This window comes from Fibrobacter sp. UWR2, assembly GCF_002210285.1.
In the GTDB taxonomy this organism is placed as follows: Bacteria; Fibrobacterota; Fibrobacteria; order Fibrobacterales; family Fibrobacteraceae; genus Fibrobacter.
Genome location: NZ_MWQE01000002.1, coordinates 1 through 57,671 on the forward strand (window position 1 = coordinate 1; position 57,671 = coordinate 57,671).

The 57,671-nt window shown below is 53.0% G+C and carries 52 protein-coding genes and 2 tRNA genes; 38 read left to right on the plus strand and 16 right to left on the minus strand.

Annotation, left to right across the window (positions count from 1 at the left end):
- Nucleotides 1–9 precede the first annotated feature (9 nt).
- From B7994_RS04120 to B7994_RS04130, 3 genes are all read left to right on the plus strand, one after another.
- On the plus strand, nucleotides 10–717 hold the full coding sequence (locus tag B7994_RS04120) for a fibrobacter succinogenes major paralogous domain-containing protein (protein WP_088637535.1): 708 nt from the start codon (nucleotides 10–12) through the stop codon (nucleotides 715–717).
- A gap of 119 nt (nucleotides 718–836) precedes the next feature.
- On the plus strand, nucleotides 837–1,535 hold the full coding sequence (locus B7994_RS04125) for a hypothetical protein (RefSeq protein ID WP_088637233.1): 699 nt from the start codon (nucleotides 837–839) through the stop codon (nucleotides 1,533–1,535).
- Nucleotides 1,536–1,553: 18 nt separating this feature from the next.
- Complete coding sequence (locus B7994_RS04130) at nucleotides 1,554–2,414, plus strand: ABC transporter ATP-binding protein (RefSeq protein ID WP_233143015.1); 861 nt, start codon at nucleotides 1,554–1,556, stop codon at nucleotides 2,412–2,414.
- Here the strand turns inward: B7994_RS04130 and B7994_RS04135 are convergent.
- Complete coding sequence (locus B7994_RS04135; protein ID WP_088637234.1) at nucleotides 2,411–4,312, minus strand: BamA/TamA family outer membrane protein; 1,902 nt, start codon at nucleotides 4,310–4,312, stop codon at nucleotides 2,411–2,413. The genes B7994_RS04130 and B7994_RS04135 overlap by 4 nt on opposite strands.
- Complete coding sequence (locus B7994_RS04140) at nucleotides 4,309–8,229, minus strand: hypothetical protein (protein WP_144063745.1); 3,921 nt, start codon at nucleotides 8,227–8,229, stop codon at nucleotides 4,309–4,311. The genes B7994_RS04135 and B7994_RS04140 overlap by 4 nt, the downstream gene beginning before the upstream one ends.
- 241 nt (nucleotides 8,230–8,470) lie before the next feature.
- On the opposite strand from B7994_RS04140, the gene B7994_RS04145 reads away from it, so the two are divergent.
- The 8 genes from B7994_RS04145 to B7994_RS04180 all read left to right on the plus strand — a co-directional run bounded on the left by B7994_RS04145 (nucleotide 8,471) and on the right by B7994_RS04180 (nucleotide 16,996).
- A complete protein-coding gene (locus B7994_RS04145; RefSeq protein ID WP_088637236.1) occupies nucleotides 8,471–10,504 on the plus strand; it encodes a peptidyl-prolyl cis-trans isomerase in 2,034 nt (677 codons plus the stop codon).
- A 42-nt stretch (nucleotides 10,505–10,546) separates the two neighbouring features.
- Nucleotides 10,547–10,999, plus strand: a complete 453-nt coding sequence (ndk, locus tag B7994_RS04150; RefSeq protein WP_088637237.1) for a nucleoside-diphosphate kinase — start codon at nucleotides 10,547–10,549, stop codon at nucleotides 10,997–10,999.
- Between the two features lie 36 nt (nucleotides 11,000–11,035).
- Nucleotides 11,036–11,887, plus strand: coding sequence for a succinate dehydrogenase cytochrome b subunit (locus tag B7994_RS04155; RefSeq protein WP_088637238.1), 852 nt, complete (start codon nucleotides 11,036–11,038; stop codon nucleotides 11,885–11,887).
- An 11-nt stretch (nucleotides 11,888–11,898) separates the two neighbouring features.
- Complete coding sequence (locus B7994_RS04160) at nucleotides 11,899–13,812, plus strand: fumarate reductase/succinate dehydrogenase flavoprotein subunit (protein ID WP_088637239.1); 1,914 nt, start codon at nucleotides 11,899–11,901, stop codon at nucleotides 13,810–13,812.
- Nucleotides 13,812–14,588, plus strand: coding sequence for a succinate dehydrogenase/fumarate reductase iron-sulfur subunit (locus B7994_RS04165; protein WP_014547104.1), 777 nt, complete (start codon nucleotides 13,812–13,814; stop codon nucleotides 14,586–14,588). The genes B7994_RS04160 and B7994_RS04165 overlap by 1 nt, the downstream gene beginning before the upstream one ends.
- Before the next feature lie 135 nt (nucleotides 14,589–14,723).
- The gene (locus B7994_RS04170; protein WP_088637240.1) at nucleotides 14,724–15,515 is read left to right on the plus strand and encodes an amino acid ABC transporter substrate-binding protein; all 792 of its coding nucleotides are present in this window, start codon (nucleotides 14,724–14,726) and stop codon (nucleotides 15,513–15,515) included.
- Nucleotides 15,516–15,533: 18 nt separating this feature from the next.
- Nucleotides 15,534–16,193, plus strand: a complete 660-nt coding sequence (locus B7994_RS04175) for an amino acid ABC transporter permease (protein WP_088637241.1) — start codon at nucleotides 15,534–15,536, stop codon at nucleotides 16,191–16,193.
- A gap of 8 nt (nucleotides 16,194–16,201) precedes the next feature.
- Entirely contained in the window at nucleotides 16,202–16,996 is a 795-nt protein-coding gene (locus B7994_RS04180) for an amino acid ABC transporter ATP-binding protein (protein ID WP_088637242.1), read from the plus strand.
- A 57-nt stretch (nucleotides 16,997–17,053) separates the two neighbouring features.
- On the opposite strand, the gene B7994_RS04185 is transcribed toward B7994_RS04180, so the two are convergent.
- On the minus strand, nucleotides 17,054–17,719 hold the full coding sequence (locus B7994_RS04185; RefSeq protein ID WP_088637243.1) for a DUF4919 domain-containing protein: 666 nt from the start codon (nucleotides 17,717–17,719) through the stop codon (nucleotides 17,054–17,056).
- A 103-nt stretch (nucleotides 17,720–17,822) separates the two neighbouring features.
- On the opposite strand from B7994_RS04185, the gene purB reads away from it, so the two are divergent.
- The 3 genes from purB to B7994_RS04200 all read left to right on the plus strand — a co-directional run bounded on the left by purB (nucleotide 17,823) and on the right by B7994_RS04200 (nucleotide 21,223).
- Nucleotides 17,823–19,265: an adenylosuccinate lyase gene (gene purB, locus B7994_RS04190; RefSeq protein ID WP_088637244.1), complete on the plus strand. Its 1,443-nt coding sequence runs from the start codon at nucleotides 17,823–17,825 to the stop codon at nucleotides 19,263–19,265.
- A gap of 189 nt (nucleotides 19,266–19,454) precedes the next feature.
- Entirely contained in the window at nucleotides 19,455–20,102 is a 648-nt protein-coding gene (locus B7994_RS04195; protein WP_088637245.1) for a hypothetical protein, read from the plus strand.
- Complete coding sequence (locus tag B7994_RS04200; RefSeq protein ID WP_088637246.1) at nucleotides 20,102–21,223, plus strand: radical SAM protein; 1,122 nt, start codon at nucleotides 20,102–20,104, stop codon at nucleotides 21,221–21,223. The genes B7994_RS04195 and B7994_RS04200 overlap by 1 nt, the downstream gene beginning before the upstream one ends.
- 108 nt (nucleotides 21,224–21,331) lie before the next feature.
- On the opposite strand, the gene B7994_RS04205 is transcribed toward B7994_RS04200, so the two are convergent.
- The gene (locus tag B7994_RS04205; protein WP_144063746.1) at nucleotides 21,332–22,270 is read right to left on the minus strand and encodes a M23 family metallopeptidase; all 939 of its coding nucleotides are present in this window, start codon (nucleotides 22,268–22,270) and stop codon (nucleotides 21,332–21,334) included.
- Nucleotides 22,271–22,451: 181 nt separating this feature from the next.
- Here B7994_RS04205 and B7994_RS04210 point away from each other — a divergent pair, with 181 nt between their 5' ends.
- From B7994_RS04210 to B7994_RS04260, 11 genes are all read left to right on the plus strand, one after another.
- Nucleotides 22,452–23,777, plus strand: coding sequence for a peptidoglycan DD-metalloendopeptidase family protein (locus B7994_RS04210; RefSeq protein ID WP_088637248.1), 1,326 nt, complete (start codon nucleotides 22,452–22,454; stop codon nucleotides 23,775–23,777).
- A gap of 9 nt (nucleotides 23,778–23,786) precedes the next feature.
- Entirely contained in the window at nucleotides 23,787–24,935 is a 1,149-nt protein-coding gene (gene rsgA / locus B7994_RS04215) for a ribosome small subunit-dependent GTPase A (RefSeq protein ID WP_088637249.1), read from the plus strand.
- Between the two features lie 29 nt (nucleotides 24,936–24,964).
- Nucleotides 24,965–25,567 carry a hypothetical protein gene (locus B7994_RS04220; RefSeq protein ID WP_088637250.1) on the plus strand — a complete coding sequence of 201 codons (603 nt, stop codon included), beginning with the start codon at nucleotides 24,965–24,967 and terminating at the stop codon, nucleotides 25,565–25,567.
- A 15-nt stretch (nucleotides 25,568–25,582) separates the two neighbouring features.
- On the plus strand, nucleotides 25,583–26,212 hold the full coding sequence (locus B7994_RS04225; protein WP_088637537.1) for a nicotinate-nicotinamide nucleotide adenylyltransferase: 630 nt from the start codon (nucleotides 25,583–25,585) through the stop codon (nucleotides 26,210–26,212).
- A gap of 16 nt (nucleotides 26,213–26,228) precedes the next feature.
- The gene (locus tag B7994_RS04230; protein ID WP_144063747.1) at nucleotides 26,229–27,677 is read left to right on the plus strand and encodes a DUF2914 domain-containing protein; all 1,449 of its coding nucleotides are present in this window, start codon (nucleotides 26,229–26,231) and stop codon (nucleotides 27,675–27,677) included.
- Between the two features lie 3 nt (nucleotides 27,678–27,680).
- Nucleotides 27,681–28,646, plus strand: a complete 966-nt coding sequence (locus B7994_RS04235) for a pseudouridine synthase (RefSeq protein ID WP_088637252.1) — start codon at nucleotides 27,681–27,683, stop codon at nucleotides 28,644–28,646.
- Between the two features lie 39 nt (nucleotides 28,647–28,685).
- Nucleotides 28,686–29,978: an FKBP-type peptidyl-prolyl cis-trans isomerase N-terminal domain-containing protein gene (locus B7994_RS04240; protein ID WP_088637253.1), complete on the plus strand. Its 1,293-nt coding sequence runs from the start codon at nucleotides 28,686–28,688 to the stop codon at nucleotides 29,976–29,978.
- A complete protein-coding gene (gene mnmG, locus B7994_RS04245) occupies nucleotides 29,978–31,891 on the plus strand; it encodes a tRNA uridine-5-carboxymethylaminomethyl(34) synthesis enzyme MnmG (protein WP_233143017.1) in 1,914 nt (637 codons plus the stop codon). The genes B7994_RS04240 and mnmG overlap by 1 nt, the downstream gene beginning before the upstream one ends.
- A 110-nt stretch (nucleotides 31,892–32,001) precedes the next feature.
- On the plus strand, nucleotides 32,002–32,307 hold the full coding sequence (locus B7994_RS04250; RefSeq protein ID WP_088637254.1) for a hypothetical protein: 306 nt from the start codon (nucleotides 32,002–32,004) through the stop codon (nucleotides 32,305–32,307).
- An 86-nt stretch (nucleotides 32,308–32,393) separates the two neighbouring features.
- A complete protein-coding gene (gene nirJ1 / locus B7994_RS04255) occupies nucleotides 32,394–33,569 on the plus strand; it encodes a putative heme d1 biosynthesis radical SAM protein NirJ1 (RefSeq protein WP_088637255.1) in 1,176 nt (391 codons plus the stop codon).
- 48 nt (nucleotides 33,570–33,617) lie between these two features.
- Complete coding sequence (locus tag B7994_RS04260) at nucleotides 33,618–34,574, plus strand: Lrp/AsnC family transcriptional regulator (protein WP_088637256.1); 957 nt, start codon at nucleotides 33,618–33,620, stop codon at nucleotides 34,572–34,574.
- A gap of 10 nt (nucleotides 34,575–34,584) precedes the next feature.
- On the opposite strand, the gene B7994_RS04265 is transcribed toward B7994_RS04260, so the two are convergent.
- Nucleotides 34,585–35,370 (minus strand): hypothetical protein, encoded by a 786-nt coding sequence (locus B7994_RS04265; protein ID WP_144063748.1) that lies wholly within the window; start codon nucleotides 35,368–35,370, stop codon nucleotides 34,585–34,587.
- 55 nt (nucleotides 35,371–35,425) lie between these two features.
- Here B7994_RS04265 and B7994_RS04270 point away from each other — a divergent pair, with 55 nt between their 5' ends.
- From B7994_RS04270 to B7994_RS04290, 5 genes are read left to right on the plus strand one after another with little or no spacing between them, the layout of a single operon-like run.
- Nucleotides 35,426–36,685 carry a CotH kinase family protein gene (locus B7994_RS04270; protein WP_088637258.1) on the plus strand — a complete coding sequence of 420 codons (1,260 nt, stop codon included), beginning with the start codon at nucleotides 35,426–35,428 and terminating at the stop codon, nucleotides 36,683–36,685.
- A 28-nt stretch (nucleotides 36,686–36,713) separates the two neighbouring features.
- The gene (hemA, locus tag B7994_RS04275; protein WP_088637259.1) at nucleotides 36,714–37,979 is read left to right on the plus strand and encodes a glutamyl-tRNA reductase; all 1,266 of its coding nucleotides are present in this window, start codon (nucleotides 36,714–36,716) and stop codon (nucleotides 37,977–37,979) included.
- Nucleotides 37,980–38,918, plus strand: a complete 939-nt coding sequence (hemC, locus tag B7994_RS04280; RefSeq protein WP_088637260.1) for a hydroxymethylbilane synthase — start codon at nucleotides 37,980–37,982, stop codon at nucleotides 38,916–38,918.
- A gap of 17 nt (nucleotides 38,919–38,935) precedes the next feature.
- Nucleotides 38,936–40,459, plus strand: coding sequence for a uroporphyrinogen-III C-methyltransferase (cobA, locus tag B7994_RS04285; RefSeq protein WP_088637261.1), 1,524 nt, complete (start codon nucleotides 38,936–38,938; stop codon nucleotides 40,457–40,459).
- An 18-nt stretch (nucleotides 40,460–40,477) separates the two neighbouring features.
- On the plus strand, nucleotides 40,478–41,419 hold the full coding sequence (locus tag B7994_RS04290; RefSeq protein WP_088637262.1) for an NAD(P)-dependent oxidoreductase: 942 nt from the start codon (nucleotides 40,478–40,480) through the stop codon (nucleotides 41,417–41,419).
- Between the two features lie 64 nt (nucleotides 41,420–41,483).
- Here B7994_RS04290 and argS read toward each other — a convergent pair whose 3' ends face one another.
- From argS to miaB, 9 genes are all read right to left on the minus strand, one after another.
- The gene (gene argS, locus B7994_RS04295) at nucleotides 41,484–43,211 is read right to left on the minus strand and encodes an arginine--tRNA ligase (protein WP_088637263.1); all 1,728 of its coding nucleotides are present in this window, start codon (nucleotides 43,209–43,211) and stop codon (nucleotides 41,484–41,486) included.
- Entirely contained in the window at nucleotides 43,198–43,614 is a 417-nt protein-coding gene (gene rsfS, locus B7994_RS04300) for a ribosome silencing factor (protein WP_088637264.1), read from the minus strand. Before rsfS ends, argS begins: the two co-directional genes overlap by 14 nt.
- Nucleotides 43,601–44,038 carry a LytR C-terminal domain-containing protein gene (locus B7994_RS04305; RefSeq protein ID WP_088637265.1) on the minus strand — a complete coding sequence of 146 codons (438 nt, stop codon included), beginning with the start codon at nucleotides 44,036–44,038 and terminating at the stop codon, nucleotides 43,601–43,603. Before B7994_RS04305 ends, rsfS begins: the two co-directional genes overlap by 14 nt.
- Nucleotides 44,039–44,066: 28 nt before the next feature.
- On the minus strand, nucleotides 44,067–44,636 hold the full coding sequence (locus tag B7994_RS04310; RefSeq protein ID WP_088637266.1) for a hypothetical protein: 570 nt from the start codon (nucleotides 44,634–44,636) through the stop codon (nucleotides 44,067–44,069).
- Between the two features lie 23 nt (nucleotides 44,637–44,659).
- Nucleotides 44,660–45,007, minus strand: coding sequence for an aspartate 1-decarboxylase (gene panD, locus B7994_RS04315; protein ID WP_088637267.1), 348 nt, complete (start codon nucleotides 45,005–45,007; stop codon nucleotides 44,660–44,662).
- Between the two features lie 9 nt (nucleotides 45,008–45,016).
- Nucleotides 45,017–45,742 (minus strand): hypothetical protein, encoded by a 726-nt coding sequence (locus tag B7994_RS04320; protein ID WP_088637268.1) that lies wholly within the window; start codon nucleotides 45,740–45,742, stop codon nucleotides 45,017–45,019.
- 24 nt (nucleotides 45,743–45,766) lie between these two features.
- Nucleotides 45,767–45,850: transfer RNA gene (locus B7994_RS04325), tRNA-Leu, on the minus strand.
- Nucleotides 45,851–45,915: 65 nt separating this feature from the next.
- Nucleotides 45,916–46,926: an SPOR domain-containing protein gene (locus B7994_RS04330; protein ID WP_158213073.1), complete on the minus strand. Its 1,011-nt coding sequence runs from the start codon at nucleotides 46,924–46,926 to the stop codon at nucleotides 45,916–45,918.
- 28 nt (nucleotides 46,927–46,954) lie between these two features.
- A complete protein-coding gene (gene miaB / locus B7994_RS04335) occupies nucleotides 46,955–48,277 on the minus strand; it encodes a tRNA (N6-isopentenyl adenosine(37)-C2)-methylthiotransferase MiaB (RefSeq protein ID WP_088637270.1) in 1,323 nt (440 codons plus the stop codon).
- Between the two features lie 857 nt (nucleotides 48,278–49,134).
- On the opposite strand from miaB, the gene B7994_RS04340 reads away from it, so the two are divergent.
- Nucleotides 49,135–50,361, plus strand: coding sequence for a DNA cytosine methyltransferase (locus B7994_RS04340; RefSeq protein WP_088637271.1), 1,227 nt, complete (start codon nucleotides 49,135–49,137; stop codon nucleotides 50,359–50,361).
- 2 nt (nucleotides 50,362–50,363) lie between these two features.
- The gene (locus B7994_RS04345) at nucleotides 50,364–51,455 is read left to right on the plus strand and encodes a hypothetical protein (protein ID WP_088637272.1); all 1,092 of its coding nucleotides are present in this window, start codon (nucleotides 50,364–50,366) and stop codon (nucleotides 51,453–51,455) included.
- A gap of 144 nt (nucleotides 51,456–51,599) precedes the next feature.
- Here B7994_RS04345 and B7994_RS04350 read toward each other — a convergent pair whose 3' ends face one another.
- A complete protein-coding gene (locus B7994_RS04350) occupies nucleotides 51,600–52,610 on the minus strand; it encodes an ImmA/IrrE family metallo-endopeptidase (RefSeq protein WP_088637273.1) in 1,011 nt (336 codons plus the stop codon).
- 11 nt (nucleotides 52,611–52,621) lie between these two features.
- The gene (locus B7994_RS04355; protein ID WP_073056099.1) at nucleotides 52,622–52,936 is read right to left on the minus strand and encodes a type II toxin-antitoxin system RelE/ParE family toxin; all 315 of its coding nucleotides are present in this window, start codon (nucleotides 52,934–52,936) and stop codon (nucleotides 52,622–52,624) included.
- 257 nt (nucleotides 52,937–53,193) lie between these two features.
- Here B7994_RS04355 and B7994_RS04360 point away from each other — a divergent pair, with 257 nt between their 5' ends.
- The 6 genes from B7994_RS04360 (at nucleotide 53,194) to B7994_RS04385 (ending at nucleotide 57,658) form a co-directional block, all read left to right on the plus strand.
- Nucleotides 53,194–53,895, plus strand: a complete 702-nt coding sequence (locus B7994_RS04360) for an AgmX/PglI C-terminal domain-containing protein (protein ID WP_088637274.1) — start codon at nucleotides 53,194–53,196, stop codon at nucleotides 53,893–53,895.
- 39 nt (nucleotides 53,896–53,934) lie between these two features.
- Complete coding sequence (locus tag B7994_RS04365) at nucleotides 53,935–55,578, plus strand: DUF4832 domain-containing protein (protein ID WP_088637275.1); 1,644 nt, start codon at nucleotides 53,935–53,937, stop codon at nucleotides 55,576–55,578.
- Nucleotides 55,579–55,589: 11 nt separating this feature from the next.
- Nucleotides 55,590–55,784, plus strand: coding sequence for a hypothetical protein (locus B7994_RS04370; protein WP_088637276.1), 195 nt, complete (start codon nucleotides 55,590–55,592; stop codon nucleotides 55,782–55,784).
- Between the two features lie 84 nt (nucleotides 55,785–55,868).
- A complete protein-coding gene (locus B7994_RS04375; RefSeq protein WP_144063750.1) occupies nucleotides 55,869–56,708 on the plus strand; it encodes a hypothetical protein in 840 nt (279 codons plus the stop codon).
- A gap of 42 nt (nucleotides 56,709–56,750) precedes the next feature.
- Nucleotides 56,751–57,485, plus strand: a complete 735-nt coding sequence (locus B7994_RS04380; RefSeq protein WP_088637278.1) for a hypothetical protein — start codon at nucleotides 56,751–56,753, stop codon at nucleotides 57,483–57,485.
- A 99-nt stretch (nucleotides 57,486–57,584) separates the two neighbouring features.
- Nucleotides 57,585–57,658: transfer RNA gene (locus B7994_RS04385), tRNA-Pro, on the plus strand.
- The last annotated feature ends 13 nt before the right edge of the window (nucleotides 57,659–57,671 follow it).

A 57,671-nucleotide genomic window follows, 5' to 3' on the forward strand; every position in this document is an offset into this window, starting at 1 on the left:
GGAGGAAATATGCGTTCCCTTTGGCTTGGAATTCTTGCTTGTGCGGCGATGCTTGTCGCTTGCGGTGACGACGGTAGTGATTTCTCGACCCGTCCTTCGGACGGTTCGTCCTCTTCCCGCGCCAAATCCAGCAGTTCTGCGAAGTCTTCGGATTCTGTCGTCGGTTGTAAGACAGAAAAGGAAGACAATTGCGAATATAGCGAGTTGGCGGACGACCGCGATGGCCAGATTTACAAGACCGTTAAAATCGGCGACCAGTGGTGGATGGCGGAGAACCTCAACTATGAAACGGACTCTAGCTTCTGCTACAAGGATTCTGCCGAGTTTTGCGAAAAGTATGGCCGACTATACACTTGGGATGCTGTGGTTGATGTTTGCCCCGACGGCTGGCATTTGCCTAGCAAGGCCGAATGGGAAACGTTGATCACTGCTGTTGGTGGACAAGCGACCGCAGGCAAAATGCTCAAGTCCACATCCGGTGGCAAAGGAACGGATGCATTCGGATTCTCGGCGCTCCCTGCTGGCTACAGGGTTAAAGGTGGGGGATATCTCTACGCGGGCGCCCACACGTTCTTCCGGAGTTCTACTGTGAGTTCTACTGAAATCAATAACGGTCCGTACAGCGCGTTCTTGGACTTCAACGCCGACTATGCTGCGGGTATGTCCAGCGACGATTACAATAGCTACGGGTTCTCGGTTCGCTGTCTTAAAGACTAACAAGCCGAGTGAAGCGGTCGCCAAGTTTACTTGAGCGACCATTTCCGAGGCGCAGTGTCTGCGCTACGTAGTAGCGCCAGGACTAGTTTACTATCTTTACCGCATAAACAAGAGGTTTTATGCAGTCCTGGACTGAAATCAAGAAGATCGAGAACCCGACCGAAGAACAGCAACTCGAGGCGATTGCTCTCAACTGGTATGCAATCAGTCTTATCGAGAATCCGACTGTGGCCGCGCAGAAGGCGGCGTTTGCACAGAATGTGCAGGCGATTCTCTACATCAAGAACGGCCTTTGCGAAGATTTGAAGGTAGCGCTCAACGCCCTCGACGAGCCCGCGCTCCTTGCCGCGGTAAACGGCGACCCGAATATATTGAAGTTCGTGACGAACCCCGACCTGCTCAAGGCCGCGGTGCGTAGCGACTGGAAAATCGTGAAGAAGATTGACAACGCGGGCGAAGACCTGTGGGCCGAGGCGGTACGCGCAAGTGCCGATGCGGTCAAGGCCGTGCCGTTCATGGGCGAAAAGATCCAGGCGGCGCTCGTGGAACGTGACTGGCATGCATTGCAAGATATTGTGCGCCCGTCGGCCGCCATCGTGATTGCCGCGGTGAAGCAGGACTACCATGCTTTCGAATTTGTGAGTATCAAGGACCGTACGGAGCCGGTGCAGCTTGCCGCCGTGCGTACAGACTGGCGCTGCATCCAGTACCTGCAGCGTGCAAGCGAAAAGGTGCAGATGGAGGCCGTGCGCCAGACGAAGGATGCGTTTGCCCTCATCAAGAACCCGTCAGAGGCGGTCAAGGAATTCTGCAAGTAAACTCGCAGGGTGTGCGCGATGGATAATTCGAACCCGCTGGTGAAACTCGAAAACGTCTCGTTCCGTTACCCGAAATCGGGCGTGGATGCGCTTTCGGATGTTTTGCTTGAAATCCCGCGGGGGAGTTTCTTTGCATTGCTGGGCCCGAATGGGGCGGGGAAGACGACGCTGCTCCGCCTGTTGTGCGGGCGTTTCGCGAAATTCTCGGGAACGATTGTGCTGGCGGACGATGTGCGCGGCACGAATGCTTTCCTCGACCCGATTGCCTGCGGCATTTTGCTCGAGAATCCGGGCGTATACCCGAAACTTTCGATAAACGAGTACGTGGACTATTTCGTGGGGTTCTATGCGGCCCGTATCCCGACGTGGAATACGACCGAGGCCCGCGAACGCATGGCCCGCATCGCGAAGAGCCTGGAACTCCCGCCGCTCGATACCCGCATGGGCAAGCTTTCGCTCGGAAACCGCCAGAAGGTGCAGTTGCTGCGTGCGATGGCACCTGCACCGCGCCTGCTGATTTTGGACGAGCCGGTGGCGAATCTCGACCCGATGTCGCGCGAGGCCGTGTGGAAACTCATTGCGGACTGGCGCAAACAGGAAGGTGGTACGGCCATCGTGTGCTCGCATATCCTAGCCGAGATGGAAGAGGAGGCGACCGACTTCGCGATTATCGACCGCGGGCATGTGCTCAGGAGCGGGCGGGTCGCCGACCTTGTAAGCGAAACGGCGACATTCAAGGTAGAGGTCCGCGGCAATGCGCCTGAAATTCCGACTCCTGAAAAAATTCGCGCGGCCCTCGCCGCCGCCGGAATCGATGCCAGCGTGAACCGCGCCGGCACAGGCCTTTCTTCTCTCTATAAAAAGACCGTTGCGGGCTAGAACGTCTGCGAAAGGTCGAATGCGAACCTGCCCCAAGCGAAGTTTTCCATGTTCCAGTGTGAAAGGTTCTTCTTGAACGCGTAATCCAGACGGAACGTGAGGAACTGCCAGCGGTATCGAACTCCGAGGCCGAGCGCTTCTTTCGTCTTCTCCTTGTACAGGTCTTTCTCGTTGTCCATCACGCGTGTCCAGTCATAGAACTGAACAATCTGCCAGTGTTTCCAGTTTTTCCATGGGAATGTCCAGCGGATTTCCTCGTTGATGCGCAGATACATCGGCGTTAGGCCCGTATTGATGATTGTATCGATGACTTCGTTGCCTTCGTCGTCGGTGCTGGTGGTGTAGCTTTCGTAACTCGCAAAAATACTGCGGAATCGGTATCCGCGTACGGAACGTGTGCCGCCTTGGTAGAATACGCGTGCGTCATCTTCGAGTGCCTTCTCGAAGAACCTGCCTACACTGCCGCTCAATGCGCCGTAGAATGTCCAGAACAGCGGGTGGTACAGGTTTACGGTCGCTTCCCCGTAGGTGTAGGGGTTGCCTATCATGGTGAGCTTTTCAAGGTCGGCGTTAAGGTTGGTGCCTGCACCGACTGTGGGCGCGAAGCGGACACCCTTCGTGGGGTTGAAGTAGTCGTCGGTGTAGTCGAAGGTGAGGGCTATTTCTCCCTTCACCTTGTACATGTCCTTGTCGTTCTTGCTCACGAATCGCGTATCGAGCGTTCCGCGGAATCGGATATGGTCGGTAATGCCGAAGGTAAGGTCTCCGCGGTTAATGATTTCGTAACGTTCTTCGATGCTGTCGGGGTAGGCGGGCGGAGCAATCTTTTCGTGGTTGAAACTCAAGCGGTCTTCGAAGCGGATGGCCGTCGGGATGAACGAGAACGATGTCCCGAACAGGAGCGGGTTTGCGTAACCGAGCGAGATTTCCTGCTTGTTCTGTGCAATCTGGAATGTGGTAGAAAATTCGTTAAATGTTCCGAAGAAGTTCTTGTGCTTTGCATACGCGAGAGCGCCGAATCCATACATTTCTTCGAAGAACAGCCCGTAGCGTGCCTCGCCGGGGATTCGCTCAACGACATCGAGGTGTACGTCCGAAAGCCCGTCGGCTCGTAGGGAGTCCGTGAGCTTGATCTGCGTGAACAGCTGTGTGGAGAGGAGCTTACTCTTGAAGGAGTTGTACTTGTTACCGTCGATGATTTCGCCTTTAGGCGTTTTCCAGAGCGAAGAAAGCCATGCGGTGTCCGAAAGCCCGGCCTCCTGCTCCTTGCGCCCCTTGTCGCTTGCCTTCTGCGTGGTGCTAATCATGTTACCCATGGTGACGATAGCACCCGGGTTGACGATAATTTCTACGATGATTACTTTGTTTGTAGTGTCGATTAGTTCGCCGGGCATCACGTAGGTGTGCAGGTAGCCTGCCTTGCGGTATGTCTGCTGGATAAACTGGATGTCTTCGGCGATGTCGTCTTGCGAGAATATACGGTCGGTCTTGTTTGTCCTGAGTTGCTTTTCGCTTATCTCGATTTTGGAACTATCAGGGACAATGATGTTCGTGCCGCCGAATCGGTATCGTTCCCCTTCGCGCAGGTAAATTGCGTAGCCGCGCTTGCGCTTGTTCTCTTCGTCGACTTCGCGCTTGATTTCGAGCTTCATGTCGAGGCTGAAGAACCCTTGCGAGTAGTAGAGGGCACGAATGTTTTCGACGGCGAGGCCCATCATGAAGTCCTGCTTTGTCGTGTCGAGGTTGCCGAATTCATCGGGAATCTCGAGCTGCTCTGTCAACTGAAAATTCGAGAACACCGCGTTGCCTTCGAACGTGACGTACCATGGATTCTTCTCCACCTCTTCGGCAAGAACGAATGCGCTAAAAAGGAACAGGAAGGCTAGAATCTTTTTCATTTGTCTGTCTCCTGTTTATCGTCGGTTGTTTCCTTGAACGACGCGTTGGGCGAAATGGTCTCACAGCGCCCAATGCCGAGTAGGCACGGGTTCCAGAATCTGTAACTGTAGTTGAAGCCGACGTTCTTTTCGAGGCGGTTTTCGTTTCCGCCGGCACCCGTGTTGGTGTAGTATTGCTTGGATATCAGCAGCCCATTCAGGTTGAGAGACGGATTGATATGGTTCTTGTGCGAGAATTGCTTGTCCTTGAATACGGGGAGCGTGTAGTTCACGCCGAATTGCAGCGCCTGGTCGTATGTCGGGTTTTCGCTCTGGTCCTGCGTGTAACCGAAAATAAGGCTTAGGTCCTTAACCCAGCGGTCTAGGGAAATAGGTATCTTGAAGTAACTTGAATCCTTGTCGCTTGTGGTGTTGTTGCTGAACAGCATCACCTTCATGTCGATATCGCCGATGTATTCGCTGCCCAGGGCCTTGTTTGCCGTGGTCGAAAGCACCTTGCCGATAGCCTTGCCTGCAATCTTGTTCCAGTCCGTAGATTCGTCGTTGTTGTCGGCGATACATCCGAGGATGATGTTGTAGTACGTTGCCGCTGCGCTCGATTCCGTACCGCAGTTGCTGCTCGGCGTTGGCTGCGGGTTTGTAATCGTGCCGGTGATGTCGAAGTTGATGGGGCAGGTTTCGCCTTCCTTGTCGCCGGAGTCGTCACAGTAGGGGAGTTCCTGTGTACTGGAAACTTCGACGACGCCTTGCTGCCACGGAACGTCCATCCACGAAATGCTGAACGAATTCAGGTCGAACTCGTAGAGTTCCTGCACGCCGATGAACCCGGTGTTCGAATTGATGACGTCTCCACGCAATAGGGGCCTGTTCGTGTTGCCGAGTACCCAGAAGTCGAAGGTGAACGGGAACGTGGCGAACGGGGTTACGATGGCAATGGAATCACGCTGGGAATCGTTTACGTGCACCATGAGGTTAATCGGGCTTGCCGTAGAAATCTTGGCTTCTTGCGCTTCGGTGGTGCGGAGTCTTGTGATGAAGTTGTTGAACATCGTGAGAATACGGTTCAGCGATGCTGGCGTAATCTGGAACTCGAGTGCCTTGTGGTAGATCATCTTGTCGACAATCAGCTTGCCCGATATGGAGTTGTTCTGCAGGCGGTCGCCAGTTAAACGCGGCATGGTAAAATCGAGGTCGCTCTGGGCGAGCACTTCACCTTCGCCGAATGTCTCGTCGAAGAAGTTGTACTGGATGTAGGGGAGGCTCACCGAGACGACGAGTTCGTTTTCGTAGTCGCTAAGAGACCCGGCGACATCCCTGACAAGAATGGAATGCTGGCCGGACTTGAAACTGAACTGCTCTGACGAGATGTTGAACCGTTCCAGTTTCATGCTGTCGAGGTTGAATGCCGCCGAAGCATTGATGATTTCGCCCTGGCTGTTTTGTGTCGAGAGGTCTGTAATCTCGGCTAGCCCGTTTTCGATGTGGCCCACGATGCTGAATGGAATCTTGCGCCCCATCTTGGGCGGCTGGATGAATGTGGAATCTGACTTGATTTCGGCTGTGATGCCCTTCAGGCCTTCGCGGATGTTTGCCGAGATGTCGACCTGCAGGTCAGTCCTTGTGATTTCGGCTGTTGTGCCCGGAATGAACCACGAACCCGAAACATTCAGTTTGCCATCGAACACGAATGCGGAATCGACGTCGCCTTCTAGTGTGACATCGCCGCCGTTGTCCGTACTGTGGACGACGCTCACGTGGCGCTTGTTGTCGAAGATGTTGTTGATGATGACTTGCGAGGAACCCGCCCATCCACCGTTTCCGATGTTCACGTAGGCGTTAAGTTCCATGCGGTCACCTTCCGCGAACAGGTTCATCTTGTCTACCTTCAGGGCGCTAGTCGGAATCTTGCTCAGGCTTAGCTTGGTAAAGTCGATGTTGCCGAGCAGTCCCTTACCGGCTTCGTAAGATACGTCACCGTTCATGAAGCCTTCGGAAAGTGTCGTGTCGTTGAGCGGCTCAAGAAGGGTCGGGATGCTGAAGTCCTTTGCTGACGCCCATGCATGCACGACCTGTATGGGGAGGAATCCGGTGGGCTTGAAGTCGGGGTTCGAGTCGTTGGGCAGAATGAATACGGCTTCGGCTTCAACCCTGTTCTTGTCTTGCATGGCCTGGAACTTGTCTATGAAAACCGTATCGCCGTTCTGCCTTGCCTTGATGCGGGCGCGGATATCGAAGGGCTGATAGTTGCCGTCGGCAATCACGTCGATTGCACCGACGTTGTCTGTGAAGTTATGCCGCCACGTTCCCGTGACTTCGCCGTTCATCTCGTTGCCGATTTTAATCTTCGCGAATGGGATGGTGCTCACGTCTACGCTGTCCGCCATTACCTGAAGGGTTATAGAGTCCGTCCACGTGATGTAGGCGAACGCATGTCCACCATTCCTTTGCGTCACGTCCCATGAGGTGTGCGGCTCCTCGTGGTTCCACATCACGTCTCCAAAGAAGTCGAATGTTTCCTTCTCGGTGTAGATGATGCCGTTGCTGAACTGGATGCCCTTCTTGTTCAGGTCAAGTTCGACTTCGAGCGAGTCGGCCTTCATCTGGTAGGCGAAGTCTACGTTCGGAATTTTCACCTTGGAATGCATTACGCCGTTCCTGAAAGAGCCGACAATGTTAAAGCGGTTGCGCAGAATCAGGTTCCCGAAGTTCCAGTCCAGCGCCCATGGTTCGTATGGAGACATGTCGCCTGTGAACGTGATGTTCAGGTCCTTCTTTAGGTCTATGGTCGCATTGATGTCGGAACCCTGTCTTGTCTCGATGCCGACCTTGATAATGTCGCCTTCCTTGTGCGCGGTATGGATCTTCATGTCGAGAGGCATCATGTGCGGTCCGAAGATGGAACTCATGTATTCTACGTATCCGGTGATATCTCCGTTGAGGTCCTTGTCGGCATCGCCTTCAAGTCGAATGTGCCCGCCTTCGTCGTTGTACAGGTCTATGCCGAAGTGGTAGTTCTCGTCGTCGCCTTTTACTTTGATTTTCGCATTGCAGGCCATGAGGGGCCAGAACTCGCCGATCCGGGTCTCAAGGTTCAGGTCGTACAGCGGTTTCTGCGTCTTGGGGTCGAACTTTACATCGCCCTTCACCTTTACGGCACCGATGGTCGGTACTGCAGGCGGTATATCGACCGGAATCCACTTCTTGGGATCCTTGACTTCCATGTCTACGCTAGTCTTGACTGCTGCTAGGTTGTTCTTGGGCGTGCTTACGTCGAGTTTTATAGCGTCGCTGCCGGCCTTGACGTTTCCTTTGACCTTTACGTTGTCACCTTCGAAGTTAGCCTTGATGTCGATGCTTGTGGTTTCGCTGATGTAGTCGCCCTGGATGGAATCGAGCTTTACGGAAGCTCCCTGTAGGCCTTCGCTCTTGACCTTGAAATTCTCGGCTTGCCAGTGCATTTGCTGTGGCGAGTCCTTGTCTACATCCACGGAAATCTTCTTGGCCGAAACCTCGACGGGCAGGTAGAACTTCGCCTTCTCCGGGAACTCGATTGCCTCCATCGGGGTCTTGGGCTTCTTTTCGGACTTTGCATTCGGGTCGGTCTTGATCTGGGCCTCGAATTCCCCGAGGTCGACACTTGCTCCCTTGCTATTGCCGAGCAGGGTCACGTCCATCTTGAAGTCGCGTACGGTGTAGGTGTTTTCGCCCTGCTTGACGGTTACGGAATCCCAGGAGTGGGTGAGCAGACCGTCCATCTGGTGCCCGTAGGGCGTTACCTCGACATCGCCGTATGTATGCGGGGTCGAAAGGTAGGTGTCGAAGGCAATATACGCAAACCAGGCGCTCAGTGCAAGAACACCCACAACGACCGTCACGATTGCGGCGGTCAATGAAAATGTCGAAGTTCCGTTCTTCAACGGCCCTAATAATAGAAAAATATCAGTCTATCCCCAGCCGCCAGACCATGCTTGGGAGTGCTCTAATTCGTTGTTGCTCAACGAGTTATGTTTGATATGACGGTATAGGGTTATTTATTGCTTACAAAGTGCTCTTTTGTGTAGTAGTTTGGTTTCGCCATTTTTTACGCATGGTGAAGCGCCTCGGAATGCGCAATTGACTATATTTATGCCGGTTTTTTAAGCATTTCATGAGGATTAGATGAATAAGAAAGTTCTTTTTCTCTGTTCCCTTTGTTGCTTTGCCCTGGTGGGCTGCAACGGGATTGGTTCGGGCGAAGAAAGGCTTGCCCGTGTTGACAACGAGACAGTCTATGTCGAAGATTTGGACCTTGCGTTGAAGCTTTCTGGCTCTGACCGCGCCCAGGTCGAGATGCTTACTAACGACCTCCTTTATCGTGCTGCCATGGTTTCCAAGGCGCTGCAGGATTTTCCGGAACTTGCCACGCGCTGGGAATCTTACTCGAAGAACTTGCAAGATCGTGTTCTTACGCTCGTTTACCAGCGCTACTACTCGATGGAAAACCTCACGTTCTCCGACTCGGAACTCCGCAAATACTTCAATGCGCACAAGAGCGAGTTCGCGAAGGATTCTGCCGATGTCGAGTTCCTCGATGTCCGCGGTACGGTTGCCGAACACCTGCTCCTTTCGCGTGAAGCTGACAAATTCAAGGAATCCGGCCTCGATACCGTGACCTACCTTCACCAGTTCAGGCAGAACCTGATGGAAACCTCCATCAAGTCCGTCAACGAGAAGTACCCGGTCAAGATCGAGAAGATCATTCCGCCGAACCAGGAAGCATACTACGAAAAGCACAAGGAAGAATTCAAGACTGCACCTGCATTTGAAGTCTATCATGTGCAGATGGAAGATTCCGCAGCGCTTGCTAAGTTGTTCGCCAAGCCAGTGAAGGACCTTGAACAGTTCAAGGAAATCGCTACCAAGTATAGCGAGAACAAGGAAACTGCGGCGAATGGCGGTTATGTGGGAAAGGTGAAGGATGGATTTGCGTTCCCCTATGGTATCGGCATTATCAACGGGCTGGGCAAGGCGTTTACGGGCATGCCCGAAGGGACTATCTCTCCGGTCCTAGCGACGACAAGGACGCCTGGTCGCCACGTGTTCTACCTCGTGAAGGAATTCCCGCCCGAAGTCAAGCCCTTTGACCGCGTGAAGGGCGAGGTCGAGGCCCGCATGCTGAACGTGGGCTACCTGGAACTCGATCCCGGTTATGTGCTGATTTCCAAGAACGGCGAGCCGTTTATTACCGAGAAGGATATCCTCCAGATTTTTGAAGAGGAACCGGGCCTTCCGAAGACGAACCGCTCCAGGGACCGCTTTATCGCAAGCATTGCCGAAAGTGCCTCGTTTGCCGAAGCGGCACGCGCGCTTAAGCTCGACCACTCCTGGGAGTACCGTGCGTTTATGCGCCAGACCCGCGGCAACTATATTCTCGCGCATTACGAGGAGATGGCACCAGCCAAGGACATGCTTCCGGAGGATTCCCTGAAGGCGTACTTCGAGAAGAACGGCAACCCTGTCCGCCCGGATATCCCGTTCGAAGATTCGAAGGAAGACTTGAACGACTACATCAAGTTCCCCGAGAATATCCTGAAGCACGAATACTACTTCAATTACGTGCTCTACGGCAAGAGGAACATCGAGGATATCCGCAGGTCTGTATTCAACATGAATTTCAGGGCGCTTCGCGCTACCCGTAAGGAAATGAGGGAAGCCTCCATATGGTCGAAGGCCAACGTGCGCCTGTACAAGGAAAATATTACTGTTAAGCCTGCCGAGTCCTTTGCCGCCGAAGACCTAATCCGTGCTGCGGACTCGCTTTACAAGGCCCGTGCATACGAGGCCTCGCTCGCAAAGTGGCGCAAGGTCCGCGACGTCTATCCGGATGTCGATTCCCTCTATGCCCAGGCCACGTTCCAGATTGCGCAGGTTGAATCCGAAGCCGAACAGTTCTCCTTTGCGGAAGCTGAGTATTACGCGTACTACAGGATGTGGCCCAAGTCTCCGGATGCCGAAAAGGCCATGTTCAGTCGCGGGTTTATCCTGAACGAGAATATGCATAAGGATTCTCTCGCCCTTGAGGTCCTGGAGGAATTCCAGAAGACCTATCCCAATAGCGAAATGGGCAAGGACGTGAGCTGGCTCATCGAGAACATCAAGTCCGGCGGAAAACTCGCCGAAGACCTGATGAAGAAGATAGAGGCGGAAGAGTAAAAAATCTATATTTCCCACATCTTAAACCAAAAGGTACCTACTATGGAAATGACATTCGCCATGATCAAGCCCAATGCCGTAAAATCCGGCTTGGTTGGTCGTATTATTGACCGTTACATCAGTGCTGGCCTCTCCGTTTGCGCCGTGAAGATGCACCAGATGACTTCCGAAGACGCCCGCGGTTTCTACGCCGAACACGTGGAAAAGCCGTTCTTCGGCGAACTCGAAGCCTACATGACCAAGGGCCCGTCCGTGATGCTCGCCCTTGGCGGTGAAAATGCCATTGCCAAGGTCCGCGCCATCAACGGTGCAACCAATCCGGCTAAGGCGGAACCCGGTACCCTCCGCTACGACTTTGCCCCTTCCATGACCGAAAACGTCGTGCACAGCTCCGACAGTCCTGAATCCGCCGCTCGCGAGCTCGACTTCTGGTTCACGAAGGAAGAACGCTACGCCTACGAGATGCCGTCTCTCAAGGCCTGCTGCGTCCTCTAAGTTTCAAAAATAACCCTCTCAAGGAGACACAACTCAATGCAATGGATCGTCAAGTATCTTACCTCTTCCATCGGTAAGAAGCAGATCATGGGATGCACGGGCGCCTTTTTGGCTCTGTTCATCTTGGGCCACATGTGTGGTAACTTCCAGCTCCTGAACTTCGACCAGGCGTCGGCGCAGGCATCCTACAATGCCTATACCGAGTTCCTGACCGGGTTCAACCCGCTTCACTTCCCGGTGAAGCTGATTTACCTTGTCGAGCTCGTGCTCGTGGGCGCCTTCGCCCTCCACATCTTCCTCGCGGTGACGCTGAAGATCGAGAACAAGAAGGCCCGCGGCGGAATCGAATACGAAGTCAGCGCTCGCAAGGGCAAGAAGACTTTCGCGACCTTCACCATGATCTGGTCCGGCCTCTTCATCGTCGGCTTCCTCATCCAGCACCTCATGATGCTCAAGTTCGGCGAACACTACCTCTACATGAACGACAAGGGCGAAATCGTCCGCGACATGTGGCTCACCACCATCCAGATGTTTGCAAACCCGGCTTGGGCTGCATTCTACGTGATCAGCATGTTCGTTATCGGCATGCACCTGTTCCACGCCATTTCTTCTGCGTTCCAGACCATGGGTATCGCTCACCAGAAGTGGACTCCGATTATCGACATCTGCGGTATCGTCTACAGCGTCGTTGTGGCCCTCGGCTTCGGCATTACCGCGATTGCCGCCTTCTACCTGGGCAACCAGCCGGGTACGCAGGCCCTCATCGAAAAGTCTCGCGCCCTCCAGCCGCAGTACGAACAGCAGCTCAAGGACAAGGCTGCCGCCAAGACTTCCTTCGTGATTCCCTCTGTCGGCGAAGTACAAGTTTCTTTCAACGTTGAAAAGTAAGGAGACCACTAATGATTCTTGATTCTAAAATCCCCGGTGGTTCCATCGAAGAAAAGTGGACCAAGCATAAGTTCGAACTCAAGCTCGTGAACCCCGCCAACAAGCGTAAGTTCACGGTGATCGTGGTGGGTACTGGCCTTGCCGGTGCATCCGCTGCCGCTTCTCTTGCCGAACTTGGTTACAATGTCAAGTCTTTCTGCATCCAGGATAGCCCCCGCCGTGCACACTCCATTGCTGCCCAGGGTGGTATCAACGCTGCCAAGAACTACAAGAACGACGGCGACTCCGTTTACCGTCTGTTCTATGATACCGTGAAGGGCGGTGACTTCCGCGCTCGCGAAGCCAACGTGCACCGCTTGGCCGAAAACTCCAACCTCATCATCGACCAGTGTGTCGCCCAGGGCGTTCCGTTCGGTCGTGAATACGGCGGCCTCCTCGACAACCGTTCCTTCGGTGGTACGCAGGTTTCCCGTACGTTCTACGCTCGTGGTCAGACGGGTCAGCAGCTCTTGCTCGGTGCCTACCAGGCTCTCATGCGCCAGGTTGCTGCCGGCAAGGTGAAGATGTTCCCCCGCCGCGAAATGATGGACCTCGTCGTTATCGACGGCAAGGCCCGCGGTATCATCGTCCGTAACCTCATCACTGGCGAACTCGAAAGCCACGTGGCTGATGCAGTCTGCCTTTGCACCGGTGGTTACGGTAACGTCTACTACCTTTCTACCAACGCCCAGGGTTCCAACGTGACGGCTGCTTTCCGTGCCTACAAGCGCGGCGCCCTGTTCGCCAACCCCTGCTACACGCAGATTCACCCGACTTGCATTCCGCGTCATGGCGACCTGCAGTCCAAGCTCACCTTGATGAGTGAATCTCTCCGTAACGACGGCCGTATCTGGGTTCCGCGCAAGGCTGGCGACACCCGCAGCCCGGACCAGATTCCGGAAGAAGATCGTTACTACTACCTCGAAGAGAAGTACCCGAGCTTCGGTAACCTCGTGCCGCGAGACGTGGCTTCCCGTAACGCCAAGCAGGTCTGCGATGCCGGCCTCGGCGTGGGTTCCACCAAGCAGGCCGTTTACCTCGACTTCGCCGACGCTATCCAGCGCATGGGCGTTGCCGGCGTGTCTGCCAAGTACGGCAACCTCTTCCAGATGTACGAGAAGATCACCGACGAAGACCCGTACAAGGTCCCGATGCGCATCTTCCCGGCCATCCACTACACGATGGGCGGCCTCTGGGTTGACTACGACTTGATGTCTACCATCCCGGGTTGCTTCGTCCTCGGTGAAGCTAACTTCTCCGACCACGGTGCAAACCGCCTCGGTGCTTCTGCTCTTATGCAGGGTCTCTCCGACGGTTACTTCGTCATTCCGTTCACCATCGGCGGCTACTTCGCGGGCACCAAGCTCGAGAAAGTTTCCGAATCCGATGCCGCCTTCGAAGACTGCAAGAAGCAGACCGAAGAACGCATCCACAAGCTCCTTTCCGTCAAGGGTCACCGCACTGTCAATGAGTTCCACCGCGAACTCGGTAACATCATGTGGGAATACGTGGGCATGGCTCGTAACGAGGCCGGCCTCAAGACCGCTCTCGAAAAGATTCCGGCTCTCCGCCAGGAATTCTGGGAAGACGTGAACGTCGTCGGTTCCGAAGGTTCCTTCAACCAGAACCTCGAACGTGCCGGCCGCGTTGCCGACTTCCTCGAGTTTGCCGAAGTCCTCACTCTCGACGCCCTGCACCGCAAGGAATCTTGCGGCGGCCACTTCCGTGAAGAAAGCCAGACTCCGGAAGGCGAAGCCAAGCGCGACGACGAGAACTTCTGCTACGTCGGTGCCTGGGAGTACAAGGGCGACGGTGTCGCTCCGGAACTCTCCAAGGAACCCCTTACCTTTGATAATGTCCACCTTGCAACTAGGAGCTACAAATAATGAGCGGACTGAATTTGACTTTGAAGATTTGGCGCCAGAAGGATGCCAAGACCAAGGGACAGTTCGAAACTGTCAAGATCAACGACGTTTCTCCGGACATGTCTTTCCTCGAGATGCTCGACATCGTGAACGAAGAACAGATGAAGCAGGGCAAGGAAGGCTTCGCTTTCGACCACGACTGCCGCGAAGGTATTTGCGGTATGTGCTCGCTGGTCATCAACGGTATGCCGCACGGTCCCGACCATGCGACCACCACCTGCCAGCTTCACATGCGTAAGTTCAAGGATGGCGACACCATCGTGATCGAACCGTGGCGCGCCGCCGCATTCCCGGTTATCCGTGACTGCGCCGTCGACCGTACCGCTTTCGACCGCATCATCCAGGCTGGCGGCTTCGTTTCCGTCAACACCGGTGCTGCTCCTGAAGCTTCCACCATTCCGGTTCCCAAGGCTGATGCCGACCGCGCCTTCGACGCTGCCGCCTGTATCGGTTGCGGTGCCTGCGTGGCTGCCTGTAAGAACGCTTCCGCGATGCTCTTCGTTTCTGCGAAGGTCTCTCACCTCAGCTTCTTGCCGCAGGGCAAGGTCGAGGCCAAGAAGCGCGTTCTCGCCATGGTCGCCCAGATGGACAAGGAAGGCTTCGGCAACTGCACGAACCTTTACGAATGCCAGGCTGCGTGCCCGAAGGGTATCACCGTGGATTACATCGCCAAGATGAACCGCGAATACCTCGGCGCCACTGTGACCTACGCCGAAAAGGTTTATGGCAAGGATTAATGTGTGATGTGGAGTGTGGAATGACTGATTAAATTCATTTCACATTACTCATTGCAAATTACACATTGCAAAAAAGGGACCGCAGCGATGCGGCCCTTTTTCTATATTTCTCTTGTAAATGAAAAAGGAGCGTTTATGAAAAAGATTCTTGCGATGTTTGCGGCGTTTGCGTGTGCCGCGGTTCTTTCTGCCTGTAATGACCAGAAGGCAGAATCCAAGGCTCAGGCCGATGAATCCCTGAACAAGGTGAAGGCGGCGGGCGAGTTCGTGCTCGGCCTCGACGATTCCTTCCCGCCGATGGGTTTCCGCGACAAGGACAACAACATCGTGGGCTTTGATATCGACCTCGCCACGGAAGTTTGCGCGCGTTTGGGCGTAAAGCTCAAGACGCAGCCGATTTCGTGGGATGCGAAGGAACAGGAACTGAACACCGGTAAGATTGATTGCATCTGGAACGGCATGAGCGTGGACAGCGCACGCGCGAAGGCCATGAACCTGAGCGACCCGTATCTCAAGAACCGCATGATTTTCACGGTGAAGGACAAGGCTCTTGCAAGTCTCGCGGCACTCGCCGGTAAGAAGATTGCCGTGCAGAACGGCTCTACCGCCCAGAAGCTTTTGGATGCCTCCGAAGCGGGCAAGGCCGCCAAGGAAATCGTCCCGTTTGACGACAACCAGACGGCGCTCATGGATTTGGACAAGGGCGGTGTGGACGCCGTGTTCCTGGACGAAATCGTGGCCAAGTATTGGATTGTGACGAACGCGAAGGACTACACTGTGCTCGAAGAAGGCCTCTCCGACGAAGTCTATGCCGTGGGTTTCCGCAAAAAAGACCAGGCCCTGCGTGATGCCGTGAATTCTACCCTGGCTGCCATGAAGGCCGACGGCAAGTTCGACGAAATCTCTGCCAAGTGGTTCGGCAAGTAACGGCCGGCGCGCGGTTCCATGTCTGACCTGAGCAATTTACTCCCAATTCTCTGGGGCGGCTTCTGCACGACGCTCGCCATTTTCGGGCTCACGCTCCTGTTCTCGATTCCGCTGGGCTTGCTTATTGCGGTCCTCAAGATGAGCAAGTGGCGCGTGGTGCGTTACCCGGTGTCGTTCTACATCTCGGTGATGCGCGGTACCCCATTGCTGCTCCAGATTGTGGCGATTTATTTCGGCTCCTACTACCTGAGCGAATATGCGGGCGTGGATTTTTCGTTTGACCGCTTCCCGGCGGTAATCGTGGCGTTCTCGATAAACTATGCGGCGTACTTTGCCGAAATTTTCCGCGGGGGAATCCAGTCCATACCCAAGGGGCAGTACGAGGCCGCCTACATGCTGGGCATGACCCGCACGCAGACGTTCTTCCGCATCATCCTCCCGCAGGTGGTCAAGCGCGTGGTACCCGCGAGCGCGAACGAAGTCATTACGCTGGTGAAGGACACCTCGCTTGCGCAGGTGATTGCGGTGACGGAACTTTTTGCGCTGGCCAAGAAACAGCAGGCCGCCTACGCAAGCATTTACCCGCTGTTCGTGGCGGGCGTATTCTACTATGTGGCGAACCTTTTGCTGAGCGTGCTTTTTGCCTACGTGGAACGCAGGCTCAATTACTATAAGTGAGGCGTGGAATGGAAAATGTGAATGAATCTGCGCCGATCCTCAAGGTAGAACACGTCAAGAAGTCCTTTGGCGACTTGCATGTACTCAAGGATATCTCGTTTGACCTGAAGGCGGGCGAGGTGCTTTCGATTATCGGGCCCAGCGGCTCCGGCAAGAGTACGCTGTTGCGTTGCCTTACCCAGCTTGAAACGGTTGACGGCGGCCTGGTGCAGGTCGACGGCAAGGATATGGTGGTGCCGAGTGATTCGGCGAAGGGCCCGGCAGTTAAGTATGCACCGGCGAAAACGCTCCGTGAAATCCGCCTTTCTACGGGGCTTGTGTTCCAGAACTTCAACCTTTTCCCGCACCTGACGGTGCTGCAGAATATCTGCCTCGCTCCGGTGCGCGTGTTGGGGGACGAGCGCAAGGACGCACGAGCTATGGGGCGGTTCCTGCTCAAGCGCATGGGCCTTGAAGGTAAGGAAAACTCTTACCCCTGTGAACTCAGCGGCGGCCAGCAGCAGCGCGTGTCTATTGCCCGCGCGCTCGCGATGAACCCGAAGATTCTTTTCTTTGACGAGCCGACGAGTGCGCTGGACCCGGAACTCACCGGCGAGGTGCTCAAGATTATCAAGAAACTTGCCGAAGACAAGATGACCATGGTCATTGTGACTCACGAGATGGCCTTTGCCCGCGATGTGGCCGACAAGGTCATCTTCATGGACGGCGGCGTCATCGTGGAGCAAGGAACTCCCGACCACGTGTTCCGCGAATCGGGCAACGAGCGCCTGGCGCAGTTCCTGAGTCGGTTTGCCGAGGCATAAGGGGATGGCGAAAAACTGCCGAGTCTTTACCGCCCAGGCGGTAGAACCCGAAGAACTCTAGTAGTGGCCAAAGAAGTCGGTCACGTCAAAATAGAATTGATAATTTCTTCCTTCTTCGTCTACGGCCTTCATAAGGTCGTACTGGCGACCGTTCTCTTCGACTAGGGCTTGGCCCGTTGGCTTCAACCCGCCTAGAAGAATGAAGTCGTATTCCTCGCCGATGTTTATGACATACATGGCGTTTTGGGGGGAGGTTCCTTTTCCTGAATTTCGAATGGAATTGAGTATCGCCATGATGATTTGTTTATGGAATTCCTTGACAGTAGTGTCGGTTGAAGGATTGGAAACGATGGCGTAATGTGCCGAGATGTTGGTAAAATCAACATCCAGTAGTTCCTGGGCGACTTTCAATTCCTGCTTGCTGTCGCCGTTTTTTCTAGCAAGGTTCATGACGGCTTCTTGCCCCGTAATGCCAAAGCGTTTTGGTTGGGAAAGCTTGCATTTTAGGAACTCCTTGCGGAATTTAAGCCAGTCTGTGGTTTCTACGGCTTTTAATGAATCCTTTTTAATGACCTTTAGTTGCTGCATATAGTAGGAGGCCTCGATTGCGGCGTCGTCATACGCTGGCTCTCCGCTGGGGAGCGTCGCGGGGCCGCGACTGCCGGCACAGGCAGCCAACATCCACACTGACAAAGAGATAAGAATAACCTTGATTTTAGACATGGGGCCACTCCGCTGTTTTGGTGATGGTTCTCAATATTTCCCTATAGGGGAATATACATAATTTCTATATTTGAACTCGTAAAAATTCAAAAAAGGATAAATCATGCGCGATCAGTTCGAAAGCCCGCTTATCAAGCGTTACGCCAGCAAGGAAATGAGTTTCATCTTCAGCCCGCAGTACAAGTTCCAGACTTGGCGCAAGCTGTGGATTTACCTCGCCGAATCCGAAATGGAACTCGGCCTCCCGATTACGCAGGAGCAGGTGGACGAACTGAAGGCCCACGAGAAGGACATCAACTTCGAAGTCGCCGAAGAAGAAGAAAAGCGCCGCCGTCACGACGTGATGAGCCACGTCTACGCTTACGGCGTGCAGTGCCCGAAGGCCAAGGGCATCATCCACCTCGGTGCAACATCTGCATTCGTGGGTGACAACACCGACCTTATCCAGATGCAGCAGGCGATGATTCTCGTCCGCAAGCGCCTTTGCCGCGTGATGGACAAGCTTTCCAAGTTTGCGATGGAATACAAGGACATGGCCCAGCTCGGTGCCACGCACTTCCAGGCCGCCCAGCTCACCACCGTGGGCAAGCGTGCTTGCCTCTGGCTCCAGGACATGCTTATCGACCTTGAAGAATTGAACTTCCTCATTGAAGTGCTTCCGTTCCGCGGCGTGAAGGGCACGACCGGTACGCAGGCTAGCTTCATGGACTTGTTCAACGGCGACGAAGAAAAGATTATGGAACTCGACCGCCGCGTGACCGCCAAGGCTGGCTTCAAGCGCGTGCTTACCATCACCGGTCAGACCTACACCCGTAAGTGGGACAACCGCGTGAACCAGGTGCTCAGCTCCATCGCTCAGTCTCTGCACAAGTTCGCTACCGACATGCGCCTCATGCAGGGCGTCAAGGAAGTGGAAGAACCGTTCGAAAAGACCCAGATTGGTTCCAGCGCCATGGCTTACAAGCGTAACCCGATGCGCAGCGAACGTATTTGCTCCCTGGCTCGTTTCGTGATGGCTCAGGTCAACAGCACCGCCTTCACGCAGGCAACGCAGTGGTTCGAACGTACGCTCGACGACAGTGCGAACAAGCGCTTGGCAATTCCTGAAGCATTCCTCGCCATGGATGCCATGCTCATCATCGCCGAGAACGTCACCAACGGCCTCGTCGTTTATCCGAAGGTTATCGAAAAGCGTATCATGGCCGAACTCCCGTTCATGGCCACCGAAAACATCATCATGGAAGGCGTGAAGAATGGCGGCGACCGTCAGGAACTCCACGAAGAAATCCGCGTGATGTCCATGGAAGCGGGCAAGGTCGTGAAGGAACAGGGTAAGGACAACGACTTGCTCGAACGCGTGCTGAAGAACGAAAAGTTCCAGAAGCTCGGCATCACCGAAGCAAAGCTCAAGGAAATCCTCGACCTCCGCAAGTTCGTGGGTCGCGCTCCGGGACAAGTCGTGAAGTTTGTTACCGAAGAGGTTCGTCCCGCTATCGAGGCTGTTCCGGATTGGAGCAACATCGATGCTGGAGAGTTGAAGGTTTAATTATAAACCTCAATCCCGTATGTCACCCCCGCCTTGAGCGGGGGTCTTTTGTTTTATATGAAACGCACTGTATAGTATATTGCTTTTGGCGTATTATGCGGCATTTTTCGCACATTTTTTTGTAAAACAACCCCTTGCTTGCGTTTAGGGATTTTTTTTAATTTATATTATTGCAGAAAGGAGAAGAAAATGGAAATTAAAAAGGGAAAAGTTTTAAAGGACCGCGACTGGTCTTTAAAGACACAGAAAAATCTTGCTTCCATGCTCGGGATTACGGCGGCGCTCTCGCTTTCGGGTGCTGCGTTGACGGCGTGTAACGAAGTGGTAGCATCCGGGGGGGATATCGAAGACGCCGATTCATCGTCGTCCGAACAGATGACTTGCGGGGAAATGCCTTGCGATGGCGATATCAGGCCGGAATCAAGTTCCTCCCAGACAAAATTTTCGTCGAGTATTGACCCTGTTGGTGGGATTTCGTCCAGCAGCATTGCTCCTCGGCCAAACTCCAGCAGTTCCGAGGATCCTCCGCTGTCGGCGGGGATCTTGCCGCCGTCGTCCAGCAGTTATGAAATAGACACGCTGGAAGTGACTTCGGGTGAGGTTATTCCGCCGGAGATTGTCGGCCCGGAATCGGGCTGCAACATCGATACCGGGCATCTGGAGTCCAGTTCATCGATAGCGGAACCATCGAGTTCGTCGTATCAGCGGATAGAATCCAGTTCTGCGACGTCTGGCCTGCCGCTTTCTTCTTGGGAAGAGGTTCCGCCATCTTCGTCTTCTGCGGAAACTGAACCATTGCCAGGCGAGCCGATTGAACTGGACGACCCTAAAGACTGATGAATCTAGTCCTTTCGCTAACTGAACGGTGCAACCTGCGCTGCACCTACTGCTACTACAAGGTGAGCCATGAGGCCCGCAGCCAGGTGATGTCGAATGACATCATGGAGGCGGCGATTAGGCTTGCTTTTGAACGCACCCTGAAACTCGGACAGAGATTCCTGAATATCACGTTCTTCGGTGGCGAACCTTTACTTTGTATGGACGCTATCCACAGGGGAGTGGATTTTGCGAAAAAACTGGCTCATGAACGTTTTGGCGAAGACGTGTTGCTCGGACCGCCGACTACGAATACGACATCGTCAAAGTTCCGCCTGCGCTTTGCCGTAAATACTAACGCGACGCTCCTGAATGCGGAAATCATCGATTACCTGAAACGCGAAAAGTTCCGCATATACCTTTCGCTTGACGGCCCGGAGGCGCACCACAATATCTGCCGCAAGCAGGTGGGTGGGGAGGGTTCCTTCAAACTGATTGAACCGCATATTCCAGTGCTCACCAAACTCGATACCGTCGTGCTTTCGGTGGTGACCCGCGAGAACATGCATTCGCTTTCGGAGGCTGTCCGCTGGATTCAGGCGCAAGGGTTCAGGAACATGACTGCTGCAGTGGATTTCGACGGCAAGTGGACGGGGGAGGAATTCGATGTCCTGGCCGCGGAATACGAGAAACTGGCCGAATTCTGGCTCGAAATCAAGCGAAAGAATATTCCCTTCTACCTGGGGACCATCCAGGACAAGCTGAAGTTCAGGCTTACGGGGCAGCGCCACCGTACGTCGAGCTGCCAGGTGGCCGAAGGCATCGTCGCCTGCGCCGCGAACGGGAACCTTTTCCCCTGCACGCGGTTCATTACGAGCAAGCCGGATGCTCCTTACATCCTAGGGCGCGTATTTGACGACTCGGAGCAGATCTGGAACGGTCCGGTCGCCCGCGATATCCAGGATTTTTTCAATCGCGACAAGGAAGATTGCAAGGGCTGCGCCATCCGTTTCCGTTGCCACGCGCACGAATGCGCCTGCACGTCGTTCTATTCCACGGGCAGTGTTCACGGGGTTTTGCCCGAGGTGTGCACGCATGAACGCATGCTCGCCGCCATATGTGATTCTGCGATATGTGATTAAATAAAAAAGATCCCCACCTTGGTGGCCACGCGCACTAAGCACTAAAGTGCTAAGTGCTGTCCGCCCGCCTTCGCGGGGATGACATCTACGTCGGAGGATGTTTTTTTTCTACGAGCAGCGGAGTGTCTGTCCGATACGGAGTATTGACGTGCGCTTGATGCCGTTCAGGCGGCAGAGCTTTTCGATAGTTGTACCGTAAAGGCGGGCAATCTTCCCGAGGGTATCGCCCGAGCGAATCCTGTGGTAACGGTGCTTCGAAAGTTCTTTCTGGATTTCGTTGTGGCTGTCGACGGCGCTTGCGATGGAGAAGTGGTTTGCGTTCTCCAAGAGGGTTCCTTCTTCGATGTTGAAGACGGTTGCCGGGTCGATGTTCACTTCGCCGTAACGGATTTCGAAATGCAGGTGCGGGCCGCTGGAACGTCCGGTATTGCCGCCCCAACCGACGAGTTGACCGCCTTCAACGACGTCGCCCACGTTCACTAGGCGCTTCTTGAGGTGGCCGTAAAGGGTGCGGGTTCCGTTTTCGTGTTCAATCATCACGTAGTGGCCGTATCCACGACGGTTGTACTTGGAAACAATCACTTTACCGGGATATGCGGCGACAATGGAATCTCCGATGGAAATATGCATGTCGACACCCCTGTGCAGGCGGTGCTTGCGAATACCGTAGGGTGAATTCAGACGAGTCCCGTGAATGGTGGGGAAGTGGGCTCCGCTGAAATCTAGGAAAGCCGTGGCGCTTTCGTCGAGGGTGGATTCTTGCAGGGTGTCAAGTTCTTCGGAGTCTTCGGACTCTGCGCTGGCGACATTTTCGTCCGCATTCGCATCTTCGGCGTTTTCTGCGTTGGCGAAATTTTCTTCGTCGGCAGTAGCGACATTTTCTTCAGAGGTGGTTTCGACAGATGCCGCATTCAGTGTGGAATCGGCGATGGCGCCTTCCTTGATTGCTTCGGTTTCATCGGTCGATGCCATAGCCAGCACATCGTTTGCTGCAGAAATAGCGGGCAGCATGGCTATACTCAGTATGAATGCGTTCACGAATTTCATGTCGGCGTGTAAGATAGAAATTTTCAATTACCCCTGCAAGATTAGATGTTCTTTAAAAGGTTTACAGAATGTCTAAATCTGCGTTTTTCGCTTAAAATCGGGGTTTGCACTTTTTGCCGAAGTGATGTGCGATACGTTTTTTTTCTAGATTTCCAAAAAACAATTTATGGTACCTGTCGCGATGATTTTTCGAAAAATTGCATTTTTTGCCATTGCAGTGTCGTTTACGGCGTTTCTGGCCGGCTGCAACGAAGACGAAAAGATTATGGAACTCCAGAGGGAGGTCTCGATTCTTGAAACCCGCTCCGATTCTCTTGGTGTCGCCGTCCGTACCATGAGCGATGTCAAGCCGCTGACGATTATATACGATACAGTGCGCGCTGGCGAGGGCCCGTTCCATGTATTCTCGCGCTTGAAGGCCATGGTAGAAGGTGGCGATGCCGATTTGGGCAAGGTGTACCTCGCCATGCAGGACAGTGTGGAGTTCAAGCTCCGCGTCGGCGAAAAGTTCTATATCGCGGTTGACGGGGACAAGCATGTGCAGCGCTTCCGCTATGCTCCGAACGTTATCACGTCGCATGTGGTCGTGAGGACGGACAGCGGTTTTGTCTACAAGTTGGTGGAAAAGCCGGTCGTGAAAAAGCAGTCGGCTTACGAGGGCGCACTCGAAGAGGGCTCTACCCTGAACGGAATCTTGCTGAAGGTCGGTATCCCGCGCCGCATGGTGGGCGTGGTGAGTGGCGTTTTGCAGTGCAAGGTGGCGTTCCCGCTGGCCCGTGCGGGCGACCGGTTCCGCATTCTGCTCGAGGATTCCTACTACAAGGATACATGGGTCTCGGGCAAGGTTGTCTATGCTGAATTCGATGGGCGCATTGTCGGCCATCACGAAGCCTTCAGGTACGAAGATCCTGATCCGAAGAGTTCCTATAATGCGCATTACACGGAAACAGGCGACGCTCTTGTCTTTGACGGCCTGCGCTACCCGCTGGAACACTTGCGCATAACGAGCTCCTATGGCTCTCGCGTGCATCCGATTACGGGGCAGGTCAAGGTCCATTACGGCGTGGACTACGGGGCACCTACGGGTACTGTCGTGCATGCTGTCGCAGAAGGCGAGGTGATTGTCTCGGGTTACGACGAGTTTAGCGGCAACAAGATTGCCATCCGTCATAGGGATGGTACGAGCAGCTGGTACATGCACCTGTCTGCGCGCGGTGTGGGGGTCGGGGCAAAAGTTGCCCCGGGCCAGGCCATCGGGCGTGTCGGCTCTACGGGCCGCAGTACGGGTCCGCACCTCCATTACGGGTTCAAGAATGCACAGGGTGCCTGGATAAACCCGCTCTCGAAGACGATGATTGCGACTCCGAAACTTTCGGGGGAGCGCCTTGCTCGCCTCAAGACGCAGGTTGCGGAAATCCGCAAGCAGACAGAAATTACATTCGCTTCGCCGGCAGTGAAAGCGAACGATACTACCGACGTGATGGTACATACCCGCGTGTTGCAGTGATTTTGAATTATGCTTGATGACGATGAACTGAGCGAGATAAGGACATCGAGACGCGCCCACAGGTCGCGCCGCATCGACGCCTTACGCGAATGGCATTCGGGTGTCGTGGATGAACGCCCGACCAAGGAGCGCTTCAGTCGCGAGTTCAAGAAGGCTAAAATCAAGCAGCTGAAGAACCCGGTCGCGAATATCGGTGAAGAAAATTGCGTGGAGGGACTTGTAATTGAAGTCCACCGTCGCACTTGCGAGGTAAGGCTTGCTGCTCCCGCGGAGGGCGGTGTGCCTGAAGCTGTCACGGCGATGTACCGTGCGACAACCTCCAAGCAGTTGGGCGAGTTCCCGGCGGTGGGCGACAACGTGCTCCTCGGTCTCGTGAACGATGGCGATGATGACGGCGCGGGCGTGGGGTCCCAGAAGTATTGCGTGGTGCGTGTCTTGCCCCGCAAAAGTGAACTCAAGCGGCCTGGTCCCCGCGATAGTTTCTACAAGCAGCAGACTCTTGCTGCGAACATTGACCAGGTGGTGATTGTCGCGAGCGTGACGCAGCCAGAATTCAATTACGGGTTCATGGACCGATTCTTGCTGGCGGCGAACCTGAACAGCCTGCCGTTCATCCTGGTGCTTACCAAGATGGACTTGCTCCCGAATGGCGAAGCGGACCTCTCCGATGATATCCGCGATTTTATGAGCATTGCCGACAAGGTGATTCCCGTGAGCGTTAAGTCGGGGACTGGGCTCGGTGAACTGCGTGCAGAACTGCAGGGCAAGTCCTCGGTTTTTAGCGGCATGAGCGGGGTCGGCAAGTCTACGCTTGTGAATGCCCTTGTGCCTTCGGCATCCCTTGCGACCGGAGAGGTGCGTGAACGCGATGGCAAGGGGCGCCATACCACCATTTCTTCGAGTCTTTTTGACCTGCCGGGTGGCGGCTACGTTATCGATACTCCGGGCATAAGGAGTATCGGCCTCATGGACATGGAACCGGAGACTCTTGCGAAAATTTTCCCTGGATTCTTCGATAGTGACCTTTTTACGTGTAAATTCAGCAATTGTTTGCATGTCAAGGAAACCGGATGTGCGGTCTTGAAGGCGTTGGACGAGGGAAAACTCTCCAAAGCACGTTACCAGAGCTATTTGCGAATATTGAAATCCAGAGATTGATTATATTGTCTAGAATACGGAAATGTGATATGAGAAACGTTCTTTTCTATGCATTGTGTGTTCTTGCCCTGTGCTGCGGTTCGGCGTTTGCACAAGCTACGGGTTCATCCGAAAAGGCTTCAACCGCAAGTACGTCTGGTTCCGAGACGACCGGGATTCATACGCCACTGTTTGTGGGCGGCGCCCTCGGGTTTGGCTCGGGTACGGGTGTCGGCACGGAACGTGGCCTTGGCCTGCAACAGATAGAGCCTATGGCTGGCATCTGGTTCCCGCATGTGGCTTTTTTCCGTGCTGGTTACGGTTTCTATGATTTTACCGGTGAAAGCGACGATGGCGAAAAGACCGAAATCGAGCATGTCAACCTGGATGTCGAACTGGGCGTCCACTTGCTTGGTGATGTCTACTTGGTCGGCAATTTCTCGAGAGTAAAGGAACTTTCTGATGTGGGCGATGTCTCCTGGAACGAATGGGGCGTTGGAATCGGAAGTGTAATCAATATCCTCTCCAAGACGATGCTTTTTGCAGAAATTGGTTACAGGAATGTCCTCGACCATTATGATCCGTTCCTGGATAAGAACATCTCGGGGAGTCGCCTGCAGATGAACCTCGGCTTTGTCGCGTATGTGTACTAGGGAATGGAAACGGCGATGAAGAACGTTGCTGTGATGGGTGGGGCGTTTGACCCGATTCATGAAGATCACATTACGGTCGCAAGGCTTTGCCTACAGCGGGGATTCTGCGACGAGGTCTGGTTCATGCCTAGCCCGGACCGTTGGGACAAGACTCTCAATGCCTCTCCGGATGACCGTTTCGCGATGCTGGAACTCGTGACATCCGATGAACCGCGCTTTATTCTTTCGGACCTGGAAATCCAGCAGGGAGATTTCCGCGGCTCGTACGTATTCCTGATGAGCCTCAAGGAAAAGTTCCCGAATACGGATTTCAGGCTACTGGTCGGTGCCGACAGTTACGGCAATATCCCGCATTGGCGTGATCCGCTCCATTTTTATGGCACGGAGTACAACGGACACTTGCTCCTGCGCGACATTGGACTCATCGTGTTTGCGCGTAATGGGTATCCGAAACCCGATGTGGCTGAACACCTCGCAAAAGGGTATGCGCCGCTCTACTGGCTTGGCGCAGAGGAAGGCTTTGTCGGGAAATATTCCAGCACGCAGATTCGCAAGGATCTTTGGCGCAACAGGAACGAGAAACCGGCGGGGCTCGATCCGAAGGTTTACCGCTATATCATAGAGAACGATTTGTACAGAGCGTAAGGATTGTGGGGTAGGAATGCAATTTGTTGATAAGTTAAGAGCGAAACCGGCGGTGCAGAAAGCCGAGAAGTTTTTCCCGGCTGTGGCTTTTCTTGCCGGTTTCAGCTGGGATTCCATAACACTCGGGCAGCGCATCGACCAGACGGACCTCGCATTCCTACTGGCGTATTATGTTGGGGCCTTTATTCTGGTGTTGCTGCTTTCGGCTCACCTGGAACATCCGGAAGGTTGGACCAAGGAACGCCTGAAGGCGGCAAAGTCCATGACTCCGGCCCAGAGCGCAAAGCCTGCGACGCAGACGGTGGCTACAGTGGATGCCGGTGCGGATAACATCAAGGCTGCTGAACCCGCTGAGAAGCCCGCGCCATTTGCCGCATCGTCCAGATTTTCTACGGTTGCGGGCAAGATGGCGAACTTGACAAAGCCTGCGACAACCGCTGTTGCGTCAAAAATCAAGAATGTAGCCGATGCTTCCGCATCCAAAATCAAGAATGCGGCAGACGCTTCGACTGCAGGAGCCAAGAAGTTTGCCGGCAAGATGGGTTACGAATCCACATCTGTCCCGAAGAACGCTATTGTCGTGCACCATCGGTTCCTTGACCGCGAATGGAGCGAAGCCTGGAAATCCCGCTTCACGTGGATGATGCAGTTCTGTTTCGGTAGCATGTACAGTGCGCTTGTTGTGTGCTATTTCAAGAGTAGTGGCTCGCTTGCTTCCCTTATCCTCGTGTTGATGCTTGCTGTTCTTTTGGTGGGTAACGAATTCCTGCAGAAGAAGTATGAAAGTTTTGGAGTGAGTCTCGCGTTCTTCTGCCTGCTCGGGACGATGTTCATGAATTTCACGATTCCGCACTTGGTACACCGTATCGGATTCCTGTGGTTCTTCTTGAGTACGCTTGCTTCTTTCGGGGTGTGCATAGGTATCCAGAGGCTTTCGCATCACAAGAAGCGCGTGCTCATCGCGCCCGCCGTTATAAGCACGGCGCTTATCGTTGCCTACGTGATGAACTGGGTCCCGCCTGTACCGCTTGTCCTGAAACAGCAGATGGTATGCCAGAATTTCGACAGGACGAACTATTCCTGCGATATCGATGACCCGACATTCTTGCAGACCATCGGGGTGAAACTCCCGTCGGTACATCGCATCGATGGGGCCGAGGTCTATTACCTGTCGTCGGTCTACGCTCCGGCTGACCTGAAGGCGGAACTGGAATACCGTTGGTACATGAAGGACGAGGCAACTGGCGACTACAAGCTTATCGACAAGGTGTCCTCGGGCCGGATGGTGATGCGTGGCGGGCGCGAGGCAGGCTACCGCAGTTATACGAAGAAAAAGGATCCCGCTCCAGGCCGTTACCTTGTGGAAACGGCCTACAAGAACGGCGCTGTCATTGGATCGCAGAAGTTTGAAATCTTTAATGATTCTCCTGCGAAAAACGGCTATGTCCGTGATTCCCTACAGTAACGCATGAAGGCTCCCCGCGACATGTACTTCGAAAGCGAGGTCCGGCCGGAACAGAACGGCCGCCCCCTGCTTGATTCCCTTGTCGACCGATTCACCTACCATAGCCGTGAGGAATGGATAGACCGTTTTGAACGGGGCCTAGTTTCGGTCAACGGCGTTGTTGCAAACCTTGAAACCATAGCGCATAAGGGTGACAAGGTCGTGTATCATGTGGAAAACTACGAGGAGCCGGAAGTCCCGACGGATTTCGATACGGTATTCGAGGACGACGAGTTTATCTTGGTTGCAAAGCCTGCGGGTATTCCGGTTCACCACACGGGGCGCATTTTTTACAACACGTTTGCCTCCGTTGTCCGGCGTGCGACCGACTGCGAGACCGCGACCCCGATGCACCGGCTTGACCGAGATACGGGTGGCCTCATGCTTTTTGCAAAATACGCGGAGACGGCAGCCCGGTTCCAGAAGAACCTGGATCGTATCCTGCTCCGAAAATTCTATCTCGCGGTAGTTCGTGGCGACTTTCCTCACCAGGAATTCCGCTGCGATTTTCCCTTGCGCGAAGATCCGGCGAGCCCCTTGCGAGTAAAGATGTTCCGGTTCGAAGACGGTAAACCCTGCTCGACCGTTTTTCGCAAGTTAGTTGTCTTTGAACGCGACGGTCAGACGTATACCGTGCTAGAATGTGAACTTCTGACCGGGCGCAAGCACCAGATCCGTGCCCACCTTGCCGAACTCGGGTTCCCGATCGTCGCCGACCGCCTCTACGCCCAGAACGGCTTCTATTATGATAAACTAGCCCGTGAGGGCCTGACTGAAGAAGATTATCGCGTTCTCGGGGCCCGCTACCACATGCTTTATGCATATAAGGTGGAACTGCGTCTCCCGTACTGGGATACCCCCCGCGATTTCAAGAGTGTCAATTTCCCCACAGAAATGAAAAATCTTTTAGCAGATTTTGCTATTTTTTAGCCTGAAAAGTCGAACCTATGTGGTTCAAGGAGTAGAAAAATGAAATGTAAAGTCCTGCTGGGCCTTGCCACCGCCGCCTTGGTGATGACTGCCTGTGATAATGTTCCTGCTGGTAAGACTGCTGCTGAGATTAAGCTGACTTCGACGGACGACCAGAAGTTCGCCTACATGCTGGGTGCCCAGTTTGCTCTCCAGAATTTCAAGATGATTCCGCTGCAGATGGGCGAGGAACTCGACGAGGACGCCCTTGTCCAGGGTATTGTGGATGGCTACAAGTCCGATAAGGATTCGAGCTTCAAGCTGCAGGTGGAAGCCGATTCTCTGAGGAGTATCGGCTTTGACTACAATTCCAACGCCCGTACCCGTATGGAAAAGATCCGTCCGGATAGCGCTACGGTGGCTTCCTTTAACGGTGACCAGTCCAAGTTCCGCGCCTACATGGATTCTGCCATGAAGGCCCAGCCTGTCGTGAAGGCTCCTGCTCCTACGAGGCAGCCTGTGGTTCTCGGTGCCGAGGCTACCCGCAACCAGAAGTTCTCTTACTTTATCGGTGTGCAGTTCGAAAACCAGTTTGTCAACATCGGTGCCCAGTTCCAGACGGAATTCGACTTGGATTACTTTGTAATCGGTGTACGTGAAGCTGCCGCGAAGGTGCGCGATACGACGCTCGCCCTTACGCTCCCCGACGATTCCCTCAGGGCTGTGGGCGAACGCTATAACGAGAAGATGAAGGTTCTCCGTGAAGAAGCCGTGAAGAAGGCTCAGGAAGAAGAAGCCAAGCTCAAGGAAGCAGTGAAGGGCCTCCGTGGCGACACGCTCGTGAACGGCATGCCTGCCAAGATGAACTACAAGGTGAAGGTTACCGGCATTACGAACAAGGCCGAAAACCTCGAGACCTGGGCTGGCAAGCCTCTCCTGATTTTCTACTTCTCCGCAACTTGCGGCCACTGCGCCCATGCTGCTCCGCAGATCCTCGAAATTGCAAAGGAATTTGCCCCGAAGGGCCTGACCACGGTGGCTGTTGCAAGCGGTGGAAACAACAAGTCTGGCATCCGCAAGTTTGCCGACAACGCCAAGTTTGACGATACCATCAACATCGTGTGGGATGAAGCCCGTCAGTTCGGTGAACTCTACAGCGATGGCTACGTCCCGAAGGTCTACCTCGTGAATCCGGATGCATCGTACAAGGAATACGTTGCTTTCGAAAGCGAGAAGGATACCCTCAAGCAGGAAATTGCCGCCCTCATGGAAGGCAAGCCTGTCGTGTGGAATATCGAACCGCCGAAGCCCGCAGTGGTTGACACGCTCAAGCCCGCTGCCGCAACGAAGTAGTGTCTATAAACGCACAATACGATGTCGTCGTAGTCGGTGGCGGTCATGCCGGCATCGAGGCGACGCACGCCGCCTGGAAACTCGGTGTAAAGACCGCCATGCTTACGATGGATATTAACGCCATCGGGCGTATGAGCTGTAACCCGGCCGTAGGCGGGGTGGCGAAAGGCCAGATTGTGCGCGACATCGATGCACTCGGTGGCCTGATGGGGCTTTTGACCGACAAGGCCGGCATCCAGTTCCGCATGCTCAACATGAGCAAGGGGCCTGCCGTGTGGGGCCCACGCGCCCAGTGTGACATGAAGTATTACAGCGAGATTGCCCGAGAGGTCATTACGAACCTTCCCGGGCTTTCCGTTATCCAGGGGGAACTTGCCGCGTTTGAACGCATGGCAGATGGCCGCCTGGAACTCACGCTTTTGAATGGCGACCGCTACGTGACCCGTGCACTCGTTGTTACGAGTGGTACCTTCCTTGCCTCCAAGATGTTTACTGGGCTCGAGACGAGCATCGGTGGGCGAGTGGGCGAGCCGAGTGCGGACAAACTTTCGGAATGCCTTGCGTTTAACGGCATTGCGTTACGCAGACTCAAGACGGGTACGCCGAGCCGACTTGATCCGGATTCCATCGACTTTAACGAATGCGACGTGCAGCGCGGCGACGATGTCGCCTGGCCCATGAGTGACCGTCACGTTGCCGAGACTGTTCCCGGTCGCGATGCGGACTATTTCTGGGGCGATGCTCTAAACAAGTTTGTACGTAACGATTGCGTTTGCTGGATTACACGTACCAACATCAAGACGCACGACATTCTGCGGAGCGGGTTCAAGGATAGCCCGATGTTTAGCGGGCGTATCCACGGCAAGGGCCCGCGCTATTGCCCGAGTATCGAGGACAAGATCAACCGCTTTGGCGACCGTGACGGCCACCAGCTATTCCTTGAACCGGAACAGGCGGATATCGGTCGTGTTTACATCAACGGGTTCAGCTCGAGCCTCCCTGCAGATATCCAGCTTGCAGCCATCCACACGATTCCGGGCCTTACGCGCGCCCGTGTGTTGCAGATTGGCTATGCGGTAGAATACGATTCTGTCGATGCTACGCAGCTTTACCCGACGTTCGAATGCAAGAAGGTTCCGGGCCTGTACTTTGCTGGCCAGGTCTGCGGTACGAGCGGCTATGAAGAGGCCGCGGGTCAGGGACTCCTGGCGGGAATCAACGCGGCTCTGAAAATAAAGGGCGAAGGGCCCTTTATTTTAGGTCGTTCCGACAGTTACCTAGGGGTGATGGCGGACGACCTCACGAACATCCTGCTGGACGAACCGTACAGGATGTTCACGAGCCGCGCCGAATACAGGCTTTTCCTCCGTAGCGACAATGCGGAAACGCGTCTGAAGGAGCGCGCTCACGAAATCGGGATGATTTCGGATAGCGACTATGCCGACTGGAAACATCGCCTTGACCTGATGGATGCCGCTCGCAAGCGCCTTGCTGAAGAATCAGCCACTCCGGACCAGGCGAATATTATCCTTGCCAGCGGGGGACAGGCCCTTGCGAGCGAACGCTGCCGCTGGATTAACGTATTGCGCCGTCCAGGAATTGATCCGGAACTGTTTTTCCGGACCGCGCTCCCGGATATGACTCTTGCCCGCCGTGACCAGTGGTTCATGTATGCCGAGGAAATCTATGCCGGCTTCTTCGACAGGCAGGCCCGCGAAATCGACGACCAGAAGAAGATGGAAGCGGTTCGCCTGCCCGAGAACCTGGACTACATGCAGGTGACTGCCATCAGCATCGAGAGTCGCCAGCGCCTGAACGCCCACAAGCCGCTTACTCTCGGCCAGGCTAGCCGCGTGCCTGGCGTACGCCCTGCCGATATCACGGTCCTTGCGCATTGGCTTGAAAATCGCTAGACTGGCTTTGCGGTTTGAGGGGCCTCACTTGCAAATTTCGCCAAAAAATGCTATCTTTGGGCCGTCAAATTAACATAATTGTCTAAAGACAAATTTCCAAGAGGTACATTATGGCAGAAGAAACAGAAGTCAAATCCACCGAAGAAGTCAAGCCTCAGGAACCGAAATCCAAAGAAAAAGCTCAAGAAAAGAAGGCTCCGGCCAAGAAGAAGCGCCCCCTGAACGCCAAGCGCAAGGGGGCAGCTCCTGCTGCCAAGAAGCCGGCCGTTTTCAGTGATTCCCTGGAAGACCGTTTCCCCGCCCTCGCCGCCAAGCTCAAGAAGCAGATCGAGGACGGCATCAAGCAGAAGATCAAGGATGCGCAGAACGACCCGAAGGTCAAGGCTGCCTCCAAGAAGTTCGCTGCCGAAAAGTAATCTAGATTTCTTTGACTTTTGACGCCCTCGGTTCGCCGAGGGTGTTTTTTTATGTCCGGCATTCTTGAATTTCTATATTTGCGTTCATGATTAGCATTACCAAGCTTTTGATGGATTCCCCGAATTACGGCGACCAACTGCGCTACGAACCAAAGGCGCACGAATGCAAGAACGGAGTGGCGCCGGGTCGCGGTCCCGTTGTGGTGTGGAACTGCACCAAGACCTGCAATCTGAGTTGCGTGCACTGCTATGCTCGCTCCGAGGCCATCAAGTACCAGAACGAATTGACTCACGAAGAGGGAATCGCCCTCATAGATCAGTTGGCCGATTTCAAGGTGCCGGTAATCCTCTTTAGCGGTGGCGAGCCTTTGCTTCGTCCCGATTTTTTTGAACTTGCGAACTATGCGGCAAGCAAGGGAATCCGCCCGACCATCAGCACGAACGGAACCTGCATTACGCCCGATGTTGCCCAGAAACTCAAGGACATGGGTGTGGGCTACGTGGGTATCAGCCTCGATGGCTGCGAAGCAACGCACGACAAGTTCCGCGGCAAGGAGGGCGCCTACAGGCTTGCACTCTGTGGCATCCGCAACTGCGTAGCGACCGGTCAGAAGGTGGGCCTGCGTTTTACGATTACGCGCTACAATGTTCAGGATCTGAATGCAATTTTTGACCTGCTTGAAAGTGAAAATATTGACCGTGTGTGCTTCTACCACTTGGTGTATAGCGGGCGCGGTTCCGCGATGGTTGCAAACGATTTGAACCATGAAGAAAGCCGCAAGGCGATGGACTTGATTATCGACCGCACGCTCGATTTCAAGAAGCGCGGGATCGACAAGGAAATTCTGACGGTAGATAATCACGCTGACGCTGTTTACCTGTACCTGCGCATGAAGCGCGAAGACCCTGCCCGTGCCGAGAAAGTACTGGAACTTATTCAGCGTAACGGCGGAAACCGCAGCGGCATGGCCTTTGGCAACATCGACAGCATTGGCAACGTTCACCCTGACCAGTTCACGCAGTACATTACGCTCGGCAACGTGCGCGAACGCAGCTTCGGTGAAATCTGGAGCGATGAAAGTAACCCGATTATGGCGGGTCTCAAGAACCGCAAGCCGATTCTGAAGGGACGCTGCCCCAAGTGCACCTACCTGAACCTTTGCAACGGGAACTTCCGCACCCGCGCCGAAGCCGTGACGGGCGACTTTTGGGAACAGGACCCGGCCTGCTATCTGACGGACGAGGAAATTACAAATGTGTAATGAGTAACTAATAATCTCACATCACACATTTCACATCTCACATTCTTTATGACTGCTCTTGAACAAAATCTCCTCGCCATTATCCAGGACGCCTTCCCGCTGGAAGAGCGCCCGTACCAGGTATTGGCGGGGCGGCTTGGCTTCGACGAGCAGAGCACTTTTGCTGCGGTCGAGAGTCTGCGCAAGTCGGGTGTTATCCGCCGTATCGGTGGAGTGTACGATTCCCGTAGGCTCGGTTTTGTTTCGCGTCTTTGTGCGGGCAAGGTTGCCGATATTGATAGATTTGCGGCTACGGTCAACGAAATTTCTGCGATTACCCACAATTACGTCCGTTCCCACGAATACAATGTCTGGTTTACAGTTATTGCTCAGTCGGAAGGCGAAATCCATGCGATTGTGGACGGGCTTTGCGCAAACACGGACCTTCGCGACGTGCATGTCCTTTCCGCAACGAAGAAGTTCAAGATAAACACGGTGATGGGTACTGCCGCGCTAAAAACTGAATCGTCAATGCGAGTGGAGAAAACTGAGTCTGCCGCGAGCGGAGCGTGGCGGAAGCAATCTCCTGTCTGCGTCTTGTCTGGTCCAGACCAATCACGAATCAGCCTCGCCTGTACCGATATTCCTCACACGCTCACGCCCTTCAAGGACTGGGGCGTATCTACCGAAGAGCTCCGCGACGACCTCGCCCAAAAGAGAATGCGCCGCTTTGGGGCAATCCTCCGGCACCAGGATGCGGGCTTTGCCTACAATGCGATGGTCTGCTTTGCGACTCCTTCCGATGCCGGGACAGTTCTTGCGCAGAAGCCCTATGTTTCCCATTGTTACGAGCGGCCCGTATTTGAAGGCTTCCCGTACAATCTGTACGCCATGATGCATGCGCAGTCCGCTGCTGAACTCGACCAGTATATAAAAGATGCCGCAGCTTCTATCGGCAATCCCGAATACGCTGTCCTCAATTCCGTGCGCGAACTCAAGAAAACGAGTTTCCGCTTTTTCGAATAGGGCTCTTTATTTACAACAGATTGAAGTACGCACCAATACGGTGACCAGTCTCGAACCCGAACAGCGTTCCCTTGTGAATTTCATAGTCTAGCCCGATTCCAATCGGGACTTTAAATAAACTAAATGAACGGGAAACGTCGAAGCGGAACTTGAAACCGGAATATCTGTCGTCCATGCTGCTGTATTTTTCCTCGAGATTCAGGTTCTTTGAATCATGAAACCGTGTCTGGAAAAGTGCAGTCTCGCTAATCTTCCAGCCCGTTCCTTTTTCCTCGTCCCACCGAAGTTTCCATACGAACGACGCCTTTATCCCGATTTCGTCGCCGGGCTTGTAGTTTTTGTCTTCAAGGAATCTGTTATAGCGTAGTGATGTCCCGAGCAGGAGAGACTTTGAAAAAGGTAGATACACGAATGGTTCTATGTTTAGCCTGTGGAATCTCTGAAGCCGGGATCCTTCGCCGGGCGGGAATCTCCACCCCCAATCAAGTCCGATGTGCCTGAATATTATGCTGCGGAATCCGACATATGTCTCGTTGAAGCCGTTAGTGTGTAAGTTGCAGTAGTTGTGGACGTATCCTTTTGTGGAATATTCGTAACTGTATTCCATGAAACGGTACGAGACATCGGCATACAGGCTAAAGCGTTCCGTGGGGGCGAACTCTATCGAAAATCTTGTGTCGAAACTGTAAACGTCTTCGTCTAGCTCGAATGTGCCTTCGGCAATGGCATGGGTGGTGGGAGGGGTAATCGGATGCAATACCTCGGTAGCCACGCAGTGGAGCGTGGTACATAGCAATATCAGTCCGAGTCTCTTGAACATTGTCATAAAAATATATTATTTTAACAAATGAATGAATTTCTTTTGGCGAAAACTTGCTGTTCCTGTGCTGCTGTCGTTGATTTTTAGCAGTTGCGTGTGGGACGTACCCGAGGAAACGCCTGAATTTCTTCCGTTGAATGATTCTGAGTATCCGTATGCGGATTTGCCCCGCATTGTCATCGAAACAGAAGATTTCCGCGAAATTCGTGACCGTGAGACGGAATTCCCGTCGCATTTGCAGATTTATGGCCAAAGTGCCCCCGAAAGCGAGGTCTATTCGCTGACGGTACGTGGCCGAGGTAATTCCAGTTTTATGATGCCGAAGTATGGCATGAAACTGGAATTTGATGATAAAGTAAGCCTTCTGGGAATGCCGGAGAATCGCGATTGGGCATTGATTGCAAATTACGGCGACAAGACCCATTTGCGAAACTTCATGATGACTCGCCTTTCGGAATGGCTTGGCGCCCGCTATACACCGCGCTGCCGGTATGTGGAACTCTATCTTAATCGCAAGTACATGGGGCTATATCTGCTTTCCGAGACGGTGAAGGTCGGGAAGAATCGCGTGAATATCGCCAAGAACGATTCTTCGTTCCTGTTCGAAAAGGAAAGCAGCAAAAAGCAGGATTCGCCGTTCGTCACGTCGTCGATGGGATTTTCGTTCCATGTAAAGAATCCGAAGAACCTTAAACCCGAGTCGGCTGCAATGCTTGTCGACCAACTGAACGAGTTCGAAGAGTTCATGCGTGATGGCGAATCCTCCAGCGGGAGACAGATGCGTGAATGGATTGACATAGACGATTTTATCCTTTATTACTGGGTACAGGAGTTCTCGAAAAATGAAGACGGTAATTTCGGTCGCAGCATATTTATTTCGTGGGAGAAGGGGAACCCGATGCGGTTTGGCCCTCTCTGGGATTTCGATATCTCGTTTGGGAACGAGTCGTATAAGAAGAACCGTGGCGCTGATGGCTGGTACATAGTCCGCTATAAATGGTTCAGCCGTATATTCAACAATCGGGAAGTTCGTCCCAAGGCGTTGGACTATTGGTTTTATCACAGGGATACGTTCCGTGCGCTTATTGACAGTGTTCCCTTGTATGCCTCGAATATTTCACGCGCGCTTAAAAATGAATACAAACGCTGGCCTATTATGGAAAATACAGAGAACTGGGCACTCAAGGAACCCTTCAAGGATTATGACGAGGCCCTGGATTCGATGGTGGCTTGGATGAAAACTCGGTATAAGTGGATTAACAACGAACTGAGCAAGTCCGTCAAAAAATAACAGCCCCTTAATTTTCTAAATTGTCTCCATGCGCAAAATCTACATGGCAGGCATGAGCCACAAGGTGGCAGAAATTGCAATCCGCGAAAAGTTCTACATCGCGATGGATGTCAAGACTGCTGCGCTTGAAAAATCCCCGTTTGACGAACTCCTGATCCTTGCGACCTGCAACCGCACTGAAGTCTACGTGGCTTCTGACCGAGTAATTGACGAATCGGAACTTGTGCGGTATGTGTGTGGGTTGGCAGGGCAGAACTACGACGATTTTGCCAAGTTTTTCTATTTCAAGTCGGGAGATGAGGTTGTCCACCATGTGATGAACGTGTGTGCCGGGCTCGATTCTGTGGCGGTGGGCGAGGACCAGATATTACACCAGATTGGCCGTGCATACGAGACGGCACATTCGCTCCAAGCGACGGGCAATACCCTGAACAAGTTGTTCCAGGGGGCAATCCACACCACCAAGCGCATCAAGACCGAGACGAACCTGAGTAAGCTTAGTTGCAACATCCCGTTCTTGGCGATGAAGCAGGTGCTGCATACGTTTAACGACCTTGAAAACCGTACCGTGTATATTGTTGGGCTTGGCGAAATGGGTTCGCTGATGCTCAAGTATGTGCAGGAATACACGACGAACATCTATGCTAGCAGCAAGACATTTGCGAATGCCGAAAAGTTCGCGGACGTGCTTACCCCCGTGAAGTACGAGGACCGCTATAGCGTGCTGGGCAAATGCGACGTGGTTATCCTCTGCAGTGCCTGCCAGGAACCCATCGTCACGAAGAATGAATTTTCCGGCGCCGGAAATACATGCCACTTGGTAGTTGACCTCGGTAGCCCGCGCAATGCGGAAGCAAGCGTCGGGGAATTGCCTGGCGTGGAATACGTGTGTGTCGATGACCTGGAAAAGATTGTTTCCGAGAACCGCCGCCTGCGCATGGAAGAATTAGATGCCGCGCAGAAGATTCTGAAGGAAGGCATTGACGAGTTCGTGCACTGGAACAGCATGGATGAGGTCTCGAAAGAGATAAATGTGTATGCGGAACGCATGGTGCGCTCGGCAAACGAAGATGCCGAAAAATTGTTGCGGTCGATGCCGGACTTGCCGGAAGAAGACTGTAGGCGGATTGCGATGATGTACGAGCGCTTTGCCAAGAAGATGGCAAATGACTACCTGTACAAGGTGAAGGCCGGCAATTCGCCCGAAGACGTGAAAATTTTCCTTAAATGTCTAGATCAGTCTGACAAACGTCATTCCGCACTTGATGCGGAATCTCTGGGAGGGGAGAATTAGATGCGAGACTCCTTGCTACGCATTGCGACCCGCAAGAGCGCCCTTGCCGTGGCGCAGACTACGCTTGCCGCCAAGGTCCTCGTGTCGTCGAACCCTGGGCTTGAATACGAACTCGTGCCGATGACGACCGAGGGCGACCGAAGGCTCGACAAGTCCCTTGCGAGCTTCGGTGGCAAGGGCGTGTTCATCAAGGAACTCGAAGTTGCCCTGCTCGAAGGCCGCGCCGACATTGCGGTGCATAGCCTCAAGGACATGCCGGCAGAAGTTATGCCGGAATTCAAGTTGGCCGCAGTCCTGAAGCGTGAGGACCCGCGCGATGCGTTTATTGCCCACGGGGGAGTGAACGGCAAAAGGTTCATGGACTTGCCCTCAGGTGCCCGCGTCGGTACGGGCAGCATCCGCAGGGTAGTGCAACTCAAGGCGCTCCGTCCGGACCTGGAATACGTGCCTATCCGCGGGAACATCCAGACGCGTCTCTCGAAACTTGAAGAACTTGACGGCGTCGTGCTGGCGGCTGCCGGCCTCAAGCGCATGGGCCTTGCTGACCAGGTGACGGAGTATTTCGATACGGACAAGGTATTGCCGGCTTCTGGCCAGGGAATTTTGGCCATAGAGACTCTGGCGGATAACGCGCAGGTTGCGGGCATCCTCGCTCGTGTAAACGACGCTCCCACCTATTGCATTGCCGTTGCCGAGATGGCCTTCCTCAAGGCGCTCAATGCGGGTTGTCAGTTCCCGGTGGCGAGTTTTGCGGAATTCGTCCAGGGTTCGGGTGCCGAGAATGCGGACGCTGCGCCGGTAATGAAAATTCGCGGAATCTACTGGGACGAGGCGTCTAAACGGTTGCTCCGTGCGGAATGTTGCGGTCCGGTTATGACAATTGAGGCGGCGCGCGAGGCGGGAATTGCTCTTGCGGGCAAGATTCGCGAACAGCTATAGTGTATTGAGGGTTTGTAATGAGCGGTGCTGGAAAGGTTTACTTGATTGGTGCGGGTCCTGGCGATCCGGGGCTCTTGACGCTCCGCGGTAAGGAAATTATTGAGAAGGCCGATGTTGTGGTCTATGACCGCCTTGTTTCGCCCGCGATTCTTTCGTTCTGCAATCCCAAGGCGAAGATGGTGGATGTGGGCAAGATGCCGACGCATCACAAGGTCAAACAGTCCGAAATCAACAAACTTCTGGTGCAGTTCGCCAACGAGATGCCCGGCGCGACTATTGCGCGCCTCAAGGGAGGCGACCCGTTCGTGTTCGGGCGTGGCGGCGAGGAGGCTCTGGAACTTGTTGCTGCCGGTATAGAATTTGAGGTGGTTCCGGGCATTACGTCTGCAATCTCGGTGCCTGCGTATGCGGGTATCCCCGTAAGTCATCGTGGCATTGCGACGAGTTTTCATATCATCACCGGGCATGAAAAGGCGGAGTCGAACGGAGAACTTTCCCTCGACTTCGAGGCGCTCGCGAAGTGTCCCGGTACCCTCATCTTCCTGATGGGTATTGCCAACATGGACTTTATTGCGCACCGGCTTATGGAATGCGGTAAGGCCCCGAAAACTCCGCTCGCCTTTATCGAGAAGGGCACGACCCCGTACCAGCGCACTGTCATGGCGACGCTCGAGACTGCGGGGGAGACGATTGCTCGCGAAAACGTGACGGCGCCCGCGATTACAATCATGGGCGGCGTCGTGGAACTCGGCAACAAGCTTGCATGGAAAAAGAACTTGCCGCTTTCGGGCAAGCGCCTCGTGGTGACGCGTGCCGCAAAGCAGTCTAGCGGGATTACCGCACGCCTCACGGCCCTCGGTGCCGAAGTTATCGAAACTCCGATGATCGAGACCCGCGCGCTCGATTGCCCGCACGTCATTCCGGCCTCCGAGCCGGAATCTGTCGACTTCAACACTCTCGCGAATTTTGACATCCTTGCCTTCACGAGCACGAACGGCGTGGAAAGTTTCTTCAGACAGTTGTTCGCCGCGGGCTTTGACGTGCGCGTGCTTGCCGGCAAGAAGATTGTGAGTGTGGGGAAGATTACCGAAAAGAAGTTGCTGGAATATGGCATTCGCTGCGATTACGTGCCCGAAGACCATACCGGCGAAGGCCTCGGAAAGCTGCTGGCCTCGCTCCCTGTGGACCAGTCTCGCATCCTTCTGCTGCAGGGCAATCTTGCCGACGATACCCTGCTCAAACTGCTCCCGCAGGCGACCCGCTGGGTGGTCTACGAAACGCTCCCGGTGGCTGAACTCCCCGAATGGAAGCGAGATGCAGTTGCCGGCGCCGATTCCGTCGTGTTCGCGAGCACCAGCGCCGTCGAAAATTTCAGTGCCCTAGCCGCACCCATCGACAGCGAACCCCGTCTCGCTTTCTGCATCGGCCGCATGACAGAATCTGCCGCCCGCAAGCACGGCTTTGAAACCGTCACCTCCGACGAAACGACGATGGATTCCCTCGTAAAGAAGATTGTTGATTTTTATTCCCAGGAATCTTGATTCTTCATTCCACATTTTATGAAAGCTATTCTGATTATCGCGCATCACTGCATTCTACCTGGGGCCTACAAGGGCTTCGAAGGTATTTTGGACAAACTTCATCATGATTTGCCCGGCACGCGTGTCGCAAGTACGAGCCTGTTGGATTTGGAAAACGACCTGCGCACACTCCTCCGCGAAGATGTAGAATCGGTGACGCTCCTGCCGTTCCTGCTTTTGAACGGCCAGCATACGAAAAACGATGTTCCCCGTGTGGTCGCTAAGCTGCAGGAGGAATTTCCGCAGATTCCTATAACGCTTATGCCTTGCCTCGGCGACTGGAAGGAATTTGCCGGTATGGTTGTGAACGGCATCCGCAATGCGCAATTAGACGAAAGAACGCCCGCTGACGCGGGCTACAGACGAAAGACGAAAGAAAATAATGGCATTGTTGAAGGAAATCGTCTTTCGTCTAAAACATCAAACCTTTTTTCCATCGAGCTGAATCTCGAAGGTCGTAACGTTCTCGTGGTGGGCGGTGGCCGTATTGCATTGCGTAAGGTCAGGACGCTCCTGCCGACGGGAGCCCGCATCACCGTGGTTGCGCCGCAGTTCGACCCTGAATTTGATGCGCTTAAGTTCGGCGAAGGCGCTGACCCGTCGGCTTCGATTACTTTAAAGAATCGTCCTTACGAACCGCTCGACCTCCGAGGCATCTTCATGGTCTTTATCTGCACGGACCATCCGGCAGTCAATGCACAGGTTTCTAACGATGCCCGCGCCCGCCGTATTTTGGTCAATAACGCCTGCGACTACCTCGATGGCGACTTCATCGTGCCCGCCCGTATGGATTTTGGCGAAAATATCGCCGTGACCGTCTCCACGCAGGGCCGTGCCCCCTCGCTTGCCAAGAAACTCAAGCAGCACATCCAGGAAACCTGGCGCGACGCCCTGGAAAAAATCGAGCGCGAATTCAAATAGTGCGAACTTAAAGCAAAAAAACGGCCGCGAAATGCTGCCGTTTTAATATTTGCAGGAGCCTTCCTTACATTTGCCTGATGGGGAAGAGTCCGAGCAGGTCGAGCACGTTTTCGAGCACAATCTGCGTGGCCTGAACCAGGAACAGGCGGGACTTCTCTTCGGCGGAACCGAGCACACGGTCTTCGTGGATGAACTTGTGCGCGGCTTCTGCGATTTCAAGGGCGTACTGGGCGAGAACGCTCGGTTCGTCACCGGCGACAGCGTCCAGAATCTTCTTGCCCTTCTTTGACAGGATGTTGATGAGGCTGTATGCGGCATCGTCGCTGAGTTCGGCAAAGTTCACGTCCTTGATTGCGGCGGCGAGGTCCGCGCGTTCAATGCCGGCCTTGCGCATAATGCTGCAGAGGCGCACGTGGGCGTTCTGCACATACGGACCAGTATCGCCTTCGAAGCTCATCACGGCATCCCAATCGAAGCGCACGTCCTTCAGGCGGCTGTTCTTCAAGTCGTTGAAGGTGAGTGCAGAAATACCGATCTGGCGGGCGATGAGTTCCTTGTTTTCAAGATTCGGATTCTTCTCGTCGATGAATTCGAGAATCTTCTTCTGGGCGGCTTCAATCACGTCGCGAAGCAGGCTTGCGGTACCCGTACGGGTCTTGCCCTTTTCCCACTTGCCGTCCACCAGCTGCAGAATCACGCCGAACGGAATGTGGTACATGTCCTTGTACCATTCGCGGCCCATCTTCTTAAGCACGTGGAACACTTGCTTAAAGTGCAGAGCCTGTCCGAGGTCCACCACGTAAAGGCACTTGTCGAAGTTGTATTCCTTCTTGCGGTAGCAGGCGGCAGCGAGGTCGCGGGTTGCGTACAAGGTAGAACCGTCGCTCTTGCGGATAAGGCAGGGGTTCAGGTCGAATTCGTCGAGCATCACCACGTCCAAATCCTGGCTCTTGACCATCAGGTTCTTTTCGCGGAGTTCGTCGAGAATGGCGGGAATCTTGTCTTCGAAGAAGGATTCGCCGGTGTAGTGGTCAAAGCCCACGCCCATCATGTCGTAGATGCGCATGAGTTCTTTGAGCGTTGCGGCGCGGAAAGCGGTCCAGAGCTTGCGGTAGAATTCGTCACCCTGTTCGAGCTTGGTGAAAGCGGCGCGGGCTTCGTCTTCGAGGCCCGGCTCTTCCTTGCTGGCCTTGGAGAAGGCGGCATAAAGGATGTTGAGTTCCTTCACGGTGAGGCTATCGAGCGTGGCGTCGTCCGTCGGGCGGTTTTCACGCAGGTACATCACGATGAGCTTGCCGAATGCGGTACCCCAGTCGCCCAGGTGATTGATGCGTTCCACCTTGTAGCCTGCGGCCTTGTAGATGCGGGAAAGCGAGTTTCCGATCATCGTGGAGCGCAGGTGGTGGAAGGCGAGTTCCTTGCCGATGTTCGGGGAACTGAAGTCGATGCACACGACCTTGCCATTCGGGTCGGCGTGCCCGTATTCCAAACCCTTCGCGGCGATTTCTTCGAGAGTCGACTTCGCGAGGAATCCGCGGTCGATGAAGAAGTTCAGGTAGCCGTTCACGGCTTCCACCTTCGAAAGTCCTGCGGGGAGCTTCACCTGGGCGGCGAGGTCTTCCGCAATCATCTTCGGGGCCTTGCGCATCACCTTCGCGAGCGAAAAGCAAGGGATGGTGAAGTTGCCGTGGCTGGTGTCAGGCGGCACGGAGATAAGCTTTAAAGCGGCTTCCTTCTCGAAGGAACCGGTGGCGGCGAGCGCCTCTGCGATTTCTTGCTCAAACGAGTTCATCTTCACTGCTCTTCTTCTTGGTGGTCTTCTTCACAAAGTCATTTTCTTCGAGTTCCACAATCTTGCCGTCGGCGTACAGGCGGTCAAGCGAAATCTCGTTGCGCTTTTCTTCTTCGAACAGGTGGACCATCAGGTCTAATCCGGCATCGAACACGGCCCAGCGCACGCCTTCCTTGTATTCCACGCCCACGGACGGGAGCTTGTTGGCCTTGAACTCCTTGCGCAGTTCGTTCAGAATAGCCTGCATCTGGGCTTCGCTCTCGCAGGTGGCCACGAGGAAGTAGTCGGTCACGTCCTTGATGCCGCGCAGGTCAATCAACTGCACGTTCTGGGCGCGCAACTCAAACAGGATGCTTGCGCCAATCTGGACGGATTCTGGCAAATCTTGCTTATTCTTTGTCATTTGTTTCTCCCTGTTCGGGTTCTATTATTTGTTTAAAATCCTTGCCTATATACACGGCTGCGTCTACGTACGAACGCTTGCTTACGACGGTGAGGACATTCTTTGTCTGGAGCGTCTTGGCCAGTGCCTGAGCGCCTTCCCATTCCGGGTTGCGGAGCACCACGATGGTTTCGTCGTAGTTCTGCAACTTGTCGTTTCCGAAACTTACCACGTCAAAACCGTTCTTGCGCAGGAATGTGCGCATCTTGGCGGCAGCACCCGGTTCACCGCAGCTGTTCAGCACTTCGATGTCGCCCTTGTAGCTACGTACAATATGTTCGACCGGAGTCTTCTTTTCTTCTTCGCAGCCTAGCAAAAGGAACGCCGCACATGCGGCTCCAGCGATGAAAGAGTAGTGAGTTGACTTGGCGAATTTTCTGTACATTTTCTATCGCCAAATTTAGAAAAATTTTTTACCTACACCAGAAGGATTCGCGCCATGGCGAGCATGGCCCGTATAGGCGGAATGGTCCGTAGGCCCTCAATGCGTCCTTTTCGTTCATGAGTACAAGCCTTATATAACTGTTTTCGGTGGGCTTGTATTCTAGAGCCAGCGCAGGCAGCACGAACTGGGGCTTCCCTTGCCGCATATCTTCCTTGCTGAACGGGCCGTCGTTAAACGTGGAACGAAACGGCATCCATAGGCCTAGATCCGCATACAGGTGCAAATCGGGTGTGAATTCGTAGGCGATGTGTGCGAGGAGACTGTTCTGGCTGATGCTTCCGAACGGTGTAGATAAAAAACTCACGGAGTACGAGTAGGCGATTTTTAGGGCCGGGTCGAATGTGTCGTGCCTTACAAGGCGGTTCGGGTCGAAGCGGTCGTGGTTCCAGGGAATTCCGTCTTCGGGGATGGCGCTTGTAGTGTCTGCTACGGAATCCTGCCTGGCTGTGTCGGGTACACGAGCTATTGAATCCTTTGCAGGGCTTTCCGCAAAGGCCAGTGCTGCCGAGAATATGACAAAAAACAGCGTTGACCGCATGCCAAGAATATAGCAAATGCTGATTAGACGATTTCGTTCTTCGCGTTCACATGGACCACGGTGGGTTTCCATGTCTTCGCTTCGTCTTCGCTCATGGTGGCGTAGGCGACAATAATCACGAGGTCCCCGGGTTGTACCAGGCGTGCAGCCGCTCCGTTCAGGCAGATGACGCCGGAACCGGCGGGGCCTTCGATGACGTAGGTGTCCAGGCGATTGCCGTTATTCACGTCGAGCACGCCGACCTTTTCGAAGGGGAGGATGTTTGCGGCATCCATCAGGTCGCGCGCAATCGTAATCGAGCCTTCGTAATTGAGGTTCGCGTCTGTAACTGTTGCGCGATGGATTTTCGATTTTAGAAGTTCAAGCTGCATGGCGCTTGTCTAGAACTTGACCTGGAATGCGCCAAGCACGCCCTTTTCGGGAGTGGGGAGGATTCCGAAGCTGAATCGGTTTGCATCCGGGTTGCTATCCCACTGCGTGCCGAAGAATGCGTCTGCGAACGACCAAATATGGGCACTTGCGACGAAGAGAAGTCCGTACCACCAGGCAGTGCTCTTGTCAACGGCCAGGTAAACCGTGACGCCAGCGCTTACGCCCCAAAGGACATCCATCCAGATGGCCTTCATGGATTGGTTGGTCTTCCACTGGTAGAAACTCGGAACGAGGAGAGAAACGTAGGCGTAACCCTGGTTTCCGGATTTGTGTCTGTAAGAACGGTCGATGTCGGCATCTTCGAGGCCCTGGGAACGCTGGGAAAGCCAGTCTTCCTCGCTCACGCCGAGTTTGCTCCAGGGCTTCTGGAGGTATTCAGAAATGCGGACCCCGAGCTCGACGAGACGTGTCAGTTTGTCTCTCGAAATCCCCTCTTCCTTAGCCTGCTGGAACTCCCACTGGGTAAGTCCGAGGTCTTCGTAGCGGAAACCGTCCCACTGGTCTCCCGTAGCCTGGGCTTCGCCCGCAGATTCCGTTTCGTCGGCGGATTCGCTGTCCCCGTACGAGTAGGACTGCTCGCTAGAATCGTCACTGGACGGTTCATCATCGAACTGCGCGAAAGACATCGCGCCGATAAGGAACACTGCTAATACAATTTTGGTCCATAGAGACATTAGGTACCTACTCCTATCCTATAGTGCCGGGGGAGGGAATCGAACCCTCACACTCTCGCGAGTACCGGATTTTGAGTCCGGCGCGTCTACCAATTTCACCACCCCGGCTTTGGGGGTAACACAAATATAGAACAATTTCTGTTTTTTTGTAGGGGAATTTGGGCAAAAACGGCTTATTTTGACGATTTTTTCAGAATCGCACGGAATTCCACATTGAGGGGTGCTAGTTTTTTTGCCCCGAAATCAATGGCGTTTTCCTTTGTCTCGAACTTGCCCGTCTGGACAAGGTAGAGTGTCTTGGTTTCTCCTACGCGTTCCTCGATAGAGCCGGTGATACCCTGCTTTTTCAGATTGTTTACCAGGAGATCTGCATTGCTTTTCATGCCGAAGGCTCCTAACTGTAGAATCCAGTATTCCTTGGCGTTGTTCCCGCTCTCCGTTTTTACAGGTTGGACTACCGGTGCCGGTGCTACGGCGGCCGGCTGCTCATTAGGCTTGGTTTCTTCGGTTTTTTTGGCCTGCTGTGCTGGGACTTCTACAGAATTCGGGACGGTTTGTTCCGTTTTTTCGCTTGCGGCTGGCGTTGTTTCCGGTTCGTGGGCCGGCTCGGCTTGGACAGAAGGTTCGCTTAGGCGCTTGCAGGTTTCGTCGAGAGTTGGGTTCTTGACCTTGGACTGGACAACAGAACAGACCTTTTGCAACACGACCGCCTGGTGTGGCTGGGATGTCTCGATGGCGTGAATCAGGGCCTCGGCGGCCTTCTCGTTGCGGCCCATGTACAGCTGGAACTGTGCCTTGGTCATCATGAGGTCCGCGTAGACGGCCTTTTGCGGGTTCGTCTTGTTGATGAGGCTGTCGAGGCGCTTGCCTGCCTTGCTGAAATCCTTTGCGGCGCCGATCTGCGAGAGCGCGAGTACGTTCCACAGGTAGCATTCCGTACGTACGGAATCGGGTTCGTTGGGGCAAACCTGTTCGAAAAGTGTCGCGGCCTGTTTCCAGTTACCGGCCACGTATGCCTTCTGCGCATCGGCAATGGTTATGGTCGCCTGCGTATCGGTGGGGGCGGCTGCTGCGGGCTGTGCTTTCGTTGCCGATTGTGTCTCTGTAGTAGACTGTGCGAATGAATTTGTACTGAAAAAAGCGGATAAAATAACCGCGATAAAGCAGACCTTGTTGAATTTCATTTTAAATCCCACATTCCACATTTCAAATTTAGACCAGTTTACCTCGAATCGTCCAACCCCGGATATCATCCAATTTAACTTTCACGTAGTCGCCTGGCTTCACGGTGTGGCCTTCTGCGGGCTTGAAAACGACCTTCTTGAAGTTGTCGGTGCGGCCTCGCAGTTCCGTCTCGTCGCGAGCGGAATTCTTTTCCACCAGGAGTTCCTCGGTGCGGCCGAGCATCATCTGGTTACGCTTGAGGGTAATGGCGTTCTGCAGTTCCACCAGGCGCGTGTGGCGCTCGTTCTTTTCGGCCTCGGTGAGCGTCTCCGCTTCCTTGTACGATTCCGTGCCCTTGCGCGGGCTGTAGATGAACATAAAGGCGGAGTCGAACTGGCAGGTTTCAAAAGCCTTGAGCGTCTGCTCGAAATCCTCTTCCGTTTCGCCCACGAATCCGCAAATTACGTCCGTCGAAATCCCGTAGAACGGGTCCTTGCTTCGCAGCTGTTCGATAATCGAGAGGTACTGCTCCATATTGTGCTGGCGGCGCATCTTCTTGAGCATGGCGTCGGAGCCGCTCTGGATGGGGATGTGCGCGTAATGGCAGACCTTCGGGTTGTTCAGCAGCACGTCGATGAGTTCGTTCGTGTAGTGCCTCGGGTGCGGGCTCGTAAAGCGGATGCGGCGGATGCCACCGATTTCAGAAACCTTCGTGAGCAGGTCGGCAAAATTTCCGCCTTCCGTCTTGTAGGCGTTCACCGTCTGGCCAAGGAGCGTCACCTCGGTAATGCCCTTGTCGGCCGCCTTGCGCACTTCGGCAAGAACGTCTTCCATGTCGCGGTACTTTTCCGGCCCGCGCAGGTACGGCACAATACAGTAACTGCAGCGCTTGTTGCAACCGCGCTGGATGGCGACGAAGGTGGTGAAGTCGTTCTGGAGTTTCGCGTATTCGCCCAGGTAGTTCTCGCTCAGGTCCTCGTCGATGAACATCTTGTGGTGCGTCAGGTGCAAGGGACTTTTGGTATCGCCCAGCAGCAACTCCGGAATTTTCTTGTACTGGTCCGGGCCTACGATGTAGCTCACGTTCGGGAGGCGCTTCAAAAGTTCCGGCCCGCGATTCTTCGCCATGCAACCGCATACCACGACTTTCACATCGGGATTCTTTTTGCGCAAGTACTTGAGCTTGCTGATGTTGACGATGGCGGTTTCCTCGGCCTTTTCACGCACGCTGCAGGTGTTCACGATGATGATGTCGGCGTCTTCCTGGTTGTTCGTCTCGACGCAACCGCACATGTCGAGCTCCTGGGCAATCATCGCCGAGTCATACTCGTTCATCTGGCAGCCGTATGTGGCCAAGTGGTATTTTTTCATGCGCACAAAGATAGCATTTTTAGTTGGCAGAACTTAGAACTTAGAACTTAGAAAAGTCATTCTGGAGCGCAGCGATAGAATCTTTTTATTATGAAAGGGGGAGGCTTCCCCCTCGTCAAAGCCTTGCCCCTTCTGCGTCATCCTGGAGCCATGAAATGGCGACGGGATCCATACATTTCATTCCACAGCGTGATAAGGGCAAGTCTTTGCCTACCCTCTCTCCTAGGAGGCTCCGCCCCCTAACACCCCCGAATGCACTTTTTCGACCCACTTTTGTGCGTTTGAATACACTTTTTCAAGGGAGTTTTGAAAAAGTGGGCGATTTCAGGTGAAAATCGCCATTCGTGCTTGTGCGAATTGTCATGCCGGGCATGACCCGGCATCTCCTTTTTTTATTCCTAATTATGTATATTTTTCATTGACATAGCCCTGAACCGCAAGGTGAAGGGCGACCGGTTTTAGAGTAATTTGCTCTTATTCTCGCGTCCTTAAAACACGACCAAAGTTTTACGCAATAAGAATAAGGCTTACAACGCACACCCGAATTAGGGCGTGGGTCGTTTGCTTGTTTTGCGTAGGGCTTCTTGGTCGTTGCCTAAGGACGAACAGGTATTCGATACCACGCTTTTTTTGTTTTATCGAATATTGAGGGTAGGAACAAAGACAAACGTTTTTGCTCCCGTTCTTGCGTCCTTAAAATACGACCAAATTTTTAACGCAGCAGGAATTGGACAAATGGGACTCACCTCATTGGGGTGAGTTCTATTTGGGCATTCTCTTGTCGAAGCATGTCGATGTTTCGTGAACAGAAGTGAAAACAGAACATTTCACCTGTTCCGTAGGAACATCGAGGCATTATGGCTTCTGGCAAGAATGCACTTCGTGTGCTTTCTCTGTTCTCCGGCTGCGGAGGACTCGATCTTGGGCTTGAGGGTGGCTTTACCACTCTCAAGAAATCTGTTAATGAAAAAATCCATCCGGATTGGATTGAAGAAAATATTAACCGAAATTTTATTCGCTTGAATAAGAATCGTTTTCAGACCGTTTTCGCAAATGACATCCTGCCCTGTGCGCAAAAGGCGTGGAACCACTTCTTCGGCAACAGAAAGAAAATCGAAGGGATATACAGAGTAGAATCTATTGTAGATCTAGTCAAGAAGTGTAAGTCGGGCGAATTCCAATTTCCTAAAAATATTGACGTTGTTACAGGCGGTTTTCCTTGTCAGGACTTCTCAGTTGCAGGAAAGCGGCTTGGTTTTGATTCTGCCAAAAGCCACAATGGTGTAAACGAAGAACACGCTGAAAATGAATCAAGGGGCACCCTGTATCTCTGGATGAAACAGGTCATCGAAATCGTCAAACCAAAAGTTTTTATCGCTGAAAACGTAAAAGGTCTTGTTTCATTAGGCGATGCCAAGAAGATTATTGAAACCGACTTCCGCAACATCGACAAAGGGTATTGCGTTGTTGATGCCCAAGTTTTGAAGGCGTGGGAATACGGCGTTCCTCAAAGTCGCGAGCGTGTTGTTTTCATAGGCATTTCTAGAAAATACGCTAATCCCAAAATTCTTGCCGACATAGAAAAGAACTCCGAAAAATCGCCGTATTATCCATATCCGATAAAGACGCATGGAGAGGAACTTCAAAAAATCGTCACCTGCAAGGATGCCTTCGTTGGATTAAAGGAGCCTGACGAAAGTTCCGATGCCGCACAACAAGCTTATTCAAAAGCGAAATACTATGGTAAAATGCAGGGCAGTTCTGAAATTGATATGGACGGTGTCGGTCCGACAATCCGAAGCGAACATCATGGCAATATCGAATATCGTCGGTTGAGCGAAGAACATGGCGGAAAGATTTCATCTGAATTGACCAAAGGGTTGCGAGAGCGTCGTTTGAGTGTTCGTGAATGCGCAAGAATTCAGACATTCCCCGATGATTATGAATTCATCTTTAACGACGGAACCAATAAAGTCAATTCATCTGATGCCTATAAAGTTATTGGAAATGCGGTCCCGCCTTTGCTGGGATACTCTATTGGGAAAAGACTTGAATTTCTTTGGAATGATTTATTTGGGGAATAAACATGTCTATTTCCGTTGGAGAAAAACTGGTCTGCGATCCAAGGACGTTGGAGAACTTCAATAATCTGCTCTCGTGTGCGAAAGAACGGCTGCAGAGGGATTCTTCCCGATTTGCTAGCGGCGATTTTTGGAAAATCTTTGAAGGCGAAGTTTGCAAAGCTCTAGACAAGTCAAAAGAATTTGTAGGGGTTCCCGATTGGAATATCGAATATATTGGCGGCCATAAATTTCCTGATATTGTCGCAAGAATCAACAAAAATCAAGCCTTGGGCATAGAAGTCAAAACACTCAGTACTCGAAATGATTCATGGAAGGTAATGGGCGGCAGCATTATGGAATCTACAAGGATCCCCAATGTCAGCAGAATCCATGTATTTTGCGGCAAGCAAAACCCTTTTGAAATTAAATATCGTTCGTTTGAAGATTGCGTGGAGGACGTTGCCGTTACGCATAGTCCTCGCTATATGTTGGATATGAATGTTGCAAGAGAAAAGTCTCTTTTTAAGAGATTGGGTAAATCATATGATGAAATCCGTCATATGAAAAATCCTTTTGATGCGTTCAGAACCTATATGGTCGATTCTAAAATGAAGCGTAACGCAACAAGTGAAGGCGAAGACTTATGGTGGTTTAGCCCAAATATTGATGAATTTTCAAAACTTGATTTGGCGGAAGAAAAAATCGCAAGTTCACTTGTTAACAATAAGGTGAAATTTTGGAATAAGCTTTCGGCAGATGAAAAACAAGAGATAAAAATTGAAATGCTTATCGCCTCTCCGAGTGTTTTGGAGGGCGATTATGAATACGCTTGTCAATGGTTGTTGCAGAGGAAAGGCGTTGTTTGTCCATCATTCCGCGATAATTTTTCCGCTGGCGGTCGCACTGTCGTAAATGGAGTGAACGTTCCGCAGGTAATAGGCAAAATTAACGAATGGAAAGCTGATATTACCAAAGCATTCAATAAAAAGGAACTCCCACAACAACATTTTGAACATTGGAAAACAAGAGTCTTGTCTATCGGCAAGTTTTCAAGTGTAGAAAAAGATGTCCTCAAAAAAATTGTAGCCGATATAGGGAAAGGGATTTCTCGTTAAAAGAGCATTCGTAAATGTCCGAGTTCCTTCCTGATCAAACGTTTTCCATCGTTTCCAAATCGCTGAGTTCGTGTACAAAAGTCATAGGACTTTTGCAACAGAAATTACATTTTTCATAGGACTTTTGAAAAAGGGCCTTTCCCCCTAGACTTCTAGCCCTGCCTGCATCATGTATTTTTGCGCAAATGCGTTTGCCTCGTCGTCCTTCTGCTGGTTCTTGTTGCCGTAATAGACGTTCTTGATGAAGATGTCCTTCTTGCCGTGGAGCACGATGTGGCCGAGCTCGTGGAAGAACGTGAACCAGAACGCATTGCGGTCTTTGAAACGGTCGTGCAGCTGAATGACGGGGATGTCCTTGTACCAGCGGGCCATGCCATGAATCGGCGCCGACTTGAAGTTCTGCGCGTAGAGCACCTTGATTCCGAGCTTTGCGCCCAGTTCCTGCAACTTGTGCATGCCGTCGTCAATGAAATCTTCGCCCACCTTCGGCTTGGGCAAGGCCTTCTTGCGGCGTAAATCTTCCCATGCGGCAACATCGTTTTTGGCCAGTTCCACAAATTGCGGCATCGCCTTCTTGATGGCGGAACGCACCTTCTTGTCGTTCTGCTTTTCCATCTTGATTTCGTCGGCGAGGATTTCGCCGCGGCGCATCCACACGGAGGCCGCGTACGGGTCTTCGGTTTCGGCCAGCGAAATGCGGAAGGCCACCTTCAGACGGTTCTTGTAATAGTAATTTTCCCACGCCTTGGGGCTTGCCACCCCGAAGAACTTGAGGATGGGCGATACGCCGTCTTCTTTGTTGTTGAAGTCCTTGATCCATGTGCGCGGATTGAGTTCACTGATAGGGAAGAACTTGCGCCAACCGGCCTGGTTCTTGACGGCTTCTTTGACCTGAAGTCTCATAAGTTCTTCTTCGTACCCTTTTTGGGCGTTAAGCCAGAAACTGACCGGGATTCCGGTGGCGTAATCCAGGGAATGCGCGACTTCGATTGTTATGCAGCACTTGCCCTTCAAGATTTCATTCACCGTTTTGGGCGTGTAGCCGATACGAGCTGCAAAATCATTGACGTCGATACCCATTTCTTGAATCTTTTCTTCAAGAAACGCACCCGGCGGGGTAATTCCCCAAACGATAGCATCCTTATTCTTCTGCATGTTAACCTCTGCTAATGATAATCCACGATTTCCATAATTTCGGCATTGTGCCGTTCTGCCCAGATAACAAATTCGTTCGGTTCTGCGCCTTTGATTATAAGACGATAAGGCTGGTCAAGACTACAGGCCCATTGACCCTTGCGGTTGCCCACAAGTTCGTGGAAATTTCCGGGCACAGTTTTCAGAATTTCAAAGTTCTCGGCATATTTGATTGCCTTTATTCGCAAATTGTAGCACGCCGCCCGTTTTTTACCCATACGTCGTAAGGCGAATGCTTCGTCTAGCGCGCACAACTCTAGTTCCTTGTTCCTATATTCAATTTTCACAAAACCTCCACCGTTAATCAAAAGTCCTGTTTTCTAATATAATAAAAACTTTTATGAAACGCAAGGGGTGTCTTGTTTTTATAAAAATAGGGTCGATTTTATTGATAACTAAAGGGGGAGGGGTCCCCCTCGTCAAAGCCTTGCCCGGCGTCATCCTGAACGAAGGATCCAGAGCAAGTCTTTGCCTACCCCCACGCCTAGTGGCTCCGCCCCTAAAACCCTGTTGTTCGCGAAAATATTTTTGCTATACTTAAAATATGGCTAAACTCTTTAGCAGATGTCTTGGGAAGATTGTTCTGATGACCGCAGCGGCGCTATGGGCAGGTTGCAGCGATTCCGAAAAAAACGATGATGCTGCCAAGCAGGATAATCCCAAATTGATTCATCCCTGGGACACGAAGAAATTTTTCGACGAAAAGCCCGAAGGCAATCTCCTTGAGAAAAAGGAAAAGCGGAGATTGGATTCCCTAAAGAATATCGGCAAACTGATTGACACGGGTGTAACTGCTCTTTATGGAGTTTATGTGGCGGATTCTATGGTGGTCGCCAATGCGTCTGCAAAAACTCCGCAAAATTCGAAAGGCCTTGCCGAATTTCCGGTTAGAGAAAAAATATCTGTTGCTGAAGGTAGCTCGCTTGACAAAGAATCTATTTTTAATGTCTTGGTTTCTTTCACGCCAGGATTGCGCCATATATACAGTATCAGGTATTTAAAGAAAAATCCTGATAAACATTTTGAAGGCGAAATCACCTTGAAGTTGACAATCGCTGCGGACGGCTCGGTTAAAGAAAATCAAATTAAATCTTCGACTACAGGTTATAAAGAATTTGATGAAGATATTCAAAAAGCTGTAAGTCGCTGGAAATTTCCGAAAGTGAAATCGGGTGAGACGATTGCGACTTTCCCGATTACGTTTCACGAAAATCCGGCTGAATCAAAGACTTCTCGGCTTGAATAAGGATTTTTACCTATGCGTCAAGATTCAAAATTTTTAGTAGTGGTAGCTCTCTTTGCATGCGTCAGCCTTGTCGCCTGTGGCGATGACGGGAGTAGTGCCGCTTCGGAGGGCGGCGAAAGCGGTGCGGTTGAAGAATCGAATTCTTCTGATTCCGTGCCGTTCTCGTCTGTTGTTCAGTTGAGCTCGTCGGCGGATGTTTTGTCCAGTAGTTCGTTTACCTCATCGTCATCCTGGAGCGGAGCGATAGGATCCAGTAGCGCAGACTCTTCCGTCGCAATCAAAGCAGACACTACCAAAATCACCTACGCGCTCAAGCCTTTTGACGGGCCGCTTTCCAACCCGCACAAGGGATTCACGGTGCCGACAGGTGGAGCATGGACTTTTGTCCCGGAGTTCGAATATGGCCCTTACGGTTCCCTGAACAACAAGGCGTGGGACCTGGTTTCGTATGGTTCCGGTTACCAACAGTGGTACAAGTTGAACCCGGCTAAGGGCGTTTACGACTGGACGGAACTGGAAAAACTGCTGAACGCACTTGCCGAGCACAACATGACTTACGCCTTGCGCGTGCTGCCGTACACGCCTTCGTTTATCAAGAGCGATTTCCCGCCGCAAGAAGAATACGACTGGACTCCGCCCTTTGTCTACGAGATGGGCGCGAAGAAAATCCAGATTGACTTGCGCGGGACAGAATACCATGCGTACGCTCCCGTCTGGGACGATTCCATCTACATCTGGGCGGCGAAGGAATTCGCGAAGGCCCTGGCCGAAAAATACGATGGTGACCCGCGCATTGAATACATCGATGTCCGCACCTTTGGCGAATGGGGTGAATGGCACACCTCGCACATATTGGGGAGCGTGATGCCCGCCGACTCGGTGCTGAAGGACATGCTGGACTATTATGCGTCCGTGTTCAAGAAGACCCAGCTGGTTCTGCCATCTAACGGTTTTGGCGATGTCTATACGCATGCGCTCAACCTCGGCATTACCAAGCGCGACGACGGGTTCATTGGCATTCCCGGCAGGCCGGATACCTTGCTGCGGGCTTACAATGCGAACCTCCCGACCATCGCCGAAAACATCGCCGGTTACAGGACGATGCTGGCCAATGACGACCTGATTCCCGGAGGCACCCAGAAGTGGACTGCGGAACGCTGGGTGAATGCGATTACTACGGCGCACCTGACCTACTATGTTCTAGACCAGGACAACGACTGCGGATACTATTTCTACAAGGACAACAAGGCGTTGGCCGATTCCATGAGCAAGGTCATCGGCTACAACTTTACCGTGACGCAGGCGGAACTGGTGACCGTCGCAAGCACGAAGGATACCACGAGTACGCTGAACATTACCGTCAAGAACACCGGCGTTGCACCCTGCTTCTTCGATGTCTACATGGTGGCGGAATTCGTGGATTCTACGGGCAAGGCCCTCGCGCAAATCGGCGAGATGGTCCGCATTCCCAAGGGGACTTTCAAGGATGGCACATCAAAGGAATTCTCCTTTACATATAAAGTTGATGCAGGACAAGCGAATGTCGTGACACAATCGGGCGTTTCCGTGGCGCTCTCCCTCTACGAGAGCGAAGATGCCTACAAGAGCGGCAAGAATCCCACCGTCCGCTTCGACAACGACGGCCTTCAAGGGAATAATAAGCTACTATTGAAATCCCGATAACGAACGCTTCTATGTCCCTTCTGCTTGCATTAATTTTCTTGGCGCTTTTTATAAGCGCCATTGTCCGTGGGAGTTTCTCCTACGGCAAGGCGGATTACGATTTCCATGAACATCCCGTGCAGTTCGTAATTGTGCTTGTGTTTATCTTGGGCGTGTCGGCGCTCTGTTTTTACCGATTCCTCGTCGAGATGGAAATTTTGCGATAGACTCTTTGAATTGGGTTATGTTGTGCTGAAAAAATCATAGAAAAAATGTATATTCGTTGAATATATTCTTTGTGGATTATTGTTATGAGTTTAGAAAAGAGAATTGCCTTCCTGACGAGCCTATTGGCTTTCGCCTTTATGTTGTTTGCGTGTGCCGGACAGAAAAAGAGCGACCCCGTTGAAGGCAAGGAGATGACTCCGGCTGATCATGCCCTGATGGCGTCGGAATTCTTGATTATGGATTCACTTTCGCAAATTGGTGTAATGCTGGCGAATCAGGATGGGCTTGCCTGGGTGGCCTCTGATTCCTTGAATGTCGATTTGCCGGAGCCGCAATGGAATGAATTGAAGGGCTGGGTCGCACAGGGAAGCCTTACTAATGGATTCTGCCTCTTCTACGGACGGTCTGATTCTGGATTTGTTCAGCTTGCCCGTTATGATTTCGTGAATGGGGTAATGAGCCGTGCTGTGGGAAATATCGAAATCCCGGAAGGGAAAATTCTTGATTTGGTGCGGATGAACGACTCTGCAAGTACTTTTTTCCGTAATTCCAAGGAAAAGGAAGAAATCCGATACAATTCCTATATCCTGGAAAAGGATGGCAAGTATATCTTCTATGTCATGCCGGCATCGACGAATGAATATGTAGTTTACGGTGGCTCAATGAAACTTACGATGGTGGATGGCTCGTGGGTTATTGAAAAACTTCACAAGGGGCCGATAGGTTTGAAATGGGAGTCTGTCCGGAACGGGGATGAAGTCGTCAGGACCTCAACGATGGGGCCGTTGTTGAACGAGGCCGATTTCGCCCAATACTACATTACAAGACAAGCGGTGCCTAAACAGTTTATTCGAACCAGTAAGTATACCATCCTCCTAACAAAAGACAAGGATGGAAAAATGGCCATTATTGTTGCTAGGTGATTTTTTCAGATAATCTTGCAAAGAGTTTGCTATATTCTACCTATGATGAAAAAGAATTCAATTTTTTTGCTTTCTACGATGTTTGCTTTCGCTGCAGCATCCTTTGCCGACGAGGCAATCCGCTTTGTTCCTGAAGTCTACCCCATAGGTGAGGTTGCCCAGGGCGATCAGAAGCACTTTGTGCTCCAGGGAGCAAACACCACGGGCACAGAAATTGTGCTCGAGAACGTGTTCGGCCAGGGAATCGGCATGTCGAACTTCAAGTTCCCGACAAAGATTGCTCCGAATGCTGCCGTGACCATCGAGTTCGACATGGACTTCTCGGGAATGGACGGAAAGGTCGAACCTGTCGTGGTACTTGTCGCGGAAGGCGGAAAGCCCTATACCGCAAGGCTTTCCGGCCTGGTGAAGGCTCCGGTATTCTTCGGTGAAAAACTTTTCGACGCTGGCTTCTACAAGGCGGGCGAGAAGCGTGAGTGGACGTTCTACGTATGGGAGACCGACAAGAAGGCTCGCCCCGATATCGAACTTTCGCCCGAGTCGGCGAAGCAGTTCTCCATCAAGACGAAGAACGTGATGCTCAACGTGGATAAGCTCGACAAGATAAAGGAAGGCGGCAAGGTTCCTGGAATCAAGGTGACTCTCTCGACGAAGGGGCTTACCCGCGAGGGTTGGGAACTCAAGCAGAAGAGCATCCGCAAGATTGTCTCCTTCAAGAGCAAGAAATACCCGAAGGCGACTCCGGAGGTGCTCATCGTCGGCTACTGGAACGAGTAGTCCGGCCTCGGAATGGCGAAATTTTTGCTTTTTTCGCTATTTCTGCCTTGAAAAAATGCCGGGGTTTAACTAACTTTGGCATACTCTTACGAGAGACCTCGGGATGTAGCTCAGCCTGGTAGAGCGCTTGAATGGGGTTCAAGAGGTCGCTGATTCGAATTCAGTCATCCCGATAAAAAAGTCCGC

Coding starts and splice junctions, on each gene's coding strand:
- B7994_RS04135 (WP_088637234.1), bottom strand. CDS start 4,312: ATGAAAAAGATTCTAGCCTTCCTGTTCCTTTTTAGCGCATTCGTTCTT.
- B7994_RS04290 (WP_088637262.1), top strand. CDS start 40,478: ATGAAAGCTATTCTGATTATCGCGCATCACTGCATTCTACCTGGGGCC.
- argS (WP_088637263.1), bottom strand. CDS start 43,211: ATGAACTCGTTTGAGCAAGAAATCGCAGAGGCGCTCGCCGCCACCGGT.
- B7994_RS04260 (WP_088637256.1), top strand. CDS start 33,618: ATGACTGCTCTTGAACAAAATCTCCTCGCCATTATCCAGGACGCCTTC.
- B7994_RS04380 (WP_088637278.1), top strand. CDS start 56,751: ATGATGAAAAAGAATTCAATTTTTTTGCTTTCTACGATGTTTGCTTTC.
- B7994_RS04200 (WP_088637246.1), top strand. CDS start 20,102: ATGAATCTAGTCCTTTCGCTAACTGAACGGTGCAACCTGCGCTGCACC.
- B7994_RS04120 (WP_088637535.1), top strand. CDS start 10: ATGCGTTCCCTTTGGCTTGGAATTCTTGCTTGTGCGGCGATGCTTGTC.
- B7994_RS04270 (WP_088637258.1), top strand. CDS start 35,426: ATGAATTTCTTTTGGCGAAAACTTGCTGTTCCTGTGCTGCTGTCGTTG.
- B7994_RS04230 (WP_144063747.1), top strand. CDS start 26,229: ATGCAATTTGTTGATAAGTTAAGAGCGAAACCGGCGGTGCAGAAAGCC.
- B7994_RS04330 (WP_158213073.1), bottom strand. CDS start 46,926: ATGAAATTCAACAAGGTCTGCTTTATCGCGGTTATTTTATCCGCTTTT.
- rsgA (WP_088637249.1), top strand. CDS start 23,787: ATGCTTGATGACGATGAACTGAGCGAGATAAGGACATCGAGACGCGCC.
- purB (WP_088637244.1), top strand. CDS start 17,823: ATGCGCGATCAGTTCGAAAGCCCGCTTATCAAGCGTTACGCCAGCAAG.
- cobA (WP_088637261.1), top strand. CDS start 38,936: ATGAGCGGTGCTGGAAAGGTTTACTTGATTGGTGCGGGTCCTGGCGAT.
- B7994_RS04220 (WP_088637250.1), top strand. CDS start 24,965: ATGAGAAACGTTCTTTTCTATGCATTGTGTGTTCTTGCCCTGTGCTGC.
- B7994_RS04345 (WP_088637272.1), top strand. CDS start 50,364: ATGTCTATTTCCGTTGGAGAAAAACTGGTCTGCGATCCAAGGACGTTG.
- B7994_RS04205 (WP_144063746.1), bottom strand. CDS start 22,270: ATGAAATTCGTGAACGCATTCATACTGAGTATAGCCATGCTGCCCGCT.
- B7994_RS04125 (WP_088637233.1), top strand. CDS start 837: ATGCAGTCCTGGACTGAAATCAAGAAGATCGAGAACCCGACCGAAGAA.
- hemA (WP_088637259.1), top strand. CDS start 36,714: ATGCGCAAAATCTACATGGCAGGCATGAGCCACAAGGTGGCAGAAATT.
- B7994_RS04210 (WP_088637248.1), top strand. CDS start 22,452: ATGATTTTTCGAAAAATTGCATTTTTTGCCATTGCAGTGTCGTTTACG.
- B7994_RS04235 (WP_088637252.1), top strand. CDS start 27,681: ATGAAGGCTCCCCGCGACATGTACTTCGAAAGCGAGGTCCGGCCGGAA.
- ndk (WP_088637237.1), top strand. CDS start 10,547: ATGGAAATGACATTCGCCATGATCAAGCCCAATGCCGTAAAATCCGGC.
- B7994_RS04160 (WP_088637239.1), top strand. CDS start 11,899: ATGATTCTTGATTCTAAAATCCCCGGTGGTTCCATCGAAGAAAAGTGG.
- miaB (WP_088637270.1), bottom strand. CDS start 48,277: ATGAAAAAATACCACTTGGCCACATACGGCTGCCAGATGAACGAGTAT.
- B7994_RS04320 (WP_088637268.1), bottom strand. CDS start 45,742: ATGTCTCTATGGACCAAAATTGTATTAGCAGTGTTCCTTATCGGCGCG.
- B7994_RS04360 (WP_088637274.1), top strand. CDS start 53,194: ATGGCTAAACTCTTTAGCAGATGTCTTGGGAAGATTGTTCTGATGACC.
- B7994_RS04180 (WP_088637242.1), top strand. CDS start 16,202: ATGGAAAATGTGAATGAATCTGCGCCGATCCTCAAGGTAGAACACGTC.
- B7994_RS04170 (WP_088637240.1), top strand. CDS start 14,724: ATGAAAAAGATTCTTGCGATGTTTGCGGCGTTTGCGTGTGCCGCGGTT.
- B7994_RS04310 (WP_088637266.1), bottom strand. CDS start 44,636: ATGCGGTCAACGCTGTTTTTTGTCATATTCTCGGCAGCACTGGCCTTT.
- B7994_RS04130 (WP_233143015.1), top strand. CDS start 1,554: ATGGATAATTCGAACCCGCTGGTGAAACTCGAAAACGTCTCGTTCCGT.
- B7994_RS04250 (WP_088637254.1), top strand. CDS start 32,002: ATGGCAGAAGAAACAGAAGTCAAATCCACCGAAGAAGTCAAGCCTCAG.
- nirJ1 (WP_088637255.1), top strand. CDS start 32,394: ATGATTAGCATTACCAAGCTTTTGATGGATTCCCCGAATTACGGCGAC.
- B7994_RS04225 (WP_088637537.1), top strand. CDS start 25,583: ATGAAGAACGTTGCTGTGATGGGTGGGGCGTTTGACCCGATTCATGAA.
- B7994_RS04175 (WP_088637241.1), top strand. CDS start 15,534: ATGTCTGACCTGAGCAATTTACTCCCAATTCTCTGGGGCGGCTTCTGC.
- panD (WP_088637267.1), bottom strand. CDS start 45,007: ATGCAGCTTGAACTTCTAAAATCGAAAATCCATCGCGCAACAGTTACA.
- B7994_RS04195 (WP_088637245.1), top strand. CDS start 19,455: ATGGAAATTAAAAAGGGAAAAGTTTTAAAGGACCGCGACTGGTCTTTA.
- B7994_RS04165 (WP_014547104.1), top strand. CDS start 13,812: ATGAGCGGACTGAATTTGACTTTGAAGATTTGGCGCCAGAAGGATGCC.
- B7994_RS04185 (WP_088637243.1), bottom strand. CDS start 17,719: ATGTCTAAAATCAAGGTTATTCTTATCTCTTTGTCAGTGTGGATGTTG.
- B7994_RS04145 (WP_088637236.1), top strand. CDS start 8,471: ATGAATAAGAAAGTTCTTTTTCTCTGTTCCCTTTGTTGCTTTGCCCTG.
- B7994_RS04340 (WP_088637271.1), top strand. CDS start 49,135: ATGGCTTCTGGCAAGAATGCACTTCGTGTGCTTTCTCTGTTCTCCGGC.
- rsfS (WP_088637264.1), bottom strand. CDS start 43,614: ATGACAAAGAATAAGCAAGATTTGCCAGAATCCGTCCAGATTGGCGCA.
- hemC (WP_088637260.1), top strand. CDS start 37,980: ATGCGAGACTCCTTGCTACGCATTGCGACCCGCAAGAGCGCCCTTGCC.
- B7994_RS04240 (WP_088637253.1), top strand. CDS start 28,686: ATGAAATGTAAAGTCCTGCTGGGCCTTGCCACCGCCGCCTTGGTGATG.
- B7994_RS04370 (WP_088637276.1), top strand. CDS start 55,590: ATGTCCCTTCTGCTTGCATTAATTTTCTTGGCGCTTTTTATAAGCGCC.
- B7994_RS04350 (WP_088637273.1), bottom strand. CDS start 52,610: ATGCAGAAGAATAAGGATGCTATCGTTTGGGGAATTACCCCGCCGGGT.
- B7994_RS04155 (WP_088637238.1), top strand. CDS start 11,036: ATGCAATGGATCGTCAAGTATCTTACCTCTTCCATCGGTAAGAAGCAG.
- B7994_RS04375 (WP_144063750.1), top strand. CDS start 55,869: ATGAGTTTAGAAAAGAGAATTGCCTTCCTGACGAGCCTATTGGCTTTC.
- B7994_RS04305 (WP_088637265.1), bottom strand. CDS start 44,038: ATGTACAGAAAATTCGCCAAGTCAACTCACTACTCTTTCATCGCTGGA.